Source organism: Pseudarthrobacter sp. NamB4, assembly GCF_005796185.1.
GTDB lineage: Bacteria > Actinomycetota > Actinomycetes > Actinomycetales > Micrococcaceae > Arthrobacter.
This window is the reverse complement of record NZ_VAHM01000002.1, coordinates 56846-114516: the sequence shown is the minus strand read 5'-3', so window position 1 is coordinate 114516 and position 57671 is coordinate 56846. Positions and strand designations below refer to the sequence as shown.

49 protein-coding genes and 1 pseudogene (2 of these 50 running past the window's edge) are annotated in these 57671 nt (G+C 66.1%); 18 read left to right on the top strand and 32 right to left on the bottom strand.

The genetic code is table 11. The features are described from left to right. Together FDW81_RS02005 and FDW81_RS02000 are read left to right on the top strand one after the other, a co-directional pair. Positions 1-1188: the 3' portion of a bifunctional diguanylate cyclase/phosphodiesterase gene (locus FDW81_RS02005; protein WP_138132456.1), read on the top strand. 354 nt of this gene lie to the left of the window's left edge; only the last 1188 of its 1542 coding nucleotides appear in the window; the start codon falls outside the window, past its left edge; it ends in the stop codon at positions 1186-1188. 164 nt (positions 1189-1352) lie between these two features. Further along, positions 1353-2447 carry an EAL domain-containing protein gene (locus tag FDW81_RS02000; protein ID WP_138132455.1) on the top strand — a complete coding sequence of 365 codons (1095 nt, stop codon included), beginning with the start codon at positions 1353-1355 and terminating at the stop codon, positions 2445-2447. 42 nt (positions 2448-2489) lie between these two features. Here FDW81_RS02000 and FDW81_RS01995 read toward each other — a convergent pair whose 3' ends face one another. Next, positions 2490-2708 carry a DUF6480 family protein gene (locus FDW81_RS01995; protein WP_138132454.1) on the bottom strand — a complete coding sequence of 73 codons (219 nt, stop codon included), beginning with the start codon at positions 2706-2708 and terminating at the stop codon, positions 2490-2492. A gap of 139 nt (positions 2709-2847) precedes the next feature. On the opposite strand from FDW81_RS01995, the gene FDW81_RS01990 reads away from it, so the two are divergent. Beyond that, a complete protein-coding gene (locus tag FDW81_RS01990) occupies positions 2848-3330 on the top strand; it encodes a hypothetical protein (protein WP_138132453.1) in 483 nt (160 codons plus the stop codon). Between the two features lie 104 nt (positions 3331-3434). On the opposite strand, the gene FDW81_RS01985 is transcribed toward FDW81_RS01990, so the two are convergent. The 3 genes from FDW81_RS01985 to FDW81_RS01975 all read right to left on the bottom strand — a co-directional run bounded on the left by FDW81_RS01985 (position 3435) and on the right by FDW81_RS01975 (position 5465). Beyond that, positions 3435-4238: a glycerophosphodiester phosphodiesterase gene (locus FDW81_RS01985; protein WP_138132452.1), complete on the bottom strand. Its 804-nt coding sequence runs from the start codon at positions 4236-4238 to the stop codon at positions 3435-3437. Positions 4239-4277: 39 nt separating this feature from the next. Further along, the gene (locus FDW81_RS01980) at positions 4278-4523 is read right to left on the bottom strand and encodes a hypothetical protein (RefSeq protein ID WP_138132628.1); all 246 of its coding nucleotides are present in this window, start codon (positions 4521-4523) and stop codon (positions 4278-4280) included. A 123-nt stretch (positions 4524-4646) separates the two neighbouring features. Then, on the bottom strand, positions 4647-5465 hold the full coding sequence (locus FDW81_RS01975; RefSeq protein ID WP_138132451.1) for an HAD family hydrolase: 819 nt from the start codon (positions 5463-5465) through the stop codon (positions 4647-4649). A 345-nt stretch (positions 5466-5810) separates the two neighbouring features. Here FDW81_RS01975 and FDW81_RS01970 point away from each other — a divergent pair, with 345 nt between their 5' ends. The 3 genes from FDW81_RS01970 to FDW81_RS01960 all read left to right on the top strand — a co-directional run bounded on the left by FDW81_RS01970 (position 5811) and on the right by FDW81_RS01960 (position 9988). After that, the gene (locus FDW81_RS01970) at positions 5811-6896 is read left to right on the top strand and encodes an S-(hydroxymethyl)mycothiol dehydrogenase (protein ID WP_138132450.1); all 1086 of its coding nucleotides are present in this window, start codon (positions 5811-5813) and stop codon (positions 6894-6896) included. Further along, positions 6896-7513 carry an MBL fold metallo-hydrolase gene (locus FDW81_RS01965; protein WP_138132449.1) on the top strand — a complete coding sequence of 206 codons (618 nt, stop codon included), beginning with the start codon at positions 6896-6898 and terminating at the stop codon, positions 7511-7513. The genes FDW81_RS01970 and FDW81_RS01965 overlap by 1 nt, the downstream gene beginning before the upstream one ends. A 120-nt stretch (positions 7514-7633) precedes the next feature. After that, positions 7634-9988: an FdhF/YdeP family oxidoreductase gene (locus tag FDW81_RS01960; RefSeq protein WP_138132448.1), complete on the top strand. Its 2355-nt coding sequence runs from the start codon at positions 7634-7636 to the stop codon at positions 9986-9988. Between the two features lie 98 nt (positions 9989-10086). Here FDW81_RS01960 and FDW81_RS01955 read toward each other — a convergent pair whose 3' ends face one another. The 7 genes and pseudogenes from FDW81_RS01955 to FDW81_RS01925 form a co-directional block, all read right to left on the bottom strand. Continuing rightward, positions 10087-10305 carry a hypothetical protein gene (locus FDW81_RS01955; RefSeq protein WP_138132447.1) on the bottom strand — a complete coding sequence of 73 codons (219 nt, stop codon included), beginning with the start codon at positions 10303-10305 and terminating at the stop codon, positions 10087-10089. A 247-nt stretch (positions 10306-10552) separates the two neighbouring features. Next, positions 10553-11240 (bottom strand): annotated as a pseudogene (locus FDW81_RS18290) (DUF222 domain-containing protein); the annotation flags it as partial. Positions 11241-11275: 35 nt separating this feature from the next. Continuing rightward, on the bottom strand, positions 11276-13783 hold the full coding sequence (locus FDW81_RS01945; protein ID WP_138132446.1) for an FAD-dependent oxidoreductase: 2508 nt from the start codon (positions 13781-13783) through the stop codon (positions 11276-11278). 25 nt (positions 13784-13808) lie between these two features. Continuing rightward, entirely contained in the window at positions 13809-14738 is a 930-nt protein-coding gene (gene purU / locus FDW81_RS01940) for a formyltetrahydrofolate deformylase (protein WP_138132445.1), read from the bottom strand. 9 nt (positions 14739-14747) lie between these two features. Then, positions 14748-16688, bottom strand: coding sequence for a BCCT family transporter (locus tag FDW81_RS01935; protein ID WP_138132444.1), 1941 nt, complete (start codon positions 16686-16688; stop codon positions 14748-14750). A gap of 126 nt (positions 16689-16814) precedes the next feature. Next, entirely contained in the window at positions 16815-18230 is a 1416-nt protein-coding gene (locus tag FDW81_RS01930; protein ID WP_138132443.1) for a ferredoxin reductase, read from the bottom strand. After that, positions 18227-19531 carry an SRPBCC family protein gene (locus FDW81_RS01925; RefSeq protein ID WP_138132442.1) on the bottom strand — a complete coding sequence of 435 codons (1305 nt, stop codon included), beginning with the start codon at positions 19529-19531 and terminating at the stop codon, positions 18227-18229. Before FDW81_RS01925 ends, FDW81_RS01930 begins: the two co-directional genes overlap by 4 nt. Positions 19532-19692: 161 nt before the next feature. Between FDW81_RS01925 and FDW81_RS01920 the strand changes: the two genes are divergently transcribed. Then, positions 19693-20628 (top strand): LysR family transcriptional regulator, encoded by a 936-nt coding sequence (locus tag FDW81_RS01920; protein WP_138132441.1) that lies wholly within the window; start codon positions 19693-19695, stop codon positions 20626-20628. A 39-nt stretch (positions 20629-20667) separates the two neighbouring features. Here FDW81_RS01920 and FDW81_RS01915 read toward each other — a convergent pair whose 3' ends face one another. Together FDW81_RS01915 and FDW81_RS01910 are read right to left on the bottom strand one after the other, a co-directional pair. Then, on the bottom strand, positions 20668-21507 hold the full coding sequence (locus FDW81_RS01915; protein ID WP_138132440.1) for an IclR family transcriptional regulator: 840 nt from the start codon (positions 21505-21507) through the stop codon (positions 20668-20670). A gap of 126 nt (positions 21508-21633) precedes the next feature. Next, positions 21634-22908, bottom strand: a complete 1275-nt coding sequence (locus FDW81_RS01910; protein WP_138132439.1) for a response regulator transcription factor family protein — start codon at positions 22906-22908, stop codon at positions 21634-21636. A gap of 130 nt (positions 22909-23038) precedes the next feature. On the opposite strand from FDW81_RS01910, the gene hxlB reads away from it, so the two are divergent. Then, complete coding sequence (hxlB, locus tag FDW81_RS01905; RefSeq protein ID WP_138132438.1) at positions 23039-23656, top strand: 6-phospho-3-hexuloisomerase; 618 nt, start codon at positions 23039-23041, stop codon at positions 23654-23656. Between the two features lie 61 nt (positions 23657-23717). Continuing rightward, complete coding sequence (gene hxlA / locus FDW81_RS01900) at positions 23718-24341, top strand: 3-hexulose-6-phosphate synthase (protein ID WP_138132437.1); 624 nt, start codon at positions 23718-23720, stop codon at positions 24339-24341. A gap of 264 nt (positions 24342-24605) precedes the next feature. Here hxlA and FDW81_RS01895 read toward each other — a convergent pair whose 3' ends face one another. Further along, positions 24606-25277: a GntR family transcriptional regulator gene (locus tag FDW81_RS01895; protein ID WP_138132436.1), complete on the bottom strand. Its 672-nt coding sequence runs from the start codon at positions 25275-25277 to the stop codon at positions 24606-24608. A 155-nt stretch (positions 25278-25432) separates the two neighbouring features. Here FDW81_RS01895 and glyA point away from each other — a divergent pair, with 155 nt between their 5' ends. Genes glyA through purU (FDW81_RS01860) form a run of 7 tightly spaced genes read left to right on the top strand, consistent with a single transcriptional unit; the run spans position 25433 to position 34319 of the window. After that, complete coding sequence (gene glyA, locus FDW81_RS01890) at positions 25433-26788, top strand: serine hydroxymethyltransferase (RefSeq protein WP_138132435.1); 1356 nt, start codon at positions 25433-25435, stop codon at positions 26786-26788. Next, on the top strand, positions 26785-28005 hold the full coding sequence (locus tag FDW81_RS01885; RefSeq protein WP_138132434.1) for a sarcosine oxidase subunit beta family protein: 1221 nt from the start codon (positions 26785-26787) through the stop codon (positions 28003-28005). The genes glyA and FDW81_RS01885 overlap by 4 nt, the downstream gene beginning before the upstream one ends. Positions 28006-28036: 31 nt before the next feature. Further along, positions 28037-28456 (top strand): sarcosine oxidase subunit delta, encoded by a 420-nt coding sequence (locus FDW81_RS01880; RefSeq protein ID WP_138132433.1) that lies wholly within the window; start codon positions 28037-28039, stop codon positions 28454-28456. Then, a complete protein-coding gene (locus FDW81_RS01875) occupies positions 28453-31413 on the top strand; it encodes a sarcosine oxidase subunit alpha family protein (protein ID WP_138132432.1) in 2961 nt (986 codons plus the stop codon). The genes FDW81_RS01880 and FDW81_RS01875 overlap by 4 nt, the downstream gene beginning before the upstream one ends. Beyond that, complete coding sequence (locus FDW81_RS01870) at positions 31406-32044, top strand: sarcosine oxidase subunit gamma (protein WP_138132431.1); 639 nt, start codon at positions 31406-31408, stop codon at positions 32042-32044. The genes FDW81_RS01875 and FDW81_RS01870 overlap by 8 nt, the downstream gene beginning before the upstream one ends. A 1-nt stretch (position 32045) precedes the next feature. Next, entirely contained in the window at positions 32046-33419 is a 1374-nt protein-coding gene (locus FDW81_RS01865; RefSeq protein ID WP_138132430.1) for an L-serine ammonia-lyase, read from the top strand. A 3-nt stretch (positions 33420-33422) separates the two neighbouring features. Then, positions 33423-34319 carry a formyltetrahydrofolate deformylase gene (purU, locus tag FDW81_RS01860; protein WP_138132429.1) on the top strand — a complete coding sequence of 299 codons (897 nt, stop codon included), beginning with the start codon at positions 33423-33425 and terminating at the stop codon, positions 34317-34319. Between the two features lie 168 nt (positions 34320-34487). Here purU (FDW81_RS01860) and FDW81_RS01855 read toward each other — a convergent pair whose 3' ends face one another. From FDW81_RS01855 to FDW81_RS01825, 7 genes are all read right to left on the bottom strand, one after another. Then, on the bottom strand, positions 34488-35441 hold the full coding sequence (locus FDW81_RS01855; RefSeq protein WP_138132428.1) for a DUF559 domain-containing protein: 954 nt from the start codon (positions 35439-35441) through the stop codon (positions 34488-34490). Between the two features lie 302 nt (positions 35442-35743). After that, on the bottom strand, positions 35744-37387 hold the full coding sequence (locus tag FDW81_RS01850) for an APC family permease (RefSeq protein WP_240719844.1): 1644 nt from the start codon (positions 37385-37387) through the stop codon (positions 35744-35746). Between the two features lie 118 nt (positions 37388-37505). Next, the gene (locus FDW81_RS01845; protein WP_138132427.1) at positions 37506-39059 is read right to left on the bottom strand and encodes an aldehyde dehydrogenase family protein; all 1554 of its coding nucleotides are present in this window, start codon (positions 39057-39059) and stop codon (positions 37506-37508) included. A gap of 31 nt (positions 39060-39090) precedes the next feature. Beyond that, entirely contained in the window at positions 39091-40794 is a 1704-nt protein-coding gene (gene betA, locus FDW81_RS01840; protein WP_138132426.1) for a choline dehydrogenase, read from the bottom strand. Positions 40795-41151: 357 nt separating this feature from the next. Next, on the bottom strand, positions 41152-41745 hold the full coding sequence (locus tag FDW81_RS01835; RefSeq protein ID WP_138132425.1) for a TetR/AcrR family transcriptional regulator: 594 nt from the start codon (positions 41743-41745) through the stop codon (positions 41152-41154). A gap of 73 nt (positions 41746-41818) precedes the next feature. Beyond that, positions 41819-42148 carry a multidrug efflux SMR transporter gene (locus FDW81_RS01830; protein ID WP_138132424.1) on the bottom strand — a complete coding sequence of 110 codons (330 nt, stop codon included), beginning with the start codon at positions 42146-42148 and terminating at the stop codon, positions 41819-41821. Further along, positions 42145-42495, bottom strand: coding sequence for a multidrug efflux SMR transporter (locus FDW81_RS01825; protein WP_138132423.1), 351 nt, complete (start codon positions 42493-42495; stop codon positions 42145-42147). The genes FDW81_RS01830 and FDW81_RS01825 overlap by 4 nt, the downstream gene beginning before the upstream one ends. A gap of 263 nt (positions 42496-42758) precedes the next feature. Here FDW81_RS01825 and FDW81_RS01820 point away from each other — a divergent pair, with 263 nt between their 5' ends. Next, positions 42759-43943 (top strand): ABC transporter substrate-binding protein, encoded by a 1185-nt coding sequence (locus FDW81_RS01820; RefSeq protein ID WP_138132422.1) that lies wholly within the window; start codon positions 42759-42761, stop codon positions 43941-43943. A 129-nt stretch (positions 43944-44072) separates the two neighbouring features. Here FDW81_RS01820 and FDW81_RS01815 read toward each other — a convergent pair whose 3' ends face one another. The 8 genes from FDW81_RS01815 to FDW81_RS01780 form a co-directional block, all read right to left on the bottom strand. Beyond that, positions 44073-45011 (bottom strand): carbohydrate kinase, encoded by a 939-nt coding sequence (locus tag FDW81_RS01815; protein WP_138132421.1) that lies wholly within the window; start codon positions 45009-45011, stop codon positions 44073-44075. Positions 45012-45079: 68 nt separating this feature from the next. Further along, positions 45080-45655: a DUF1349 domain-containing protein gene (locus FDW81_RS01810; RefSeq protein ID WP_138132420.1), complete on the bottom strand. Its 576-nt coding sequence runs from the start codon at positions 45653-45655 to the stop codon at positions 45080-45082. 10 nt (positions 45656-45665) lie between these two features. After that, on the bottom strand, positions 45666-46505 hold the full coding sequence (locus FDW81_RS01805) for an alpha/beta hydrolase (protein WP_138132419.1): 840 nt from the start codon (positions 46503-46505) through the stop codon (positions 45666-45668). A 99-nt stretch (positions 46506-46604) separates the two neighbouring features. Beyond that, positions 46605-47840, bottom strand: coding sequence for an APC family permease (locus FDW81_RS01800; RefSeq protein WP_255467067.1), 1236 nt, complete (start codon positions 47838-47840; stop codon positions 46605-46607). Between the two features lie 129 nt (positions 47841-47969). Beyond that, a complete protein-coding gene (locus FDW81_RS01795) occupies positions 47970-50582 on the bottom strand; it encodes an AMP-binding protein (protein WP_138132418.1) in 2613 nt (870 codons plus the stop codon). A 37-nt stretch (positions 50583-50619) separates the two neighbouring features. Beyond that, the gene (locus FDW81_RS01790; RefSeq protein WP_138132417.1) at positions 50620-51777 is read right to left on the bottom strand and encodes an ABC transporter ATP-binding protein; all 1158 of its coding nucleotides are present in this window, start codon (positions 51775-51777) and stop codon (positions 50620-50622) included. Then, the gene (locus tag FDW81_RS01785; protein ID WP_138132416.1) at positions 51774-53465 is read right to left on the bottom strand and encodes an iron ABC transporter permease; all 1692 of its coding nucleotides are present in this window, start codon (positions 53463-53465) and stop codon (positions 51774-51776) included. Before FDW81_RS01785 ends, FDW81_RS01790 begins: the two co-directional genes overlap by 4 nt. Beyond that, a complete protein-coding gene (locus FDW81_RS01780; RefSeq protein ID WP_240719840.1) occupies positions 53462-54469 on the bottom strand; it encodes an extracellular solute-binding protein in 1008 nt (335 codons plus the stop codon). The genes FDW81_RS01785 and FDW81_RS01780 overlap by 4 nt, the downstream gene beginning before the upstream one ends. A gap of 410 nt (positions 54470-54879) precedes the next feature. Here FDW81_RS01780 and FDW81_RS01775 point away from each other — a divergent pair, with 410 nt between their 5' ends. Next, on the top strand, positions 54880-55062 hold the full coding sequence (locus tag FDW81_RS01775; protein ID WP_205754585.1) for a hypothetical protein: 183 nt from the start codon (positions 54880-54882) through the stop codon (positions 55060-55062). On the opposite strand, the gene FDW81_RS01770 is transcribed toward FDW81_RS01775, so the two are convergent. The 3 genes in view from FDW81_RS01770 to FDW81_RS01760 are tightly spaced (each overlapping or abutting the next) and all read right to left on the bottom strand, a layout consistent with a single transcriptional unit that may run on beyond the window. Beyond that, positions 55059-56039, bottom strand: a complete 981-nt coding sequence (locus FDW81_RS01770; protein ID WP_138132414.1) for a ribokinase — start codon at positions 56037-56039, stop codon at positions 55059-55061. The two genes, FDW81_RS01775 and FDW81_RS01770, sit on opposite strands and share 4 nt — an antisense overlap. Continuing rightward, positions 56036-57460, bottom strand: a complete 1425-nt coding sequence (locus FDW81_RS01765; protein ID WP_138132413.1) for an MFS transporter — start codon at positions 57458-57460, stop codon at positions 56036-56038. The genes FDW81_RS01770 and FDW81_RS01765 overlap by 4 nt, the downstream gene beginning before the upstream one ends. After that, positions 57460-57671, bottom strand: partial view of a nucleoside hydrolase gene (locus FDW81_RS01760; RefSeq protein ID WP_138132412.1) — the 3' end only. 868 nt of this gene lie beyond the right edge of the window; 212 of the gene's 1080 nt are visible here — the last part of the coding sequence; the start codon falls outside the window, past its right edge — the gene reads right to left on this strand; its stop codon occupies positions 57460-57462. Before FDW81_RS01760 ends, FDW81_RS01765 begins: the two co-directional genes overlap by 1 nt.

The window sequence follows — 57671 nt, the reverse complement described above, 5'->3', positions numbered from 1 at the left end:
CTGGATGCCTTCAAATCCATCAACGACAGCCTTGGCCACACAGCAGGGGACCACGTCCTGTCCATCGTGGGGCAGAAAATCCGCAGCGCAGTCCGTGCCTCCGACGTCGTGGCGCGCCTGGGCGGCGACGAGTTCGCGATCGTCCTGCCTGGCGCCTCATGTGATCAGGCCGGCATTGTGGCGCACCGCATCTTGGCAGCCCTGGCCGAGCCCATCGACGTGCCGGGACGCAGCGTCCGCTGCGGGGCCAGCATGGGGCTCAGTTGCGGCGGCGCGGGGAAGACCCCCGAGGACATGCTGATGGAGGCCGACGTCGCGATGTATGCCTCCAAGGCAGAAGGTCAAAACAGGCTGCACCGCTTCGAACCCGGGCTCCTGCTGGTGCGGAGGCTCCGCAGCCAGCTGGTGGAGGATCTGCGCGGTGCAATTCAATCCGGCGGCCTGATGCTCCATTACCAGCCGGTGGTGGAGCTTGGCACCGGCCGCATCGAAGGCGTGGAAGCCCTGGTCCGCTGGAACCACCCCAGCCGCGGCTTCATCATGCCGGATGAGTTCATTCCGCTCGCTGAAGAGGCCGGCCTGATTTCCGAGCTCGGAAACTGGGTACTCAGGACGGCCGTGCACCAGCTCCGGGACTGGCTTGATGCTTCCGTGGTGGACGGTAGCTTTTCAGTCAGGATCAATATCTCGGCCACAGACCTGCAGAGCCTTCAGTTCATCGAGGATGTCAGGGCTGTCCTGAAGGAGACGGGGGTGCGGCCGGAGCAGGTGGTTCTGGAACTGACCGAGGTGGCCATCGTGAAGGGCAACGAGCTGGACCGGTATTCATTGGGCGGGCTGCGCGGCCTGGGCGTGGGCATCGAGATCGACGACTTCGGCACCGGATACTCGTCCATCAGCTACCTGCGCAGGCTTCCCGTGGATCGGGTCAAGGTGGACCGGTCGCTGATCACGGGACTGGGAACAGATTCCAGCCACCCGGCACTGGTGGCAGCGGTCCTGCAACTCGTCAGGGCCTGCGGGCTGGAAGCGGTGTGGGAAGGGGTGGAAACTGCTGAGCAGGCCGAGATCCTTCGGGGCCTGGGCTGCCTCAGCGCGCAGGGTTACTTCTTCAGCAAGCCCGTTCCACCGGAGCAAATACCGGAACTGCTGGCTGCCAAACCGGAAAGCGCCAGAGAGCAGGAGTGAAACTACTGCGCTTTTGTATCCTGCGATATACGATCAACGTGCGGTGTCTGGTTTTCGTCGCCGCGAAAACAGGTTTCAGCAGCGACACCGGAATTTAAAGGCGTTTAGAAATTGAACAGCAATGGGCCATTGGGTCATTACTTCGTCAACTGGGGGCGTAGTTAATGTTGGTTCGAACACAGGCATGGGGAATAATCGCCGCTGTGCTGGCGGACGCGGATCCGTCCGGAGCGGCGGTCCGGCAGCGCCTGAGCAACAGGCTGGATGAAAATCCGGGTGTCCCGGAGCGGGCGTTGCTGGAATACCTGCTGGAAACCCGGCAAAGCGACGCCAATACGGTGGAAACGCTGGAAAGCGCCAGGCAGATGCGCCTCACCCCTGCAGCTCTTCCGCCCCAACTGGCCGAGCAAATCGACGCCATCCGCAGCGTGTCCCGCATCAGCGCGCTTCTTGAGAACAACATGCTCATGACGGCCTTCCAGCCCATCTACGGCCTGGAAGAAAAAACCGTGGTGGGAGTCGAGGCGTTGTCCCGGTTCGTCAGCGATGACGGCGCCGCCGCGGAGCTCTGGTTCGCCGAGGCAGCTGCGGTGGGGCTCCGTGCCAACCTTGAGTTTTCGGCATTGGGATCCGCCGCAGCGGCAGCGAAGCACCTCCCCACAAACCTGTTCGTCTCCCTGAACATCTCACCGGCGTCGTGTCTGGACCCGCGGCTGCCGGAACTGTTCGAGCACATCGAGCTTCCCATCAGCCGTGTTGTGCTCGAACTGACGGAGACGGTCAAGGACGAGGAATATGCGCAGTTCATTTCCGCCATCAACCCGTTGCGCGACAAAGGCCTGCGGATCGCCGTCGACGACACCCACTCAGGCGCCGGCGCACTGAGCCGCATGGTCCACCTGCGGCCGGACTTCCTGAAGGTGGGCAGGAACATCATTGGCGACGTGGACAATGACGGGATCCAGCGTGCCCTGGCGGCCTGCCTGGTGGACTTTGCCGAGCAGATCGGGACCACCCTGGTGGCAGAAGGCATAGAGACCGTGGGCGAGCTTAAAGTCCTCACCGAACTGGGGATCAGCGCCGGGCAGGGTTACCTGCTCGGCAGGCCCTCCGTCATGCCCAAGGACTGGACCAGCTGGGACACCCGGCTGGATGTGGACGGGCTCCAGCGGCATCTCGCGGGACCCGGGCAGGCCGGTACGGCCGCCCAGGCGGCAACCTCGCGCTCGGCCGCTCCGCACACGAACGACCAAAGCTGACGCGGTCGGTCCGCAGCAGTACGCCAGAGCCCGGCACTGGCGCTATTCGCTGTGGCCCTGGTCCCCGCTCATCTGGTCTTCAGCTGGCGGCGTTTCGCCGGGAGGTACTCCCCCGCCCGGCTCCAGCCCTGTGACGTTGCCTTCGGCAGGGTCCGGATTCGGCGAACTTGCAGACTCCTTGCCATCCGGCCTGCCGGCGGCTGGGTCCTTGCCCGGCTGGTCGGGGTTGGCCGGATCATTTTCCGGGTGGTAGCTGCTCATGGTGACTTCGTCCCTCCTGTCCGGCCGCGGTTCAACGCCCCGGCTCTGGACTAATTGTAAGCATGCTGATAATTCTGGAGGGTAATGTTCCGCGCGTCCGCTGGGGTGCCCGGAACACAATGTCGGAAGGAGCAGTCACATGGGTATCGGCGACAGCATCGGCAAGGCAGCAGAAAACGCCATGGAAGACCTGGCAGGGACATCCAAGCCCACAGAGAAGATGAATGTTCCTGACCCCACGGATCCCCATGACGACGTAGAGGTCCATTCCTCCCTCAGTGAGGGATCCAACGCCATGGAGGCAGAGAAGCAAAAGGCTCCGGGGCTCAAGACCGGCGCGGCCCCCGGCCCCGTTTCCGAAAACCCCTTTGGCGGGGATCAGGACGCCGATGAGGCTGACGGCGGCAGCGGCACGGAAGGCCGGGGCGCGGGAGAGGGCAGCGCCGGGCTGGACGACGACGGCGGCCTGGCCGGCAGCGCATCCGCCCCTTCCGGCGGGGCAGGGGCGGATCCGGGCGGGGTATCTGGCTCGGCCGGCCTGCCCGACAGCAACCCGGATGAACTGCGTGCGGACCCCACCGAGGGTGACCAGGACCCTTCCACCAGCACGGGCCGGGGCTAGGTGAACTGCTAGGAAGGGCAGGCCGGGAGAGGAACCGGCAGGGCAGGACCCCAACGAACAAGGTCCAGCGCGAAGCAGCCGGTTCCTGCCCGGCCGCGCAGCTGTCAGCCGTGCGGCCATTCTCCCCGCTCAACGAGCACCTCGCGTAGCAGGTCCGCGCGGTCCGTGACGAGCCCGTCAACGCCCAGCTCGAGGAGCCGGTGCATCTCCTCCGGTTCGTTGACGGTCCATACGTGGACCACCAGGCCCAGGGCATGCGCACGCCGGATGGAGGCGGGCGTTACCACTTTGACGATGCCGCGGCGGACCGGAACCTGAAGCGCGTGGACGTCCCGGAGGATTCTGCGCATCAGCCACTGGAAGACAGTCCGAGGAAGCACCGGACCCAGCAGGGTAAAGAGTGCGATTGACCCCACCCCGGCCGACGCCGCGACCGGCCGGCTCAGCCGCTTCAGCACCGCGCGCCGCCGCCGGTCGGAAAAGCTGGTCACCAGGACCCGGTCATGCACCTGGTGCTCCTCGATGACCGCGGCGATGCTGGCAACCGAGTTCCAGTCCTTGACATCCAGGTTCAGCCGGACGTCGGGCAGTTCCGCGAGCAGCTCATCGAGCCGCGGGATGGGCTCGCTGCCGCCTATGCGGACCTTTGCTGCCTCAGCCGCGGGCAGGTCGGAAACCTTACCGCGCCCGTCCGTGAGCCGGTCGAGGGTGTCATCGTGGAAGAGGAGCACCACGCCGTCCGAAGTGGCGTGGACGTCCGTCTCGAGATACCGGTAGCCCAGGCCGACGGCGGCGCGGAACGCGGCCATGGAGTTTTCCAGCCCCTCGCCCGAAAACCCGCGGTGGGCCATCGCTATGGGCAGCTGGGACCCGTCACCGGCGCAGTGATCGAAAAACGGCAGGCTCACACTGTGAGCGTACCCGAGGCGCCGGCAGGCCCGGCAGCGTCAGCTGTCCTCAGGGATGATGTCCACGCCGTCGCTGCAGTGGAGCAGCGTACGTCCGCGGCCGCCGTCGAAATCGATCCACACAGCCGCATGGTCCGCGGTGAGGGCGTCCACCAGGCCCTTGGCCTCGAAGCCCGGCGCGAGGACGACGCGGACGCGGTCGCCCTGCCGCAGTTTCTTCCAGTGCGGAGCGGGTGTTGCCTGCCGGAGCGGCGCTTCGGTTCCAAGCTTCACTTTTCTTGCCATCATTACCCCTTGAGCCGGAAAGGAGAGGTTGGCCTCTCCGCCTTCAACGCTAGGAAGCGAAAGTGAACGCAAGGTGAGCGCAAGCTGTGTAAATGGCGGGGCTTTGCGCGCCGCCGGCCCAGGTCAGGGAAACCTGACCCCCAACGAAGCCAGCCTGGCCTCCAGAACCTGGGCCACGCCGTCGTCATCAAAGTGCGGCGCCTGCTGCCCCGCCGCACGGATCGCCTCCGGATGGCCGCTGGCCATGGCATAGCCGTGACCGGCCCAGCGGAGCATTTCGATGTCGTTGGGCATGTCCCCAAATGCCACCACATCCTCGGCGCCGATTCCCAGGGTCCCGGCGTATTCAGCCAGCGTGACGGCCTTGTTGACACCGGGCAGGGCAAGTTCGAGCATGGGGACCCCGGGCGAGGAGTGGGTGGCCGCCGCGAGGTGTTCGACGGCGGGAGCCACTTCTGCGAGGAAGTCGTCGGGAGTGCCTTCGCGGACAATGGCGAGGAACTTCACCACGGAATCGTCTCCGGGGAGGGTGTCGGCGAGCGCGGCGGGAGTGAATTCGGACAGCAGTTCGCTGGATTCGTTTTCGATGAAGCCAGGCTCGAGGTGGAACCTCGTTAGTGTTTCAGCAGCGAACAATGCTGCCGGCCGCAGTTGCTTGATCACGCGGCGGACTTCGAGCACGGCGTCCAGGCTCAGGGTTCTGGCGGACACCAGCTGGTCTGTTTCCAGGTCCCAGACCACCGCGCCGTTGGAGCAGATGACCGTCCCCGTGTGCCCCAGCTGGTCCTGCAGCGGGTGCAGCCAGCGCGGCGGCCGGCCGGTCACGAAGACGAGTTCGACGCCGGCGTCCCGAGCCGCGTGGAAGGCGCGGACAGTGCGGTCGCTGATTTTTCCGTCGTGTCCGAGGATCGTCCCGTCGATGTCACTCGCTACCAACCGCATCCTGCCAGTCTACGTGGCGGCGCGCCGGAAGCTGGAAGCCGGCCTGCGCAGGCGCCTCTCCGCCGAGGCTGATGCATAGCCGCACTGCGCCCTGCTACAACGTCAAAGTGCGCATGCCCAAGTCCCTGCGGGACGTAGTACTTGCCCCCGCTATTGACACCCACTGTGACGACTGACATATTTCGAGTACGCGCTTTGTGCGCCTTGTTGTGTAATGCGCAATAAGCAATGGCGCCAGCACGCCGCCGCGGCCCGGACCGGTGGCATGAGATTGTTGAAACGGGCAGCGGGACCGCCTCGGGTACCGCCGCACGGTCCGGGGTTTTAGGAAAGGAACACCAGCTCATGGTTCACAAAGTCAAGGCAGTCATTGCCAAGGAGAAGAACGCTCCGGTGTCAGTGGAGACCATCCTGGTGCCGGATCCGGGGCCGGGCGAGGCACTGGTGGACATCCTCACCTGCGGCGTCTGCCACACGGACCTGCACTACAAGCAGGGGGGCATCAATGATGACTTCCCCTTCCTGCTGGGCCATGAGGCAACCGGTGTTGTCTCCGCCGTGGGTGAGGGTGTCACCTCCATCGTTCCCGGTGACCGGGTGATCCTGAACTGGCGTGCCGTGTGCGGCGAATGCCGCGCCTGTGCCAAGGGCCAGCCCCAGTACTGCTTCAACACCGCCAACGCCACCCAAAAGATGACCCTCGAGGACGGCACCGAACTCTCCCCCGCGCTGGGCATCGGCGCCTTCACTGAAAAAACCCTGGTTGCAGCCGGGCAGTGCACCAAGGTCGATCCGGAGGTGGACGCTGCTGCCGTCGGGCTGCTGGGCTGCGGCGTAATGGCCGGCATCGGCGCCGCGATCAACACCGGTGAAGTCAAGCGCGGCGAGTCCGTGGCAGTAATCGGCTGCGGCGGCGTGGGCATCGCCGCGATCGCCGGCGCCAAGCTGGCCGGTGCCACCACCATCATCGCCGTGGACATCGACGCCAACAAGGTGGAGATGGCCAGGTCCCTGGGCGCCACGCACGGCATCGACTCCAGCAAGGAAGACCCCATCGAGGCCATCCGCGGCCTCACGGGAGGCAACGGGGCCGATGTAGTGATTGACGCCGTCGGCCGTCCCGAGACCTACAAGCAGGCGTTCTACGCCCGCGACCTCGCCGGCCGCGTGGTCCTGGTGGGCGTCCCGACGCCGGCCATGCAGCTTGAACTGCCGCTGCTGGATGTCTTTGGCCGCGGCGGGTCACTGAAGTCCTCCTGGTACGGGGACTGCCTGCCCTCGCGCGACTTCCCCATGCTCGTCTCGCACTACAAGCAGGGCAACCTGGACCTCGACGCCTTCGTCTCCGAACGCATCACCATCGACCAGGTGGAGGAAGCCTTCGACAAGATGCACGAGGGCAAGGTCCTGCGTTCGGTGGTGGAGCTCTAATGGCGGTCACCATCGAGAACCTGGTCACCTCGGGCACTTTTTCGCTCGACGGCGGCACGTGGGACGTGGACAACAACGTCTGGATCGTGGGCGATGACAAGGAATGCGTGATCATCGATTCTCCGCACGACGCCACGGCCATCATCAACCGGGTTGGTGACCGGAAGGTGTTGGCCATCCTCCAGACCCACGCGCACAACGACCACATCGGCGCCGCCCGCGAGGTTGCGGAGGCCGTTGGTGCCCCCATCTACCTGAACCCCGAGGACCTGGTGCTCTGGGAACAGGTTTACCCGGAGGCAAAGCCGGACCGGGAACTGGCCGACGGCGACGAGTTCGAGGTGGCCGGAGCCACGCTGCGGGCCATCCACACTCCCGGCCACTCCCCCGGTTCCACCTGCTTCTACCTTGAGAGCGAAGGAACGGTGTTCACCGGCGACACGCTGTTCAACGGCGGTCCCGGCGCAACAGGCCGCTCCTACAGCGACTACCCCACCATCCTCGCCTCCATCCGGGAACGGCTGCTCACCCTTCCGCCGGAGACTGTGGTGCGCACCGGGCACGGGGACAACACCACCATCGCGGCCGAGCAGGAAACCCTGGCCAAGGTCGCCTAGTAGCAGGCCCTGCGGCAGGCTCAGCCGCAGGGGACAGAGTGCCAGCAGGGGCGCGCCGGGAGAGCCCGGCGCGCCTTTGCCGGGAATCGATCAATTTATGCCGGTAAGGAAGTTGGAACAATGAAGTTCGGGAAACAGCCCGCCCCCGTGGAGGACATCAACGAGGACAACCTTGAAGTCCACAAGCCCAAGACCGAAGCCGCCGGCGTCAAGGCCGTGATGGTCGCGCTCGAGCGCGCGGTGGCGCAGGCGGGCGTGGCCCGCACCGCCCAGTCGCTGCTGCGGCTGAACCAGCGCGGCGGTTTCGACTGCCCGGGCTGTGCCTGGCCGGAATCGGACAAGAAGCGCAAGGCCGCCGAATTCTGCGAAAACGGCGCCAAGGCCGTGGCCGAGGAAAACACCCTTCGGACCGTGGGTGCGGAGTTCTGGGCCCGGCACTCCATCGCCGAACTTTCCACCAAGACGGAGTACTGGCTGGGGAACCAGGGCCGGCTGAGCGAACCAATGGTGATCCGGCCCGGCGATACCCACTACTCACCCATTCCCTGGGCCGATGCATTCGAGCTGATCGGCGAACACGTCCGCGCCACCAGCGCAGACCGGTGCGTCTTCTACACCTCCGGGCGGACCGCGAACGAGACCGCGTTCATGTACCAGCTCTACGCCCGGGCCATCGGCACCAACAACCTGCCGGACTGTTCCAACATGTGCCACGAATCCTCCGGCTCGGCCCTGAACCCGACGATCGGCATCGGCAAGGGCACCGTGTCGTTGGAGGACATCCACGACGCCGAGCTGATCTTCGTGGTGGGCCAGAACCCCGGCACCAACCACCCCCGCATGCTGTCCGCGCTGAAGGAATGCAAGGACAAAGGCGGCAAGGTCGTCGCCGTCAACCCGTTGCCCGAAGCGGGGCTGTTCAACTTCAAGGACCCGCAGACCGTCTCCGGCGTGGTGGGCGGCGGCACTCCTTTGGCCGATGAATACCTGCAGATCAAGGTCGGCGGGGACCTGGCCCTGTTCCAGGCCCTCGGCCACCTGCTCCTTGAAGAGGAAAAGCGGCACCCGGGGACCGTCGTCGACCATTCCTTCATCGCCGCGCAGACGGACGGGTTCGATGCCTACCGGGAAGCCCGGGCGGAGCTGGACTGGGCCGAAACCGAAAAGGCCACAGGCCTTACCCGGGCCCAGATCGAGACCGTAGCCGGGATGCTCATCAAGTCCAAGGCCACCATCTTCTGCTGGGCGCTGGGCGTGACGCAGCAGCCGCACTCGGTGGACACCATCAAGGAAATGGTTAACGTCCTGCTGCTGCAGGGCAACTTCGGCAAGCCCGGCGCCGGCGCCTGCCCCGTCCGTGGGCACTCCAACGTCCAAGGCGACCGGACCATGGGCATCTGGGAAAAACCCAAGGAAGGGCTCCTGGCAGCTTTGGACAGCGAGTTCGGCATTACCTCCCCCCGGCACCACGGCTACGACGCCGTGGAGGCCATGGAGGCCTTTGAGCGCAACGAAGTGGACGTCTTCGTCTCCATGGGCGGGAACTTCTCCCTCGCCTGCTCAGACACCGAAACGCTTGAGGCAGGCATGCAGCGGATCGGGCTGACCGTGCACATCTCCACCAAACCCAACCGCTCCCACATCGTTCACGGCCGCACCTCCCTGATCCTGCCCACCCTCGGCCGGACGGACAAGGACGACAAACACCCCAAAGGCGCCCAGTTCCTCTCCGTGGAGGATTCCATGTCCGTGGTCCACTCCACTCAGGGCCGCCTGACCCCGGTCTCGGAGCACCTGCTCGCCGAGCCCGTGATCGTGGCCCGCATGGCCGAGGCCACGTTTGGCCCGGACCATTCAGTGGACTGGAAGGCCATGGCCGAGGACTACGACGTCATCCGCGACCACATCGAACGCGTCCTGCCGGGCTTCGAAGACTTCAACACCCGCGTGAGGACCAAGAACGGGTTCGTGCTGCCCAACCCGCCCCGGGACACCCGCTCCTTCAACACCGACATCGGCCGCGGGCGCTTCACAGTCAGCCCGCTCGAATACCTCACCCCGCCGGCCGGGCACCTGGTGCTCCAGACCATCCGCAGCCACGACCAGTACAACACCACCTACTACGGCCTGGACGACCGCTACCGCGGCATCTCCGGCGGCCGCCGCGTCATCCTCATCCACCCCGAAGACCTCGAAGAACTCGGGTACCAGGACCGCGACCTCGTGGACGTCATCAGCACCTTCGGCGGGCACGACCGCAAAGCCGACAAGTTCCGCCTCGTGGCCTACCCCACCGCCAAAGGCTGCGCCGCCGCCTACTTCCCCGAAGCCAACGTCCTGGTCCACAAAGACAACGTCGCCCGCGAATCCAACACCCCCGGCTTCAAAGCCATGTTCGTCCGCTTCGTCCCCCACGTTGCCGAAACGGCCGGACAGGTTGCATCCGAAGAACTGGAGCCTGCCGCAGCCAGGTAACAGACAGCCGTTCAGGCCCCTAAGACGGCATGACGACGGCGACATTCGGCAGGTGCCGGATGTCGCCGTCGTTCGTTTTTGTCCCCTGAGGAACCCTGCTAAATGGGGTTGTTGCCGTGGGGCTGCGCCTCGGGATCCAGGTCCTTACCGTAGCCGGTGGCCGACGCGAGGCCTGACACCTGCTGTCCGGCGTTGGTCTGCCCGGGCGTAAAACCGGGGTCCGGGGCGTCCTGGGGTTCTCCCTCGGACTCCGGCGCGACATCCTGCCTCAGGTGCTCGTCGGACGGAATGTTCTTGTAAACCTCTTCATCAGCCATCCCACCAGCCAACCACTGAGCGAAGCCAAGGACAAGGGGCAGTCGCGGCACCACCAAGGCTCGCGGATAAGCACCTTAAGACCAGGGGCGCAGGAGTGAGGCCGGCCTGGTCCGGCTCTTGGATATTCCGCAGCGCCCATCAGGCGGGCGGGGCGTGCAGGATCCGGTCACTGCTTTTTCTCCTGGCGAGCGGCCGATGTAGACAAAATCGGGTCGGCCGCCGGTGGCAGCATGTGCTGTTCCGGGCCCACTGGGGTGGTTCCCAGTCCTGGTGTTCGCTTTTGTAGTGGGGGCCGGTGGGTGGAATCCAGCCCGGTGGTTCCGCCGTAGTGCCAGGCAAGTAGGTGGTCTGCCTCGTTGTCCAGTGAGCTGTTGTTGCAGCCGGGGAAGGGGCATTTGCCGTCCCGCATGCTGAGCCGGTTCCTCATGGCCTGGTGACCCGGTAGCTCGTGCGCCCGATCTAGAATGGTGCCCCGTCCCTCGGGTCCACCAGGACCCGGTGGAAGGACTCGGCACCGTTGGTGACGAGGTCCTGTGCCATGGAGGGCGGGATGGGGCCGAAGCGTCCAGCATCGCGGGTTCGTCGGTCAGGCCGACAAGGGCGAACACCGGAACGGTGACGAGCACCTGCGCACGCATCGACGACGAAGGGCAAGGTTCGGTTCCTGCGCCTGTCCCGTCGCCGCTACCGCTACCGGTGAAGAGAGCGGAGGCGAAATTGTCGGCCCTGAGCTGGGTCAAGGTGCGGGCCTCGTCAGGTCCCTGCATGCCGGGGGAGAGCGCAGTCAGCCGGTTACAGATCGCGGACACCTGGTCAGCGGGCAAATAAGCGGTGAGCCAGGTCCCGTCCTGGTCCGGCCGGTATTCCACCCGCCGGTCAGCCACCCCTTGGCATGGCGCTTTTCGAGGGAATGAAAAACCGGGGGCCGCCTTTCGGCGACCCCCGGTTTTTGGTTTGACAGGCTCGGGACTAGCCGCGGAGGCGCTCCATGCCCGGGTCGAAGAGCGGTTCAGGTGTCACGGTGGCGGCGATGCGCTTGCCGAAGTACTCCACTTCCACGGCGTCGCCTTCGGAAACCGAAGCCGGCAGCCAGGCGTACGCGATCGGCTTGCGGACGGTGTAGCCGTAGGCGGCGCTGGTGACGTAGCCAACGGCTTCGCCGGCCACGTACACCGGTTCCTTGCCCAGCACGATGGAGGTGCCGTCGTCGACCGTCAGGCAGCGGAGCGCACGCGTGGCGGGCTGCTCCTTGCGCTCAGCCAGGGCCTCGGCGCCCACAAAGCCAGTCTTGTCCTTGGCCACGGAGAAGCCCAGGCCGGACTCGTACGGGTGGTGCTCTGACGTCATGTCCGTGCCCCACAGCCGGTAGCCCTTCTCAAGCCGCATGCTGTTAAAGGCGCCGCGGCCGGCAGCGATGATGCCGTGCTCCTGGCCCGCCTCGAACAGCAGGTCCCACAGCTTCAGCCCGTACTCGGCGGTGGTGTAGAGCTCCCAGCCAAGCTCGCCCACGTAGGAGAGCCGCATGGCGGTGACCGGGATGCCGCCCACGGAGATTTCCTTGGTGCGGAAGTACTTGAGGCCGTCGTTGGTGAGGTCGTCGGCGCTGACCTTGCCAATCACCTCGCGGGCCAGCGGCCCCCACAGTCCGATGCAGCAGGTGCTGCCGGTTATGTCGGAGACATGCACCCACTGGGTTGGATCGGCAGCGGACTGCTTCCGGGCCTCCGCGCGGAGGTAGTCGAAGTCCACGCTGCTGTTGACGCCCAGCTGGAAGTCTTCCTCCGCCAGCCGCGCAACGGTCACGTCACTGCGGATGCCGCCGTCGTGCTCCAGCAGCAGGCAGTAGGTCACGGCACCTGGCTTCTTGGCGATGTTGCCCGTGCTGAGCCGGTGCAGCAGCGCCTGCGCGCCGGGGCCCACCACGGAGAGCCGCTTCAGCGGCGTCATGTCGAAAAGTCCGACGGCGGTACGCGTCTTCCACGCCTCGGCCGCCGAGATGGGGGACGAGAACAGGGCGGACCAGGAGTCCCGCTCCGGCGTCCGCCACTCGGCAGGGAGCTCTTCAAGCAGCCCGCGGTTGGCCTCGAACCAGTGCGGCCGCTCCCAGCCGGCGGATTCCAGGAAGAACGCTCCCAGTTCCTTCTGCCGGACGTTGAACGGGCTCACGCGCAGGTCCCGCGGGGATTCCCTGGGCTGCAGCGGGTGCATCACGTCGTAGATCTCCACGAAGTTCTGCTGCGACGTCTCGCTGACGTAGGCGTCGGAGGTCTGGACCTTTTCGAAGCGGGTGAGCTCGCAGCCGTGCAGGTCCGTGCGGGACCGGCCTTCCACCAGCAGCTCCGCCATTGCCTTGGCCACGCCGGCCGAGTGCGTGACCCAGACGGCTTCGGCCACGAACAGGCCTTCGAGGTCGGGTGCCTCGCCCATGAGCGGGCCGCCGTCGGGGGTGAAGGAGAAAATGCCGTTGAAGCCGTCCTGGATTGCGGAGCTGCGCAGTGCCGGCAGCAGGTCCTGGCTGTCCTCCCAGGCGGGCAGGAAGTCCTCCAGGGTGAACTCCAGGCGGGAGGGCATGCGGTGGTCTGACATTTCCTCTGCGGCGACCTTCGGCAGGGCGGACATGTCCACCGGCATGGGGCGGTGGGCGTAGCTGCCGATGCCGATGCGGTCTCCCCATTCGCGGTAGTACAGGTCCCTGTCCTGGTAACGCAGGATCGGCTTGCTGGCGCCCTTCGGGAGTTCGTTGACGCCCGCGAGTTCGGGCAGGGGGGTGCTGATGGCGTACTGGTGGGCCAGCGGCAGCAGCGGGACTTCCAGCCCCACCATCTTGCCGAGTTCACGGCCCCAGAAACCTGCGCATGACACCACGATGTCCGCCGGGATCAGTCCGTTGCCGGTTTCGACGCCGGTCACCTTGCCGCCCTCCTGGGCGATGCCGGTGACCGTGGTGGAGCCGAGGAAAGTCACGCCACGCTCGCTGGAGCGCTCGATCAGCAGCTGCACCGCACGGGCGGCAAGGGCCAGGCCGTCCGTCGGGATGAGCAGGCCGCCCAGGATTTCGCGGCCGCCGGTGAGCTTGCCGGTGTTCAGGAGGGGGTAGATCTTTTCGCATTCGTCGGCGTCGACGATCCGGCTTTCGACGCCCCAGGAAGTCATCACGCCCATCTTGCGCTTGAGGTCGGCCAGGCGCTCGGGGGTGGTTGCCAACTCCAGGCCGCCCACCTGATTAAAGCAGGACTCGCCGTCCTTGCTCAGGGCCAGCAGCTTGTTCACCGTGTAGGTGGCGAATTCGGTCATGGTTCGTGACGGGTTGTTCTGGAACACCAGGCCCGGCGCGTGAGAGGTGGAGCCGCCGGCAAGTTCCAGCGGGCCCTGTTCCACCACCGTGATGTTGGTCCAGCCCCGGGTGGCGAGTTCGTCGGCAAGGTTGGTTCCGACAATGCCGGCGCCGATAATGACAACGCGTGGTGATGCGCTCATGGGTATTTCTCCTGTTGGCTTGGCGTTAGCGGAAGACGACGGTGCGGGTGTTGTTCAGCAGGACCCGGTGCTGGCAGTGCCACCTGACTGCGCGGGACAGCGCCTGCGATTCGGCGTCCCTGCCGACAGTGACCAGTGCATTCGGGTCCAGGCTGTGGTCCACCCGGAACACTTCCTGCTCGATGATCGGGCCCTCGTCCAGGTCTGCGGTGACGTAGTGGGCGGTGGCACCGATGAGCTTCACGCCGCGGTCGTAGGCCTGGTGGTAAGGCTTGGCCCCCTTGAAGCCGGGCAGGAAGGAATGGTGGATGTTGATGGCGCGGCCACGGAGGGTCTGGCTGAGGCCGTCCGAGAGTACCTGCATGTAGCGGGCCAGGACCACCAGGTCTGCCTGGTACTCCTCCACCAGTTCCAGCAGGCGCGCCTCGGCCTGCGGCTTGGTGTCCGCGGTGACCGGGACGTGGATGAACGGCAGGCCGGCGGCTTCCGCCATGGGGCGGAGGTCCTCGTGGTTGGACACCACGACGGCGATCTCCGCACCCAGGCTGCCGGCGCGCCAGCGGAAGATAAGGTCGTTGAGGCAGTGGCCGAACTTCGAGACCATCACCAGCACGCGCTGGGGGCGGCCGTCGTGGATGGCGAACTCCATGTCGAATTCATTGGCAATGGCGGCGAACTCTGCGCTGAGGCCTTCCGCGGAAACTTCCTTGTCTCCCGGAGTGAAGGCCGTGCGCAGGTAGAGCTTGCCGCTCATGTGGTCATCGAACTGCTGGTGTTCAACGATGTCGAAGCCGCGATCAGCGAGGAATGCGGTGATCGCCCGGACGATTCCGGGGCGCTCCGGGCACGCAAGGGTGAGGACGTACTGTGCGGTGCCGGTACTGCGGACGCTGGGGACGGCGCCGACTTCCGCCGTCGCGTTGCCGGTGGGACGGCCTTCGAGGACTGTGGTCATGGTTTGCTCCTAGGGTGCGGGGGTGGGCTTGGTGGCGACGGCGGAATCCGCCGAAATGGAATCAACTGCGGTGGAGTCGGCCGTACTGGAACCGCCGGGGCAGGGCGCGTCCTCTGAACAGCGTTCACCGCATTCATGCTTGGTCACGAGGTCGAACTGGGCGCCGCCGTGCTGGTCCACGCCCGTGCGGATGGCGCGCTCCACCACCGAGTCCGCCAGCCGCCGCCGCAGGGACAGCGGATCCCGGCGCAGGTCCTTGACCAAGGCGAAACACAGCAGCAGCATGACCAGCACAAACGGCAGGGCCGCCACGATGGTGATGCGCTGGAGTCCCGACAGGGCTTCGGAGGGCTTGTCACCGCCGGCAAGCAGCATCACGGCGGCTACCGCTCCGGTGAGGAGGCCCCAGAAGATGACCAGGCCGCGCTTCGGCTCGGCGGAACCGTTGGAGCTCAGGGAGGACATCACCAGGGATGCCGAGTCTGCGCCCGTGACAAAGAAGATCGCCACGAGGACCATGGCCAGGACAATGACCGCTCCGGTTAGCCAGCCCGGCATGGACAGGTTGTTCACGAGGTCGAACAGTGCGCCGTCGAAGTCGATGGACGGTGTCCCGTCGGTCATGGCCACCAGTCCGGGCTGGTTGGCCGCGTCGGCGTCCTGCTGGACCTTGAAGGCGGTTCCGCCGAAGATGCCGAACCAGAGGACGCTGACGATGCTGGGAACCAGCAGGACGCCGGTCACGAACTGGCGGATGGTGCGGCCGCGGCTGATCCGGGCAATAAACATGCCCACGAAGGGTGTCCATGATACCCACCAGGCCCAGTAGAAGATGGTCCAGCCGGACATCCAGGTGCGCAGGGCTTCGTCCCCCACGGCCTCGGTGCGGGATGCCATCGCGGCCAGGTCCCCGGCGTAGTCGCCCACGGCTGCCGGGATGAGGTTGAGGATGAAGAGCGTGGGCCCGGCGATGAAGACAATGAGCGCAAGGACCACTGCCAGGACCATGTTGATGTTTGACAACCATTGGATGCCGCGGCTGATGCCGGACACCGCCGAGGCCACAAAGCAGGCGGTCAGGATGGCCACGATGGACACCAGGACAGCAGTGCCGATTTCACCGACCCAGCCGTTCGAAGTCAGGCCGCTGCCGATCTGGAGGGCGCCCAGGCCGAGGGAGGCCGCCGTGCCGAACAGCGTGGCGAAGATTGCCAGGATGTTGATGAACTTCCCTACCGGCCCCTCGACGGTCCTGATGCCGAAGAGTGACGTGAATGCTGCCGAGATCAGCTGCCTGCGGCCCAGGCGGTAGGTGCCGTAGGCCATGGCGATTCCCACGACGGCGTACATGGCCCATGGGTGAAGTGTCCAGTGGAAGATCGAGGTGGCCATTGCAGTCTGGATGGCCGCGGGCGTCCGTCCGTCAACGGTTCCCGGCGGCGGGGAGATGAAGTGGTAGAGCGGCTCGGCCACGCCGTAGAACATCAGGCCGATGCCCATGCCGGCCGCGAACATCATGGCGATCCATGAGACGGTCCGGAACTCGGGCTTTTCCCCGTCCTTGCCCAGCGGGATGTTGCCCCACTTGCCCAAGGCGAGCCACAGAACAAAAACGACAAACAATGAGGCCAGGACCATAAAGAGCCAGCCGGTGTACTCCATGACCCAGTCGAGGGCGAGCGTTGAGGTGGCGGACAGGCTGTCCCGGCCCAGGAAGCCCCAGGCAACAAAGGCCACGGCGAGGATGCCGGTGATGCCGAAGGTGACCTTGTCCAGGGTGAGCTTTCGGTTGCGGCGCTCCGCCACAGCCTGCTCAGCGCGGGTCTGGCGCAGTTCCTGCATGATTTGTTCGGTGTTCTCCACCTCGGCCTCCGCGTTGTGGTTGGCGGGCTGGAGATCTGGTTCGGCCCGGACGTCATTGTCCGGGCGGATATCGCTGTTCAAAGCCATGTCAAGTCCTTTGGTTTGAATTCATGGGCGTTGTACTCCGGCGTCCCCAGACCGGGCGGAAGGTTGAACTTCCTGGGATTCAGTATTCAGAGTCGGCTTCACTTTGACAGTGGGCCGGAACAGGGGTCAGGCATCGATCACCAGGTCCGTCTGCGCGGTGGAGCAGCAGGGCAGGAACTTGCCTGCAGAGATCTCCCGTGCCCGGATCCCGCCCTGGTGGTTCATCTCGACCTCCCCTGAAAGCTTGACGACCTTGCAGGAGCCGCACATGCCTTCCTTGCAGTTCGCGCCAATCCTGACGCCCGCCCGCTGGGCCGCCTCGAGGATATGCTCGGTGGGCTCGATCCGCACATTGATGCCGGTACGCATGAAGGACATGGTGAGGCTGCCTGATCCCACCGTTTGGAAGCTCGAGGCATCAGGGGCACCGGCTTCCGGCTCCGTGGTGGAGCTGTCGGCGGAGGGGTCGGAGCCGGGCGCGTCCGGGTCGACGATTTCCAGCGGCAGCCCTGAAGCCTTTAGAGTTCCATCGGCATCATAGCCAGGCTCGTAGAGTCCGAACGCGGCGGGCTGGCTTTCAAAATAGTCCTCGGCGGATTCTGCGATTTCGTCGGCGATCTCCTCCGCGACGTCGGCTGCAAATGCCACCTCCGCCTGGTATTCAAGGAGCGTCTGGCGGTCTCCCGAGAAGAATTCCATGTAAATGGAAGTATCGTCGACACCCACCTTTTGGAGGAGCTCGGTGGCGGTGTTCAGGTAACCCTCGGGACCACATGCGTACACCTGGCGGCCGTTGGCGTCGGGGGCCACCTCCTCGAGCATCGCCGCGGTCAGCCTTCCACTGAGCCCTTCCCACCCCTCCGGTACGCTGCGGTCGCCCAGGGAGTAGTGGACCTTGATGCGTGAGTCCACGGAAGCGATATAGGCCAGTTCCCGGTGGAAGGCAAAGCCCCCGGCATCCGAGCCGTGGTAGAGCACCACAACATCGGCGTGTCCGGGCAGGGAGTGGATGGTCCGCACCATGGACATGATGGGAGTAATGCCTGCGCCGGCGGCAAGCAGGAGATACCGGGCCCGGCGGTCGGCATCGGGCAGGTGGAATGCTCCCACCGGCCCCAGCATCTCAAGAACTGTGCCGGGTTTGACGTTCTCGTGCACCCATGGCGAGACCAGTCCCGTGGAGTCGCACTTGACGGTGATGCTGAAGGTCCACGGCTCGGTGGGCGAGCTGGACAGCGAGTAGCTGCGGTCCACCGGTTCCTGGTCCTCGCCATTCACAGGAAATGCGACGTTCACGTACTGGCCCGCACGGAAGGCCAGGGGCGCACCGTCGCAGCGGCGGAACACGAAGGTCATCATGGCGCCGGCCTCGGGAACGGTCTCGACGCATTCGGCCATAAACTCCTGGGGATGCCATGGGCCCAGTGCACGGGCCGCCCGGGCGGGCGTCTCGGTGCTTCCCATCACCCTGTTCCACGGCATCTCAAGACCGCGAATACGCTGTGGTTCCTGGATTGCCGTTTCAGTCAGGAGTTCAATCATGCCAAGTGCTCCTGCACGCGCTGCACGTACCAGTTGATGAATGCCTCGACCTGGTATTCGCTCTTCATGTAGGGACCGGGCTCGTAGGCGGGACTGCCGGCACCCTGCTGGCAGAGCTCCACGAACGCCTTGTCCTGCAGGTTGGTCTGCTTCCAGGTGTAGGTGAGCTTCTCGAGGTCGTAGTCGACGCCTTCCACGGCGTCGTCAGCCACCAGCCAGGTGGTGCGTACGAGGCTCTGGTGTTCGTTGATGGGAAAGACACCGAACGTGATGACGTGGTCGCCGAGGAAATGGAACCAGCTGTTGGGCTGCAGGTGCATGGAGCAGCGGCCAAGGCGGAAGTCGCGCAAGTCACCGAGCAGCTTCTTGGAAAGCCTGCGCCCGTCGGCGGAGAACGATTCGCCCTCTCCATCGAGTGATTCCCGTGATATGCGGATTCCCGCGATGCGCGTGTCAAGCTGCTCGACCACTTCGTAGGGAAGGCCGTAGCGGCGGCAACGCTCCTCGAGCGAGGACTGGGCCTCCTTGTTCCGGTCCCACACTTCCTCAAGATGGGGCGGGATCAGGCCCTCCGTCAGGCCCCAGGTGGGGAAGAGGGAGCAGGCGAGCTCGGGGTGGCCGTCGCAGTGGTAGCACTCACGGTTGTTCTCCATGACGAGCTTCCAGTTGCCCTCTTCGATGATGTTCTGCTGGTACGCGATTTTTGTCTTCGAGAGATCGTGGGGCGCCAGGTAGGGCTCAAAGATCTTCGCGGTTTCGTCGAAGTCCGTCGGCGGTTCATCCGCAATGCAGACGAAGATAAGTCCCGCGACCTCGCGGCCGTGGGCGCGCTTGAGGGCAAAGCAGTTCTTGTCGAACTTGGCTTCGCCAGGAGCGGAGGCGTGGATCAGGTTGCCCTCCGGGGAATAGGTCCAGGAGTGGTAGCCGCAGACGAGGTTACCGGTGGAGCCAGTGGACTCGGTCAGGACACGGGCACCGCGGTGGCGGCACACGTTGTGCAGGACGTTGACGCCGCCGTCGTCGTTGCGCAGCACAATCAGGGAGTAGGGCCCGTAGTCCACCGTGACGTAGTCGCCCGGTTCCGGCAGTTCGGCGGTGCTGGCAGCGAAGATCCAGTGCTGCCCGAAAATGGCCTCCATGTCGATTTTGAAAATCGCGGGGTCCGTGTAGAAGGGGGCGTCGAGGGAGTAGCCGGTGCGCCGGAACTGAAACAACGCGGTGATTTCTGCCAGCTGCTCGTCAGGCAATGATGCAGCGAGTTTTCCGCGTGTATTGAGGGGCGCGTTCACTGAAGCGGTCATGGGTTTCCTCCCGGGAGGCATGGGTAGTGGGTGTTGCGTGGTGACCACGGGTGCTTGGGTGCGGGGCGGGCGTGGTCGAAGAACTTGTAGTGATGAGATTAGGGTCACAGGGGCTGCAAAAAAAGCGCAAAATTTAGAAGATAACCATGCACAATAGGTGCATGATCGATCCAAGGCTCATCACACTGCGCGTGTTCGGCCGGTGCGGCACCATAGGGGCGACCGCGGAGCTGACGGGCTATTCTCCTTCTGCCGTCTCCGCGCAATTGCGGGAGCTCCAGCGCGTGCTTGGAATGCAGCTGCTGACGAAAGACGGCCGGGGCGTGCGGCTTACCGCCACCGGGCGCTTCCTGGTGGCAGGTTCGGATCCCCTCATTGCCCAGTGGGAGAGCCTGCGCGCCGCAGCCATGGCGGCTGGTGACCAGGTGCAGTCCCACTTTGGCCTCGGCGGCTTCTCCTCTGCGGCTGCCCAGTTGCTCGCGCCGCTCGCCGCCACCCTGCGCTCAACACACCCCCTGCTGGAGGTGCAGGTTCTTGAGGCTGATCCGGCCCGCTGCTTCGACTTGTTGATCGCGGAACGGATCGACCTTGCAGTCATCGTCGCCATGCAGTCCGACAGTTACGGTGAGGACGATCCGCGCTTCGAGCAGAGGGTTCTGCTCGATGATCCACTGGACGTGATCATTCCCGGTGACCACCCGCTGGCATCAAGGGAAACAGCGACGCTCGAAGAGCTGGCATCGGAACCCTGGATCACGGAGGCCGCCGGTTCCACCTACCATTCCCTCTTTACCGCGGCGTTCACGGCAGTAGGGGTGACACCGCGGATCGCCCATGAAGCCGTTGAATGGGAAACCCACATCGCGTTCGTGGGTGCGGGGCTGGGCGTCGGCCTGCTGCCCCGGCTGGCGCCTTTGCATGGTGCCGAAAACGTGGTTCGGCTACGCATCACCGGCAGGACGAGACCCACCCGCCGCATTGTCGCCGCGGTGCGCAGGGGCAGCATCGCCTCACCCCTGATTCAGGAGTCGCTGAACATCCTGCAGGTCAACGCCAACCGGATCCTCACGGAGCGGCTGGAAGAAGAGGACCTTTGAGGGCTGCGGTCGTGGGGCGTCCTGGTGTTCGCAGCTTCCTTATCCTCCCCCACGGAAGCTGACGCCTTTGGGGCCACCGGTGTAGCCCATCCTGGCGCTGACCTGCAGCCCCGCGTCTTTGAGGGCTTCGATCAGTCCCGGTGTCTTCTCCGGGTCAAAGCGGAAGGCCGGGCCGGAGATGCTGATGGCCCCGATCACGGCACCAAGGTGGTTGTAGACCGGGACGGCAACAGCAGTCAGCCCGATCTCGAACTCCTCCCGCACCAGGCCGTAGCCCTCGCGGGCGACGTCGATCAGCTGGGTTTCAAGCTCTTTGCGGTTGGTGATGGTCCGCGGAGTCCTGGGCGGCAGGCCGGTCTCTTTCAGTATGCGGTCCCGCTCCTCGGCCGGCAGTGCAGCCAGCAGGACCTTGCCGCTTGAGGTGGCATGCAGCGGGGTCAGGTTGCCCACCCAGTCATAGGTGGCCAAGGTGGACGGGCCCATCGCCTGGTCCACGTTCACTGCGTAATTGGACCGGAGGACGGCAAGGTTTACCGTCTCCTTGAATTCCTCCGCCAGCGCTTCCAGCACGGGCCGGGCCTCGCGGACCAGGCTGAGCCGCCCGGGAATGGAGCTCGCCAGGCGCAGGATGCCGAAGCCCAGCTGGTATTTTCCGCGGTCGCTGTTCTGCTGGACCATGTCCCTGCCCACCAGGGAACCCAGCAGCCGGGAGACGGTGGACTTGTGGATCCCCATTTCCTCAGCGATGTCGCTCACGCCGGCATGCCCGTCGCGGGCAAGGATTTCCAGCACCGTGAGGGCACGGTCCACCGACTGGACGCCGCCGTGCTGGCCCGCTTCCGCGTCGACGTCGGGTTCGCGCTCATTGTTCGAAGCCATGACTCATACTCTCAAGTAGGTTGCGGCCCGCGCTCTTGCAACGAGGTTCCGAGGGAGCCTCCGGTTACTCCACGGTTCCGATCCTAGACCGGGAATTGTGACGGAGGTGACATTGCATTAGGCGCGTTAACGCAGCCCGTTGCTGTGGGCCAGTGCCATGGCTTCGGTGCGGGATGAGGCGCCGATCTTCCGATAGAGGTTGCGGAGGTGGAACTTCACGGTGTTCTCGCTGATGTGCAGTTTCGCGGCGATGCTCCGGTTCCGCTGGCCCGCGGCCAGCAGCTGCAGCACCTCCAGTTCCCGCTCCCCCAGGTTCCAATCAGCCGCGTTTGCCAGCGGACGGGCCGGCGGGTCGAGCGGAATCACGACGGCGACGTCGGCACCCCAGCCGGGTATCACCTCCACGCCCACGCTGCCGTTGAGCGCCTCAACGCGCTGGACCAGGCGTGCCACTGCAGGTGCGGACGGGGTAAGCTCGCCCGGGCCGTCGTCACGCACGTTGATGAGGAGGTTTACGCCGTCGCAATCCCACTGGGTACGGATCCGGCGCACTCCCTGCTGGTCCACCATCGCCAGCAGGAGGCCACGGACAATCGCGCGGGCGGCGTGCGCCACTTCGCCGGGAAGCGCCCTCCCGTTGACCGGCGGTTCGATGAACTGCACGTCGATCCCGCTGAAGTTCATCAGCGGGCGCAAGTCCTCGCGCAGGCGCTGGAAGGCAGAGGCCACAGGTTCCTCCACCAGGTCAGTGGTGCGGTCGCTGAGCGTGCGCAGGCCCACCAGAGCTTTGGCAGCGATGTCGGTCGCTGCCGTGCGGGCGGCGGCATCGGCCAGCGCCGGCGACCTGAGGGCGGCAAGCATCGTTTCCAGGGTGGTGGAGTGCTGGTCCACCAGTTCGGCCGTCACGCGCAGGCGCTCCGCCGAGGCGGCCCGGGATTCAATGAGGTACGACGGCGGCGCATCTGCCACCTTTTCGCGGATCCGTTCGGCCGTGAGGGTCCAGAGGTAGCGCAAGATCCACTGCTGGTCCGCTGGGGTGGTGAAGTCCGGAACTGGTTGCGGGTTGGAGAGGACCAACAGGGCGTTGGTGGGCGAAGACAGGGCAAGGACGGGGCGCCGGTCACCGCCAAAGATGGCTTCGCCGCACCATTTCGTGCCGTCCTCCCCATCTGCCAGCAAGGCCCGGATGGTGTCCAGTTCCGCAATCGACACGCGGCTGATGACGGCTTCGGCACCGGCCTTCTTCTGCGGCCGTCCGGTGCAGTCCTCGGTGAAAATCACCAGGGCGCTTGATTCCCAGTACGGGCTGAGGGCTTCCCGCAATAGGCGTGCGATGTCCATCAAAGGCGCAGTGGCCAAGGCTGCGATTGCTCCCAGCAGGGCTGTGTTAGGGCGTTCCACCGGCCCATTGTAAGTTCACCGGCTTCCACACCTACCCTTTCGGGCGGGTATGACTGCCCGGTGGCGGCGTTGGACCCACCCATTGGACGGGTGAGCATTGGAGGGTCACAACGTCCGAGGAGGTAGGCGCATGAGCACGATTGCAGAAACAGATCCGGCTGCGTTGGCCGGGGCAGCCCTGACCGGAACGGGCAGGGCCTTTGACCGCAACCGCATCCTTGTCCTGGACGAGATCAGCGACGTTTTCCAGCGCGTTGACCCGGCAGAGGTGGCTTCCCTGGTAACCGAGCTTCGGCTGGCGGACAGGATCTTCGTCACCGGCGCAGGCCGCAGCGGCCTGGTTTTAAAGATGGCGGCGATGCGGCTGATGCACCTTGGCCTGACGGTGCACGTGGTGGGCGAGACCACCGCACCGGCCATCCGTGCCGGCGACCTGTTGCTCGCGGCCTCCGGATCCGGCACCACGGCCGGGGTGGTAAGAGCTGCGGAAACCGCCGTCGCGCAGGGAGCCCGGGTGGCTGCCTACACCACCAGCGAAGGTTCCCCGCTCGCCGTAGCGGCCGCCGCCGTAGTGCTCATCCCTGCAGCACAGAAGACGGACCACAATTCGGCAGTGACCCGGCAGTATTCCGGCAGTCTGTTCGAGCAGGCGCTGTTTGCCACCACGGAGGCAGTGTTCCAGAGCCTGTGGGACGAGGACGCCGCCGCTCCGGAGGACCTGTGGCAGCGCCACGCCAACCTCGAATAAATTCCCCGTCCCCACCTACCCGTTTCCAAACCCGCACTACCCAACCTGAAAGAGAAATAGAATGAAGCTGCAAGTAGCCATGGACGTCCTCACCGTCGAAGCCGCCCTCGACCTGGCCGGCAAAGTCGCCGAGTACGTGGACATCATCGAACTGGGCACGCCGCTGGTGAAGAACGCCGGACTGGCCGCCGTCAGCGCCGTCAAGACCGCCCACCCGGACAAGATTGTCTTCGCGGACATGAAGACCATGGATGCCGGCGAACTGGAAGCCGAAATCGCCTTCACCGCCGGCGCTGACCTGGTCTCCGTCCTCGGCAGCGCCGACGACTCCACCATCGCGGGCGCCGTCAGGGCCGCCAAGGCCCACAACAAGGGCATTGTGGTGGACCTGATCGGCGTTGCGGACAAGGTGGCTCGTGCCAAGGAAGCCCGTGCCTTGGGCGCGAAGTTCGTCGAGTTCCACGCCGGCCTGGACGAGCAGGCGAAGCCCGGCTACAACCTGGATGTACTGCTGGGCGCCGGCGAAGAAGCCCGCGTGCCGTTCTCCGTGGCGGGCGGCGTGAACCTTTCCACCATCGAAGCCGTGCAGCGCGCTGGTGCTGACGTGGCCGTCGTCGGCGGTTCCATCTACAGCGCCGACGATCCCGCCCTCGCCGCCAAGGAACTGAAGGCCGCGATCATCTAGCTCCAGCGCCCCGGACCTCCCGCAACCGCAGCGACCCCCGCCTTCCGTGGGGGCCGCCGTCGTGCCTGAAACCCTCTCTCACTTGCTGCGGCCTTTTGGCGATCCCTCTATCATTTGCTGCGGCCTTTAAGGAAACCCTCTTTCACGTCCTGCAGCAGTCTTAGACCCGCCTCCTATCGATTGAGAGGGCGTCCTGGATTTTGCGGCAGTAAGTGATAGAGCGTTCCGGTAAAAGCCCCGGGAAGTGATGGAGCGTCCTGGCGGCTAGAGAATCTTGCGGATGGTTTCCTCGAAGCTCGTGACGTGGTGCAGGGCGAGCTCTCCTGCCTTGTCCGCGTCGCCGGCCGCCACCGCTTTGAGCAGGTCCACGTGTTCAGTGATGTGGCCGGTCACGGAGGGAACCTTGTCCAGCACCACGCACCAGATGCGGGTGGCCAGGTTGTCGTAGCGGATCAGGGTGTCTTCCAGGTGCGGGTTGGCTGCCGCCTTGTAGATCAGCCGGTGCACCATGAGGTCATAGCGCATCAGGTCCCGCGACTCGCCCGTGCCCGGATCGATGCCGGCAATAGCGTCGGCCACTTTCAACAGTTCGCGGCGCATGCTTTCATTGGCGCGGTCTGCAGCCCTGCGGGCGGCGAGGGGCTCCAGCAGTTCCCGGATTTCTGACACGTCCGCCAGCTCCGTGAAGTCCACATTGGTTGCAAACGTGCCCCGGCGGGGATAGGAAACCACCAGGTGGTCCACCTCAAGCCGCTTGATCGCCTCGCGCACCGGCGTGCGGCTGAAGCCCAGCTCCGCCGCCAGCTGGCCGTCATTGATGGGCTCACCCGGGCGGATCTCCAGCATGATCAGTTTGTCGCGCAGCTGCCGGTATGCGGCCTCCGCCTGAGAGGGGGCTTCCTCCTCCGCAGGGGCCAGGGCAAGAAGTGCATTCAAGGCAACGCTCCGTTCTTCGAAACCCGCTCAAGTCCAAAGCGGTAGCTTCCAGCCGCTTTCGGTCCAGCTATTGACTCTGCTGTGACCGTAATCATACCATTGTTCTCACACTGATATATCAGTCATTGAACAAGTGGTATTTCAAAGGAGCATCCGTGGTTGAGCAGTTGAACGAGCGACTTTCCGCAGTCGATCCCGAGGTCCAGCAGGCCATCGCCCAGGAGCTGGTGCGCCAGCAGTCCACGCTGGAAATGATTGCCTCCGAGAATTTCGCCCCGTCCGCCGTCATGGAGGCGCAGGGTTCGGTCCTTACGAACAAGTACGCCGAGGGCTACCCGGGCAAGCGCTACTACGGCGGCTGCGAACACGTTGACGTGGTGGAGCAGCTGGCCATCGACCGCGTGAAGGCGCTGTTCGGCGCCGAGTTCGCCAACGTCCAGCCGCACTCCGGCGCCCAGGCCAACGCCGCCGCCATGTTCGCCCTGCTGAACCCGGGCGACACCATCATGGGCCTGGACCTGGCCCACGGCGGCCACCTCACCCACGGCATGCGCATCAACTTCTCCGGCAAGCTCTACAACGTGGTTCCCTACCACGTCCGCGAATCGGACCTGCGGATCGATATGGCCGAGGTCGAGGCCCTGGCCCTCGAGCACCGCCCCCGCCTGATCGTGGCCGGCTGGTCCGCCTACTCCCGCCAGCTGGACTTCGCCGAATTCCGCCGCATCGCAGACCTGGTGGACGCCTACCTCATGGTGGACATGGCACACTTCGCCGGCCTCGTCGCAGCAGGCCTGCACCCGAACCCGGTCCCGTACGCCGATGTTGTCACCACCACCACGCACAAGACCCTCGGCGGCCCGCGCGGCGGCGTAATCCTCGCCAAGGAGCAGTACGGCAAGAAGATCAACAGCGCCGTTTTCCCCGGCCAGCAGGGCGGCCCGCTGGAGCACGTCATCGCCGCCAAGGCCGTAGCCTTCAAGCTTGCCGGCAGCGCGGAGTTCAAGGAACGCCAGGAACGCGTCCTGCAGGGTTCCAAGCTCCTGGCGGAACGGCTCCTCCAGGACGACGTTGCCGCGGCAGGAATCTCCGTGGTCAACGGCGGCACCGACGTGCACCTGGTCCTGGTGGACCTGCGGAACTCCGAACTGGACGGGCAGCAGGCCGAAGACGTCCTGCACAAGATCGGCATCACCGTGAACCGCAACGCCGTCCCCTTCGACCCCCGCCCGCCGATGGTCTCCTCCGGACTCCGGATCGGCACCCCGGCGCTTGCCACCCGCGGCTTCGGCGCCAAGGAATTCACCGAGGTTGCGGACATTATCGCGACGGCGCTCATCGCCGCTGCGGGCGACCGCACCGACGGCGCTGGCACCCTGGACGGGAACACCGCCGTCGAACTCCGCGCCCGGGTGACGGCCCTTGCCGAACAGTTCCCCCTCTACCCCCACCTCAACGGCGACGCCGAGATTGCCGCCTTTGAAGCAGACATGATTGGAGCGGCCCAGTGAGCGCAGATCTCCTCCCCGAGCACCCGGACTTTCTCTGGCGCAACCCCGAGCCCAAGTCCTCCTACGACGCTGTGATCGTGGGCGGCGGCGGGCACGGCCTGGCTACCGCGTACTTCCTGGCCAAGAACCACGGCATGACCAACATCGCCGTTCTGGAAAAGGGCTGGCTGGCCGGCGGCAACATGGCCCGGAACACCACCATCATCCGCTCCAACTACCTTTGGGACGAGAGCGCCGCCATCTACGAGCACGCCCTCAAGCTCTGGGAGATCCTGCCGGAGGAGCTCGAATACGACTTCCTGTTCAGCCAGCGCGGCGTGATGAACCTGGCCCACACCCTCGGTGACGTGCGCGAAAGCATGCGGCGCGTGGGCGCCAACAAGCTCAACGGCGTCGACGCCGAGTGGCTGGACCCGCAGCAGGTCAAGGAACTCTGCCCCATCCTGAACATCAGCGACAACATTCGCTACCCCGTGATGGGCGCCACCTACCAGCCGCGCGCAGGCATCGCCAAGCACGACCACGTGGCCTGGGCCTTCGCCCGCAAGTGCGACGAGATGGGCGTGGACATTATCCAGAACTGCGAAGTCACCGGCTTCGTCAAGGACGGCAACCGCGTGGTGGGCGTCAAGACCAACCGCGGCACCATCAACACCGAAAAGGTGGGCCTCGCCGCCGCCGGCCACAGCTCGGTCCTGGCCGAAATGGCAGGCTTCCGGCTCCCCATCCAGTCCCACCCGCTGCAGGCCCTGGTTTCCGAACTGCACGAGCCCGTCCACCCCACGGTGGTGATGTCCAACCACGTGCACGTGTACGTCTCCCAGGCCCACAAGGGCGAACTGGTGATGGGCGCCGGCGTGGACTCCTACAACGGCTACGGCCAGCGCGGCTCCTTCCACGTGATCGAGCACCAGATGGCTGCCGCCGTCGAGCTGTTCCCGATCTTTGCCCGGGCCCACGTGCTCCGGACCTGGGGCGGCATCGTGGACACCACGCTGGACGCCTCCCCGATCGTGGGCAACACCCCGGTGGAGAACATGTTCGTCAACTGCGGCTGGGGCACCGGCGGTTTCAAGGCCACTCCGGCTGCCGGCATGACCTTCGCACACAACATCGCAACGGGCGAGCCGCACAGGCTGAACAAGCCGTTCGCACTGGAGCGCTTCGAAACCGGCGCCCTGATCGACGAACACGGCGCTGCCGCCGTCGCCCACTAGCTGCCCGACGCTCTTTAGAAAGAAGACGCACATGCTGCTCATCTCCTGCCCCAACTGCGGCTCCCGGGACGAAACCGAGTTTCACTACGGCGGCCAGGCCCATGTGGCCTACCCGGAAAACCCGAATGAACTCACGGACCGCGAATGGGCCGAGTACCTGTTCTACCGCGACAACACCAAGGGCGCCTTCGCCGAGCGCTGGCTGCACAGCACCGGCTGCCGCCAGTGGTTCAACATGCTCCGGGACACGGTCACCTACGAGATCCAGGCGATCTACCCGATGGGTTCACCCCGTCCCGATGCCGCCGGCAAGGTCACCGCCGACACCGGCACTGCCAGCACCGCCGCTGACAGCACCACCACCGGAAGCGCTTCTCCTGATATCTCGGGCACCAGCAGCTCCCCCACCAGCATCTCCAGCACCACCGCCCCGGAAGGAGCAACCCCGTGACTCCCCAGAATCCCGCGACTTCCCAGAACGCCCGCCTCGCCGCCGGCGGACGCATCGACCGCACCATCTCCTGGCGTTTCACTGTGGACGGCGAAGAATTTACCGGCCACCCGGGTGACACCCTCGCCTCCGCCCTGCTGGCCAACGGCCGTGTGGCCGCGGGCAGCTCCCTCTACGAGGACCGCCCCCGCGGCATCCTGTCCGCCGGCGTGGAGGAAGCCAATGCGCTGGTCAAGGTGCAGCCACGCTTCCCCGGCCACGTGGCCGAGTCCATGCTCCCCGCCACCACCGTCACCCTGGTGGACGGCCTGAAGGCGGAGTTCCTGAGCGGCCTCGGCAAGCTGGACCCGGCCGAGGACCGCGCCGAGTACGACAAAAAGTACGTCCACACTGACGTCCTGGTGATCGGCGGGGGCCCCGCCGGCCTGGCCGCCGCCCGCGAGGCAGTCCGCTCCGGCGCCCGCGTGATGCTTCTGGATGACCAGCCCGAACTGGGCGGATCCCTCCTCTCCGGTTCCACGTCCCCGGAACTGGCGGAGACCATCGAAGGCAAGCCGGCCCTGGAATGGGTGGCCGATGTCGAGGCGGAGCTCGTTTCGGGCGCCGAATCCACCGTCCTGAACCGCACCACCGCCTTCGGCGCCTACGACGCCAACTACGTCATCGCCGTCCAGAACCGCACCGACCACCTGTCCTCCCCTGCCGCCCCGGGCGTTTCCCGGCAACGCATTTGGCACATCCGTGCCAACCAGGTGGTCCTGGCCCCCGGCGCCCACGAACGCCCGCTGGTGTTCGAGAACAACGACCGTCCCGGCATCATGCTCGCCTCGGCCGTTCGCAGCTACCTGAACCGCTACGCCGTGGCCGCGGGCAAGCGCGTGGTCATCAGCACCACCAACGACAGTGCCTACGCCCTGGCGGCTGACCTTCGCGCTGCCGGTGTCAAGATCGCTGCCGTGGTGGACGCCCGTCCGCAGCTCACCGAAGTTGCTGCCGCCGCCGTCGAGGCCGGCACCCGCGTGCTGATCGGCAGCGCAGTGGCGAACACCTCCGCTGACGGAACGGGCCGGCTGGACGGGATCACCGTCCGCAGCATCAACGACGACGGCGAACTCACCTCGGGCATCGAGCAGATCGCCTGCGACCTGCTGGCTGTGTCCGGCGGCTGGAGCCCGCTGGTGCACCTGCACTCGCAGCGGCAGGGCAAGCTGCGCTGGGACGACGAGCTGGCGGCCTTTGTGCCCAGCACCGTGGTCCCCAACCAGCAGATCGTGGGTTCGGGGCGCGGCAGCTTTGGGCTGACCGACTGCCTCGCCGAAGGTGTCTCTGCGGGAGCCTCCGCGGCGATCGCAGCCGGCTTCAGCACCGGCGTCGAACCTGCTCCGCTGGGTGAGCCGAAAGCCTCCGCTCCCACGCGCCAGCTGTGGCTGGTCCCCGGTGAGCAGGGCACCCCGGACGAGTGGCACCACCACTTCGTGGACTTCCAGCGCGACCAGTCTGTAGCTGATGTACTGCGCTCCACGGGAGCGGGCATGCGCTCCGTGGAGCACATCAAGCGGTACACCTCCATCAGCACCGCCAACGACCAGGGCAAGACCTCCGGCGTCAACGCGATCGGCGTGATTGCTGCTGCGCTCCGGACCGCGGGCGAAGCTTCCCGCGGCATTGGTGACATCGGTACCACCACCTACCGCGCGCCCTTCACCCCGGTGGCCTTCGCGGCACTGGCCGGACGCCAGCGCGGCGAGCTGTTCGACCCCGCCCGCGTCACCTCAATCCACCCGTGGCATGTTGCCAAGGGCGCCCTGTTCGAGGACGTCGGGCAGTGGAAGCGCCCCTGGTACTACCCGCAGGCCGGGGAGGACATGGACACGGCCGTGCTGCGCGAGTGCGCCGCCGTCCGGGAATCCGTCGGCTTCATGGACGCCACCACCTTGGGCAAGATCGAGATCCGCGGCAAGGATGCCGGCGAGTTCCTGAACCGCATCTACACCAACGCGTTCAAGAAGCTCGCCCCGGGTTCGGCCCGCTACGGCGTGATGTGCACGCCTGACGGCATGATCTTCGACGACGGTGTGACCCTGCGCCTGGACGAGGAAACCTACTTCATGACCACCACCACCAGCGGCGCCGCAAAGGTGTTGGACTGGCTGGAGGAATGGCTGCAGACCGAGTGGCCGGAACTGGACGTGCACTGCACCTCGGTGACGGAGCAGTGGAGCACCATTGCCGTCGTCGGACCCAAGTCCCGCGAGGTCCTCGCCAGGGTGGCGCCGGAACTGGCCGCCAACGGCGGGCTGGAAGCCGAAGCCTTCCCCTTCATGACCTTCCGAGAAACCACCCTGGCCTCCGGCGTCCGCGCCCGGGTCTGCCGAATTTCCTTCTCCGGCGAACTCGCCTACGAGATCAACGTGCCATCCTGGTACGGACTGAACACGTGGGAAGCCGTGGCAGCCGCCGGGGCCGAGTTCAACATCACCCCCTACGGCACGGAAACCATGCACGTGCTCCGCGCCGAAAAGGGCTACCCGATCGTTGGCCAGGACACCGACGGAACCGTGACTCCGCAGGATGCCGGCATGGAATGGATCGTCTCCAAGGCCAAGGACTTCATCGGCAAGCGCTCCTACTCCCGCACTGACGCACAGCGCGGGGACCGCAAGCATCTGGTGAGCGTCCTGCCGGTAGATGGCGGATTCAGGCTGCCCGAAGGCACCCAGCTCGTGGAGAAGGGCCGTTCCACCAACCCGGCCTACGGCCCGGTTCCGATGGAAGGCTTCGTCACCTCCAGCTACCACAGCGCAGCACTGGGCCGGTCGTTCGGCCTGGCACTGATCAAGAACGGCCGCAACCGGATCGGCGAGACCCTGGTGGCAGCCGCGGGCGACCAGCTCGTGGACGTCGTCGTCGCCGAAACCGTACTTTTTGACCCCGAAGGGACCCGCAAAGATGGCTGAAACAGCAGCACCCGCAAACTCCGCCCAGAAGAACCTCTCCCTGCGCGTCAGCCCGGCAGCACCGCTCGGCGCAGCTTTCGAAGCCGGCTCTGTCCGGGGCGTCGTGGAACTTCGTGAAGTGCCGTTCCTGACCATGGTGGGCCTGCGGGTCAACCGGAACAGCGGGGCCGGTCAGCGCGTGGCTTCCGTCACCGGCGGCCTGCCCGCAGGCTGCGGCAGCGTCAGCGGGACCGGGGACACTTCGGTCCTGTGGCTCGGACCCGAGGAGTTCCTGGTGGTGGCGCCCACCGAAGCCCACGAGTCCCTGGGCGGTGACCTGATCCAGGCACTGCGCGAGGCACTGGGCGGCGACGCTGGGCAGGTGGTAGATCTTTCCGCCAACCGCACCACCTTTGAACTCAGCGGTCCGCGGGCCCGGGCCGTTCTGGAAAAGGGCTGCTCCCTGGACCTGCACCCCAGTGTCCTGCAGGCAGGCACGGCCCTGTCCACAGAGATTGGCAACATCCCGGCCGTCCTCTGGAAAACCGGCGACGAGTCGTTCCGGATCTTCCCCCGTGCCTCGTTTGCCGATTTCCTGGGCCGCTGGCTCCTGGACGCCATGCGGGAGTACGCCTCCCCAGAGGTCCCCTGACATGGCACTCAGCGTCCTCGACCTGTTCTCCGTTGGCATCGGGCCGTCCTCGTCACACACGGTCGGCCCGATGCGGGCAGCGAAGCTGTTCGCCGACGGACTGAAAGGCGACGGACACCTGAGCTCCACCACCCGGGTCCAGGCCGAACTGTTCGGCTCGCTCGGCGCCACCGGGCGGGGCCACGGCTCGGACAAGGCCGTGGTCCTGGGCTTCAAGGGCCTGGACCCCGAAACGGTGGACACCTCCACAGCCGATGACCAGGTTGCAGCCGCCGCGCTCGACGCTGAACTGTGGATCTGCGGCGACCACCGGGTGGACTTCAACTGGGACGAGGACGTGGTGCTGCACCGGCGCAAGTCCCTCCCGGCCCACCCGAACGGCATGACCTTCCGTGCGCTGGACCATGCCGGTGCCGTGCTCAGCGAACGGAGCTTCTATTCAATTGGGGGCGGCTTCGTGGTTGATGGGGACGCCGACGCCGGCGACCGCGTGGTGGCAGATGCCACCATCCTCCCCTACCCCTTCAACACCGCCGACGAACTCCTGGCCATCTGCAGCCGCGAGGGCATGTCCATCTCGGACGTGATGCTGGCCAACGAGCTGTCCTGGCGGTCCGAGGCGGAACTGCGCGAAGAACTCCTGAAGCTGTGGGCGGTGATGCGTGAGTGCGTGCACAACGGCTGCACTGCGGAAGGGATCCTTCCCGGCGGGCTCAACGTCCGCCGCCGCGCGCCGTCGTTGTTCCAGACCCTGGCCGCGGACACTGGCGAGACGGACCCGCTGCGGGCCATGGAATGGGTGAACCTGTTCGCGCTGGCCGTGAACGAGGAGAACGCCGCCGGCGGGCGGATCGTCACCGCGCCCACCAACGGTGCGGCGGGGATTGTCCCGGCGGTGCTGCACTACTACCTGAAGTTTGTCCCCGGCGCCAACGACGACGGTGTAGTCCGCTTCCTGCTGGCCGCGGCCGCCGTCGGAATCCTGTTCAAGATCAACGCCTCCATCTCCGGTGCCGAGGTGGGCTGCCAGGGCGAGGTGGGCTCCGCCTGCTCCATGGCCGCCGCAGGACTCTGCGAGGTGCTGGGCGGGACGCCGGCGCAGGTGGAAAACGCCGCCGAGGTGGGCATTGAACACAACCTGGGCCTGACGTGCGACCCGGTGGGCGGGCTGGTGCAGATCCCCTGCATCGAGCGCAATGCGATCGCCAGCGTCAAGGCCATCAACGCGGCACGCCTTGCCCTGCACGGCGACGGCAGCCACAAGGTATCCCTGGACAAAGCCATCAAAACGATGCGCGAAACAGGAGCCGACATGAAAACGAAGTACAAGGAAACCTCCCGCGGAGGCCTTGCCGTCAACGTAATCGAGTGCTGAGCCATGACTGCAATTGAGACTGAAACCCCTGTTTCCCAGCCGGTGACCACCGTGGAGCACGTCCTGACGCTGGACTGCTCCGAGTCGCCCGGCATTGTCCACGCCGTCTCCGGTTTCCTGCTGGAACACGGGTGCGACATTATCGACAACCAGCAGTTCGGCGAGCGTTCCGAAGGGCACTTCTTCATGCGGGTGCATTTTGCGTCCGACGGCGATGCCTCAACAGTGGACACGCTGCGGGCCGCTTTCAGTCCCGTCGCCGACCGCTTCGGGATGCGCTGGCGGCTGGAGCGGCACGGCTCAAAGCGGCGGGTGCTGATCATGGTATCCAAGTTCGGGCACTGCCTGAATGACCTGCTGTTCCGGGCGCGGATTGGTGAACTGCCCGTGGACGTGGTGGCCGTGGTCTCGAACCACACGGACCACCAGGCGCTCGTGGAGTGGCACGGGATCCCGTTCTTCCATGTGCCGGTCACCCCTGGGACGAAGCCTGCGGCTGAAGCCCGGCTGCTGGAGCTGGTGGACGAGTTCGACGTGGAGCTTGTGGTGCTGGCCCGCTACATGCAGGTGCTGAGCGACAACCTGACCCGCAAGCTGGACGGGAAGGCGATCAACATCCACCACTCGTTCCTGCCCAGCTTCAAGGGGGCCAAGCCGTACCACCAGGCGTACGCGCGCGGCGTGAAGACCGTTGGGGCCACCGCACACTACGTCAACAGCGAGCTGGATGAGGGACCCATCATCTCGCAGCAGACGGTTGAGGTGGACCACACCTACGGGCCCGAGGACCTGGTGGCCGCCGGCCGCGACACCGAGTGCAAGGCCCTGTCCAACGCGGTCCGCTGGCACTGCGAAGGCCGGGTGATCCTGCAGGGCAACCGCACGGTGGTCCTCCGCTGATTCCGCCCTCCCCCACGGACGCTCTCTCACTTAACGCGGCTTTTCCAGCGACGCTCTCTCACTTAACGCGGCTTTTCCAGCGACGCTCTCTCACCCCGGTGACCAGTTCAACGGCGAGGGAGCGTCACGGCTTTAAGGGGGGCTACTGAACGAGATTTCTGCCACCGCTTAACCGCTGGCAAACCCTGATGCCTGTGGATGGTCAAGCCAGCCGTTCCGCAGTGCCCGTTTTATTCCTTGCACTGCACGCTGAAAATCGTCGGCAAGGTCTTCCTTGTCGAATACAAGCACCGTCCAGCCAGCGGCTTCGAAGGCCTTGTCGCGTCTCCTGTCGCTGAACATCTGTGCCTCTCCGAGGTGATGTCCGCCGTCGTACTGGATTGCCAGGCGTCGATGACGGTAGCCAAGATCGGCCGACGGTGACCTCGCGTCTCCGGTGCGCAATGGCACCTGAAGTTCCGGTTCGGGTAAGCCCGCGCTGACGATAGCCAGCCGGAGCAGCGATTCCGGGGCAGAATCGGCGCCCACCCGCATCAGCTCCAACGCTTCGCGGGCCCTGACGATGCCTTGGAGATTCGGGTGGCGCCCCACCAGGATGCGCAGTCCCGCCAAGGTGTCATAGGGTTGCGTCCTTCCCTCGAAATCCATCCGCGGGATACGGATCAGTTCATCACCCATGCTCACCAGATCATTGAGCGGCAGCATCCGTGCCAGATCGAGCCAAGTGCGGGACCGGGTGCTCAGGCTGATGCCATCAACCTCTTCAACCTCACCTTCAAGAGCCAGTACGGTATGCCCCAATATTCCCTTCCGGCGGACCGACGGCAGCGCACGCGGCTTGCTGAGATGCAGCTCTGTGGACTCCGCCAGCCACGGCGGCAGCAGTTGGCACCGGAGCCGTGCCGCGGTCACGTGCGAGATCCAGGCTCCGGGAGATGCAGCGGATAACGCCCTGGCAGCGCCTTCCAGATCGAAGTCCCAGTCCGCGGGGCGGTAAAGACCCCGGCCCACGTTGACCACATCATTGCGGCGGAGTCTGTCCGCGGTGAGGCCGGAAGCCGTGGCAGAGCTGAAGGTGAAGGGAGCCTTCGCCAAGGGCGGGGGCAAGACTTGCTTTCGCATGCTGGCATTGTGCCCCGAGACCGTATGACGCTGCAGAAGTTATCCACAGGCCTGCCGTTGGCTGTTCAGCGGGGCGAGGGGGTTCCCGGAAAACCCTCGTTAAGTGGGAGAGGGTTGCCGGAAAAACGACGTTAAGTGGGAGAGCGTCGCAGGGGGACGATCGCCCAATGGCGAGCTCCCCCTCGTCGAAGCTGCATCAGGTCCTGCCAAGGAGCTCGGGTAAAGATGCACGACGACGAGCGTCCCTTCGCCCGGGAGGGTTGGCGAAGGGACGCTCGTCCAGGGTGCCTGCGGGTTGGGACCTACCGCGCCACGTCCATCACCGACTGCGAGACCGCGGCAGGGCCAGGCGCCGATACGGGCGGGGTGGGAGCATCAGCCTGCGATGGGGCGGAGGGTACCTCGGAATCTCCCCGAACTGCCGCGGCTGCGTGCTCGGCCAGGACGCCCGTCTGGTGCCTGATCTTCAGGCGGTACAGGAGTGCGCCGCCCACGGTGACTGCGGTGACGAAGAGAACCCCGCCCCACTGCAGGTACCACTCGAACGGCGGCACTGAGTTGTAGATCTCCGGCCGGGGCCAGACCAGGTTCAGCGTCATGGCTCCGCCCCACAGGACCGCGACGATATTAACTGGAACACCCCACTTGCCGAGACTGAATCCGGCCTCTCCGTGGCTTTCGTCGGACAGCGGCCATTTCTTCAGGAAGCGCCGCCGCAGCAGCGGGACAGTGACGAGCAGGTAGGACAGGTAGATCAGGACGATGCTGATGCTGGAAAGGATGGTGAAAATTGCGGGCTGGGATACGTTGACGATCAGCGGAATGATGGCGATGAGTCCGATGACGATGGCCGCCACCGTGGGCGTCTTCCGCTCGGGATGCACTCTGCTGAGCTGGCGGCTGAAGGGCAGGTTGTTGTCCCGCGCCATAGCGAACATCATGCGGATGGCGGCGGCGTGGACGGCGAGGGTACAGACGAACACGGCCACCACGATGCACACCAGGAAGGCCTTGCCAAACGGGCCTCCCAGCACCGAAAGCACGATGTACTGCAGCCCGCCGTCGGCACTTCCCAACTTGGGGTCGTTCAAATCCGGGGCGGCCAGGAGCCCGCCGAGGAGAATCAGTCCGCCGAGGATGAAGGACGCGGTGATTGCCCGAAGGATGGCCCTGGGAGCGGTCTTTTTCGGGTCCTTGGTCTCCTCGCCCAGGGAACTGGCGGTGTCGAAGCCGTACATCACGTACCCGGAGGCCATGGCACCGATGAGGAACACCCCGAAGAAGCCGAGGTCGTGGTCCATGCCGTAGCCTGCGGTGCTGAAAAGGACTTCCGGGCCCCGCACCACATGCCAGGCCAGGGCCAGGATGAGGAGCACGGCGGCAGCGAGTTCCACAAAGACGCCGATGCTGTTGATTTTGGTCATCAGCTTGACGCCGAAGGCGTTGATAAGGGTGGAGATGGAGATCATGATGCTGGCGAGCAGGACGCCGTTGAGGGCGAAATCGTACGTGCCGGTGCCGTCACCGATGATCTGGAAACCGGACCAGATCTGGGGGAGAGTGAGCTGCAGCGCCAGGGCCACGGCCCCGAGCGCCACGATCGAGGAAATGAGCAGCAGCCAGCCGGCCAGCCAGGCGAACGTACCTGACGAGAGCTGTTTGGCCCAGTTGTAGACGGACCCGGCCACGGGATAGCGCCCGGCAAGCTCGGCGAAGCAGAGCGCCACCATGAGCTGGCCGGCGAAGACGATCGGCCAGGACCAGGCGTAGGCCGGTCCGGCCATGGAGAAGCCAAAGTAGAACAGCTGAAAAACGCCGGTGAGGATGGAAATATAGCTGACGCCGGCCGCGAAACTGGCAAACTTGCCGATGCTGCGGTCCAGGGTCTGGGCATAGCCGAACTCGTCCATGCCACTTGAATCAGTACTCTTGCTGGGTTCCAACATCCGAACTCCTAGATGAGAAAAGCACGATGGTGATGCCCCGCGGCCGCCGTTGGACGCGGTTGGTATCGGCAGCCGGGCGCCACGCGTGCGGCGCCCGGCTGTTCTCCGAATGCTGTTGCTAGCCGATGGCCCCCACCCCGGCGTCACCGGCAGGTGAACCGAACCAGCCGCTGGGCGCGGGCTGGACGTTCTGCCAGATATGTTTTGCCTCGCGGTATTCGTTGAGTCCCGCGCTGCCGAGCTCCCGGCCAATGCCGGACTTCCCGAAACCGCCCCACTCCGCCTGCGGGACGTACGGGTGATAGTCGTTGATCCATACTGTTCCGTGCCGGAGGGCTCCGGCAACACGCTGGGCCTTGGAGGCATCCGAGGTCCACACCGCCCCGGCCAGCCCGTACTCCGTGTCGTTGGCGATGGCCACGGCCTCGTCCTCGGTCCGGAACGTCTCGACGGTCAGCACCGGCCCGAACGATTCCTCCTGCAGCACGCTCATGCCGGAGCGGCAGTTGCCGAGCACCGTGGGCGGGTAGAAGAAGCCGTCCGCGAGCGGTCCCTCGTCCGGGATGAACCCCCCGCACAGCAGCTCGGCGCCCTCGGCAATCCCGGCCTGGACGTAGGCGTGGACCTGATCGCGGTGCTTGGCGGAGATGAGCGGCCCCGTCTCGGCCTCCGGATCAAACGGTCCGCCCATCCGGATCTTCTTAGCCCGTTCCACCACTTCGGCCACAAAGCGCTCGGCGATGCTCTCTTCGACGACGAGCCGGGCCCCGGCCGAGCAAACCTGGCCGGAGTGCAGGAACACGGCAGTCAATGCGTTGTCGACGGCGGCGTCCCAGTCTGCGTCTGCGAAGACGACGTTGGGGTTCTTCCCGCCGAGTTCGAAGGCGACGCGTTTCACCGTCTCTGCGGCGGCAGCCATGATGGTCTGGCCGGTGGCCAGGCTTCCGGTCAGGGAAACGAGGTCCACGCGCGGGTCCGAGCTGAGCGGGCCACCGACCCGCGACCCGCTTCCCGTCACCAGGTTTGCAACCCCGGCGGGAACCCCGGCTTCCGCGAGGGTTTCCATCAGCAGGATGGCGGTGGAGGGCGTGAGCTCGCTGGGCTTGAGCACGAACGAGTTTCCTGCAACGAGCGCTGGGGCCACCTTCCAGGCGGCCTGCAGGAGCGGGTAATTCCACGGGGCGATAAGGGCACAGACGCCGAGCGGCTCGTACACCACTCTGCTGATGGCGTTCGGGCGGCCGGTGTCGATCACCCGGCCGGCATCGAGGCCGGCGATCTTGCCGTAGTACCGGAAGCATGCGGCGATGTCGTCGATGTCGTATTCGGCTTCGACCAGCCGCTTGCCGGTGTCGAGCGCCTCGGCCCGGGCGTATTCAGCTTTGTCCCGTTCAAGCAGGTCTGCTACTTGGAGAAGGACGGCGCCCCGATCAAGGTCGGTGAGCCGCCGCCACGGGCCGCTGTCGAACGCTTCGCGCGCACTGGAGATGGCCCTCTCAGCATCCTCCGGCGTGGACGAGGCAACGGTTGCCACCTCGCTCCCGTCCGCCGGGCAGCGCACGACTGTTGTTCCGCCGTCGGACGCCTGTTGCCAGGCGCCGTCGACGTACAGGCCTTTGACGGTGTCCTGCGCTTCCGCGGCCTGGTGTACTTGCTCAACGGTGGCGGTCATGGTTGCTCCTTTTCCTGTGCATCAATCATGCCTAAGCCCTGCCTGCCGGGGCAGCGACGGCGTTACGCTCGAGCGGGCTGACCCCGTGCCGGTAGAACTCTGCGTGCTGCGGCGCCAGGGGGGCTTTGCCGGCAATGAGATCGGCGGCCTTTTCCGCAAGCATCATGACGGGCGCGTAGATGTTCCCGTTGGTGACGTATGGCATGGCGGAGGCGTCCACCACGCGCAGGCCGCTGGTGCCGTGGACTGTCATGTCCAGCGGGTTGACCACCGCCATGGGGTCGGAATCCGGGCCCATCTTCGCTGTGCAGGACGGGTGAAGTGCCGTTTCGGCGTCGCGGGCAACCCAGTCAAGGATCTCGGCGTCCGTCTGCACGGACCGGCCCGGGGAAAGCTCCCCGCCGTTGAACGGCGACATGGCGGACTGGCCCAGGATGTCCCGCGCAACATGGACGGCCTCCACCCATTCGCGCCGGTCCTGGTCCGTGGACAGGTAGTTGAACACCATGGACGGGTGGACCGTTGGGTCCGTGGACTTGATCTTCAGGGTGCCGCGGGCGTCGGAGTACATGGGGCCGATGTGCACCTGGTAGCCGTGCTTCGCATCGGCCTTCTGTCCGTCGTAGCGGACGGCAACCGGCAGGAAGTGGAACATCAGGTTGGGGTAGGCAACATCCTCGTTGGAGCGGACAAAGCCGCCGCCCTCGAAGTGGTTGGTGGCTGCCGGGCCCTTGCGGCCGAAGAGCCACTGCATGCCGATCCACGGCATGCGCCAGACGTCCAGGGCCGGCTGCATGGAGACCGGCTCGGTGCAGGCGTGCTGGATGTAGACCTCGAGGTGGTCCTGGAGGTTTTCGCCGACGCCGGGAAGGTTGGCCACGGTGTTGATGCCCAGCGAGTTCAGGTGTGCTGCGTCGCCCACGCCGCTGAGCTGCAGCAGCTGCGGCGTGTTGATGGCTCCGCCGGCCAGGATGACCTCACCCGCGTTCACCTGGTGGGTCTTGCCGTTGCGCCGGTACGTTACACCCGTTGCCACATTGCCCTTGAAGTTGACCTTGGTGGCCAGGGCCCGCGTCAGGACCGTGAGGTTTTTCCGGGAAGAGTTGGGCCGGATGTGCGCCCTGGAGGCCGAGAGCCGCTGGCCCTTGTGGACGTTGCGGTCAAAGGGGGCGAAGCCTTCCTGGCGGTAGCCGTTGACGTCGTCGGTCATCGGGTAGCCGGCCTGCTGGGCGGCCATGAAGAACGCCTGGAAGAGCGGATTCCTGGCGGGGCCCCGCTCAAGGACCAGGGGGCCGTCGTGCCCGCGGAGCTCGTCGTCGGGATCCGCTGCCAGCGCATTTTCCATCTTGTTGAAGTAGGGAAGGCAGTGGGCGAAGTCCCAGGTCTCCATGCCGGCGTCCGCGCCCCAGCGCTCGTAGTCGAGGGGGTTTCCGCGCTGGAAGATCATGCCGTTGATCGAGCTGGAGCCGCCCAGGACCTTGCCTCGGGCATGGGCAACGCGGCGGCCGCCCATGTACGGCTCGGGATCCGACTGGTAGCGCCAGTCGTAAAGCGGGTTACCGCTGGGGAAGGTCAGCGCGGCGGGCATCTGGATGAACAGGTCCCAGGGGTAGTCGCTCCGCCCCGCCTCGAGAACCAGGACGCTGCTCTGGCCTCCTTCGCTCAGCCGGTTGGCGAGTACCGAACCCGCGCTGCCGCCGCCGACGATGACGTAGTCGTAGTGGGTTTTAGTCATGCTGCAAACTCTCCTTCTACCTGGTGCCGGTCAGTGGCCCAGGGCGGGTCGTCGTTCTTTCGGAAGCGAAAGGTTGACCGTGTTAGCCGGAGAATCCGCGGTATTCCCTGGTGTGGCGTAGGTCATATCCAAGGAGAGTAGTGCAACTTGAACGAGTGTTCAATAGGAAAACTGGACAAACGTTCAAAATTTACGACGGCGAAACATGGGTCCCGTGATGGGCTGCAGGAATGTGCTCCCGGCCTTCAAAGATGTCGCGCTTTCGCCCGAGTGTGACAGGGAGTTGGGCCATGGGGTGGGCCCTATGAAAAGGATGGTGTACTGCCGGCGCCCCGGAAGAGTGGCGGCGGCCGGCCGCTATGCGGCGAAGGCGATCTCTTCGGTGCGGGCGATGCTCCGCCGGATGGATTCCTTGTCCACGCCGAGGAGCGCGGTTAGCCACATCCCGTTCTGAACGACGACGATGTCGGCCGCCCGCTCCTTGCATTCCTTGGCTGACAGCTCCGGCCTGGCGTTCCCGATCAGGGCCCCGAGCCCGTCCAGGTAGCGGTCGAACGCCGCCGCATTGATCAGGGCGAAGTCCTCGTCCGCCCTCGCGAGCGCCCAAAGATGAAGGCGCAGGGACAGGTACCGCGTGGTCAGGAGTTCCGGACCCGCAACCCGGCGAAGGGCATTCCGCAACTGCTCCTCCGGGGGCAGGCCGGGATCCTGCGCCACCAATGCGAGGTCGTGTTTGTCGACGCTGTGCAGTGCCGCACGGATCAGGCTTGATTTGTCCTCGTAGTAGTAGTTCACGAGGCCGAGGGCGACTCCCGCCTCGCGGGCCACTGCGCGCATGCTGACACCCGAGATCCCGTGGCGCGACAGCAGTTCCAGCGCTGCTTCAAGAATGCGCGACTGCCTGTCAACCTGCTCGCCCTGTTCGCGGGTGTTTACGGTGCCTGTATCCACCCGGCCAGCCTATGGTGAAAGCGGCGCCGGTGCATCCCGCCCCGCCTGCCAGTGGGCTTAGGGGGCGGTGCCGCTAATGCGCGTTGCTGGCGCCGATCTCTACGATGAGCACTCCCGCGGAAATGAGCAGGATCCCGCCTGCCATGGTTGGCGTCAGCGGTTCCTTGAACAGGATCCTGCTGGCGATTGCTGTCAGCGCCACGCCGCACGCCACCCAGATGCCATAACCAACTCCCAGGGGAAGCCCTTCGGCAAGCGCCAAACCGAGGAAGCAGAAGGCGCTGACGTAGCCGGCCACAATGGGGATAAGCCAGAGCTTCTTCTTCAGCCCCTCGGAGGCGCGCAGGGACATCGTGGCGGCAACTTCGGTAAGGATGGCCAGGGTGAGGAAGAGCCAGGTCATGCCTGCCCGCTTTCCTGCCTGGCGTGGGCCTTCTGCGAGCCCACTTCAACAGTGATGACGCCGGCCAGGATGAGTGCCATGCCGAAACCCATCAGCCACGTGAGTGGCTCGTCGAAAATGCTGGCAGAAAGCAGCGCGGTGGCGGTGACCCCACCTGCGCCCCATGCCCCGTAAGCGACGCCGATGGTCATCCCCAGCCGCAGGCATACGCTCAGCAGGAAGAACGCGGTGACATATCCGAAGACCACCAGAACGTACCAGCCCGGCGCTTCGAGGGCCGCCTTCAGGGCCAAGGTGGCACTGACCTCCGTGATGATCGCTCCGCCCAGGCACAACCACTGCTTCATTCCCGGTCTCCATCGCCGATCCAGCCATCAGCCCAGACTCGGTGGGCAGCACCAAACTTTACCATCCGGACGGTAACCAACGAGTTCGCCCTCCGTCGCCAGCGGGTGCAGAAACAAGACGTCCTGCGAAGTTTCTTGACGCTCCGCTACGCCGCGTTGAGCCTTCGCGTCGTCCCGTTAACCTCTGCTACCCGGATGATTGTCGGGCTGCCGGCGGCTCCGTACTCTCGACTCAGCATCCGCCCCCAGCAAAGGAATCCCCCATGGCAAAGGCCCAGGACAAGAGTCCGCAGAACCAGACAAGCTCCACCCGAATCGTTGCCGGACAGTCCGACAAACCCAGGCGCTCCCTGGGCCAGAAGATCGGCATCACGGCTGCCCTGCTTGCCCTCGTGGGAGGTGGCGCCGCGGTCGCTTCCGCCGTCAGCGCAGCAAACCCGGGCACGGCACCTGCCGCGGAAAGAGCACCCGCCGGCAATCCCGCCGTCGAACTTAAGCTCGGCTACTTTGGCAACGTCACCCACGCCCCCGCCCTGGTGGGGGTGAGCCAGAACTACATCGCCGACGAGCTGGGGAACACCAGGCTCAGCACCCAGGTGTTCAACGCGGGCCCGGCCGCCATCGAGGCACTCAACGCAGGTGCCATCGACGCCACCTACATCGGCCCGAACCCCGCCATCAACTCCTTCGTCAAGAGCCAGGGCGAGTCCATCAACATCATCGCGGGTGCGGCCGCCGGCGGCGCCCAGCTGGTGGTGAAGCCGGAGATCGGCTCCGCGGCGGAACTCAGGGGCAAGACGGTCGCCTCGCCGCAACTCGGCGGCACGCAGGACGTTGCGCTCCGCGCCTGGCTCACCTCGCAGGGCTACAAGACCAACGTTCACGGCAGTGGTGATGTCGCCATCAACCCGACCGAGAACGCCCAGACCCTGAAGCTGTTCCAGGATGGAAAGCTCGACGGCGCGTGGTTGCCTGAGCCATGGGCCTCGCGCCTGGTGCTGACGGCCGGAGCCAGGGTGCTGGTGGACGAAAAGGACCTGTGGGACGGCTCGCTGTCCGGGAAGCCGGGTGAGTTCCCCACCACCATCCTGATCGTGAACCAGAAGTTCGCCGCTGAGCACCCGGACACAGTGAAGGCGCTGCTGAAGGGCCATGTGAAGTCGGTGGAGTGGCTGAACAGCGCACCGGACTCCGAGAAAGCCACCGTCATCAACGCTGCCCTCAAGGAAGCAGCGGGTGCGGAGCTGAAGGCGGACGTCATCGACCGGTCCCTGAAGAACATCGTCTTCACGGTGGATCCGCTGGCCGGCACCTACAACAAGCTCCTGGAAGACGGCGTCACTGCCGGCACCACCCAGCAGGCAGACATCAGCGGCATCTTCGACCTGCGGGCCCTCAACAGTGTCTCCGGCGAGAAGACCTCGGCCGCGGGACTGGGCCAGGAGTAACCCGCCCAGCACGCTCTATCAGTTGATGCGCCATTTTGGCCATCGCTCTCTCACTTTCCAGCAGAAAGTGAGAGAGCGATGGCGTTAAACGCCCATTGACTGAGAGAGGGTCGACGGGCAAGGAACGGGCTACTCCTCCAGATGCCCGTTCAGCTCAGCCCGCGTGGGCGGGTTCGCCCCCGGTTTGGACACGGTGACGGCGGCAGCGCGGGCCGCATGGGCGAGCAACTCCCCCAGCCCCTCCGCCGGCAGTTCCCGGAGGTCCTTGCGGTTCTGCGCGCCGTCCAGGCCGCGGTCCACCAGACCGGACAGCAGGGCAGCCATGAAGGAATCACCGGCGCCCACAGTGTCAGCCACTTCAACCTTCGGCGCGGGCACCTTCGCTTCACCCGCCCGGCAGACTCCCCACGGCCCTTCTGCTCCGCGCGTGACCACCACCATGGCCGGCCCCTCGTGGCCGCCCAGCTCCAGCCACCTCCGGGCGGCGTCGAGGACGTCCATGTCAGGGTAGAGCCATGCCAGGTCCTCGTCGGACGCCTTCACCACGTCGGACAGCGAGACGAACTTTTCCGCATGCCGCCGCGCATACGCAACGTCGGAGATGATGCTGGGCCGGCAGTTGGGGTCGAAGCTGATGGTGGCGCGCGGGTGGGCATATTCGACGGCGGCGAGCACCTCCGTGGCGCCAGGCGCCAGCATTGTGGCGATGGAGCCCGTGTGCAGCAGGGTGGTGCCCTGCAGCATGAAGGCGAGCCGGTCGGCGATGCCGGGAAGCTCCCAGGCGAGGTCGAAGGTGTAGGTGGCGGCGCCGTCGTCGTCAATCAGCGCGGTGGCCACGCTGGTGGGAAGATTGTCCGGGCCGACCGGAAGCATCACGGAACTGGCGCGCAGGTGCGCGGCCACGGAGTCCCCGTAGGCGTCCCGGCCGTACCGGCCGATGAACTGCACCGGGTGGTCCAGCCGGGCCAGGCCCACCGCCACATTCAGCGGGCTGCCGCCCACGTGGGCCTCGATGCCGGAAGCGCGCTGGACAACGTCAACAAGGCCTTCGCCAATAACAGTGAGCATGGTCATACTCTGCCAGAAGAGGCCCGGTCAGGCGGAGCCCGTGACGCTTCCGCGGACGCTGAATGACGTTAGTGCAGGGCGCGGTCAGGCTCTAACACGCGCCAGGCATGGAAGGGAACTGTCAGTCCAGCCCTGGTGGGAGCACAGGTGAACGGACCGGCGTAAGCGTCAGCGGCAGGATGCAGCGGGACCAGGCGGACCAATCGCAGGTGTCCGTCATCTGCCCTTGCCCGGATGGTGAGCGCATCGCCGGCACGGCTGATCCGGATGAGCACGCGGCTGCCCTTCCATCCGGGGACCGGGGCGAGGGACCAGTCGGAGTGCCCGTTGGTGACTACGGCCCCCAGCTGGCAGGCTCCGTCCGCGAACTCGACGCCCGCCTTGACCCACTTGTCCGCAGCCAGCCGGACGAAGATTCCGGCCTGGTCAAACTGCTCCGAAAACTCCGCCGTAAACTCCACCTCCATGGCGGAGCCCTCCGGAAACGGGACCAGAAGTGCGTGCTCACTGTCGTGCACAAAGCCGTACGACGTGCAGCGCCAGGCGTCGCTGCCCTCCCGGGCCGTCACCAGCAAATCTGCACCGAGTTCAACGGCAGAAACAGGGGGATGTGTCCACGTGCCGCTTGACCAGGGGATGTCCATGGGCGTCATGCTACGGCAGGGTGGTCCGCGCCGTTGTGGGCGCAGTCTTCGCCAGCAGTTCCAGCACCAGTTCGCGGCACGTCCGGTAGGCCTGGGCTCCAGGATCAATCAGGGCAAAGTGGTCCCCCGGCACCATGACCAGTTGGGGGCGAACGCGCCCCGCCTGGCCCGCGTCCACATACGTGGCGGACATGGCCAGCGGAACGTCCTCGTCCTCCTCAGCATGCACGGCGTAGACGGGGACGTCCAGCGGCAGCGCCGCCATGGGGTCCGCGTACCGATACCTCCTTGGAAATTCCGACGACGGCCCGCCCAGCAGGTTGCCCACGGCACCGTTGCTGAGGCTGAGCCTTTCAGCGTCGGCCAGGTTAAGGACGCCTGACTGGCTTACCACCCCGGTAAGCCGGACGCCGTCGGTGTTGGCCCCGACCTTGTGGTGCTCCGCGTCCAGCCCCAAGCCGCGGAGCCGGTCCCGGCCAGCAGCCCAGACGGCGAGGTGTCCGCCGGCCGAATGGCCGAGCGCCACCACCTTCGCCAGGTCCAAACCATGGACCGGGGCAAGTTCCCGCAGTTTGTCGATCCCCGCCAGGACGTCGGAAAAGGTATGGGGCCAGCCCCCGCCGTTCCCCGCGCGCCGGTACTCAAGGTTCCACGCAGCCATGCCGTGTGAGGCCAGGTCAGCAGCAAGCGGCTCCCCCAACTCCGCGCCGTACTGCGACCGCCAGTATCCGCCGTGGATGACCACTACAACCCCCTGGCGCGTCCCGCCGTCGGGCAGTTCAGGCAGTTCCGGCAGGAAAAGCTCGCCCCACTGGCTGGAACCTTCGCCGTACTGATACCGGTGCCGCATGTGCCGAGACTACAGCGACCAGGCAAGCCACGTCCTTGCCGGTCCGAGGGGACCGCCGTTAGCTGGAGGGCCAATCGGCACCCACGGCACAGCGGGCAGCTAGGCGGCCTCGAGTTCCAGGGCAGGCGTGGGCCGGTGGAAGCCGCGCGTCAGCACGGCCAGGTACGCGAGCCCAAGCCCCGCCCAGGAGAGGCCAAGCGAGAAGGACAGTCCGCTCAGGCTCGTCCAAAGCCAAACTGTCAGGATAAGGCCGGCGCCGGGCAGCAGAAGGTTGTTGACCACACCCTTGGGCCCTCGCTGGTTTTGATCAATGAAGTAATGCTTGATGACGGATACGTTGACCACCGAGAAGGCGACGAGTGCGCCGAAGCTGATGAGCGAGGTGACGGTTGTCAGATCAAGGACCAGGGCAAGCAGCGCCACCGCTGAGGTCAGGATGATCGGGACCGCCGGGGTGCCAAGCCGGGGGTGGAGCTGTCCCAGGACCGCGGGAAGGACCCGGCCTCTGCCCATGGAATGGATGATGCGTGACACAGAGGCTTGGGAGGTCAAGGCGGAGCCGAGGCTTCCTGCGATGTAGGCGGCAGTAAAGAATGCGACGAGGAGGTTCCCGCCTGCGGCCCCGACGACCTCGATGGCGGCGGAATCCGGGCTGGCGAAAGTCCCCACCGGCAGCAGTTGGTGGCTTATGTAGGCGAGTGCCAGGAAAATAAGGCCGGCAAGGACAGTGGTGAGCATGATGGCCTTGGGTATGGTCCGCCGCGGGTCTTTCGCCTTCTCTGCGAAGGTGGAAACGGCGTCGAAACCGAGGTAGGACAAGCAGAGGATGGCAGCGCCGGCCATGATCGGAGGGAAGCCTCCGGCGCCATCTGCTCCCCTGAAGGGAGCCAGGAGATCCACAGTGCCCGACCCGCTGATCGATACGCAGGCGAGGACGACGAACAGCACGATGAACAGGCCCTGGAGTCCCACCACCACATAATTCGCCCTGGCCACGGCCGTGATGCCGACGAGGTTCAGCACAGTCACTGCCACGATGGAAACGACAATGAACAGCCATGCGGGAACGGCCGGGAAGGCCGCGTTGAGGTAGATGCCAATCAGCAGATAATTGATCATCGGCAGGAGCAGATAGTCGAGCAGCAACGACCATCCCGCCAGGAAGCCGAAACCGGCGCCGAATGAACGCGTCGCGTAGGTGTAGGCGGAGCCTCCAAACGGAAATGCCTTGGCCATCCGCCCGTAGGACCGGGCGGTGGCAAAAAGGCGGCCACGCCTTTGTTGGCCGCTACCTTGCTGGTGGCTCCGATGTTTGCTCAGGCGCAACCGCCACATCCGCTAAATGAACGGGATTCATTTAGTAAAGCAGTGACGGCGCTCACGGTCAAGGGCCGTTGTTGTGTTACGCCGGGCAGCAAAAAGCCCCGGCTGCGTGCAGCAGCCGGGGCTTTAGGTACAGAACATTCAGCTGGCGTTGCGGGCCGCAGAAGAGCCAGGGGTTCGCCGCAAAGCCGCTCCCCGCCTGGCCCACGCTCCCGCAGCAGCACCGGGCAGCCACCGGCACAAAGCCCAGTAACCGACACCGAGCACCAGCGAACCCGCCACCGCCAGGACCGGGTTGATTGGCAGCAGGACCGGGTAAACCAGCCAGTGCGTCAGGTAGATGTACAGCGATGCCGCGGCAAGCCAGCCTGTGACCTTGCGCAGGACGGCGGGTACGGGCAGTGCCGGCACCCAGACCAGCAGCAGGATGCCCGCGGCCACGGTGGCCTCCCGCACGGTGCTGTTGAAGAAGCCGGGCAGGGTCAGCAGGGTAATGGCAGAGACAGTCAGCCGGTGCAGGTGGGTGCGGGCGCGGGCGAGTGCCCAGCCCAGCGCGAAGATCCAGAATACCGGCGGAGGCTTGGGCAGGCCGGGGTCCACGATGTCGTAGCGGGCCAGCAGGGCGATGGCCACGAGGCCCAAGGCGAAGGCGAATGGGGCACGGCGCTCCCACCGGTCAACCCACGGCACGGCCATGAGCGCTGCCATGGCCAGCAGGATGTACACCAGCAGTTCCACGAACCAGAAGTGCCACTGGGTGGTCACCTCCTGCGGCCCCACCATGGCATTGAGCAGGAAGATGTTGGCTACCGTGTAATGGTCCGTGAGCAGGTAGGCCAGGGCAATGAACGCCACCGACGGCACTACGATACGGGCGGCGCCGCGGAGCTGGCGGCGCAGCCTGGGCCGCCGCGCTTCTGCCAGCTGGAACCGGGCGAAGTTGTAGCCCGCCACCGCGAAAAGCAGGTGGGCGGTCTGGAACATGAACAGCTCAACGTGCGTGGCCACGATGCACACGATGGCCGCGGCGCGCACTACGATCGACGTCTCCAGGAAGGAAACGATCCGGCGCCGCTTCGGCTTCCGGCGGCGCTCCAGTTCCTGCACGGGAATGAGGTGCCAGTCCGGCGGCAGCTGCCCCAGGACCTGCTCCAGCCGCACCGAGACCGCCACGTAGGACAGGGAATCCCCGTCCAACGAGACGAAGGTGTCACCGTCAGCCACGGAGGAACACTCCAGGGCATCCATGAAGATGCGCCGGATGTCCGTGCCGGCGGCGGCCGGGCCGGCAGGAGCGGGGCCCTCGGCAGCCCCCGCGGGCGCTGCTGTCCTGGCGGCAGCGGCGGCGGGCGCGGGGGCGGGGGCGGCGGAAGCAGCCCCCACAGCAAGCAGGAGGACCGCCGGGTAGTCCACCTTGCCGGTGGCCAGGCGCGGCAGGGCCTCCACTGGATGGATTACGACGGCGGCGCGGGGCAGCCCAATCGCGCCTGCGAGGGTTTTGGCGAGCATTCCGCCGTCGTGGTCGCCTTCAACGGCGACCACCAGCCCGTCGTCGGATCCTGCCGCGGCGGCGGTGATTCCCATCTCGGCGAAGATCTTCTCCACCTGCCCGAGGTCCACGCGCAGGCCCACGATCTTCACGAACCGGCTGCGCCGGCCCGCCACCTGGTACAGCCCGTTGGGGTGCTGCCGGGCGAGGTCGCCGGTGCGCAGTTCGTGGATTTCCCTGCCCAGCGCCAGGTCCGCCGGCTGCTCTGCGTAGCCGAGCATGACGTTGGGGCCGGTGTACACCAGCTCCCCGTCCGCCAGGTCCTCCACAGGTTCGATGCGGAAGGTGCCGCCCGGCACCGGCACGCCGATGCTTTCAGGATGGTCCACGGCGAGGTCCGGCGGCAGGTAGGCCATCCGGGCAGTCGCCTCGGTTGCCCCGTACATGACGAAGAGGTCCCAGCCGCGGCGCTGCCCGGTTTCCGCCCAGAAGCGCACCTTTTCCGGCGCCAGCCGCCCGCCGGCCTGGGTGACGTAGCGCAGGTGCGGCAGGTCCTTCCCGGCAAAGCCCACCCGCTCCAGGAGGTCGAACGTGTAGGGCACGGCGGCGAAGGAGGTGGCCCGGCGCTCCCGGAAGAGGTCCCAGAAGCAGGGGTCCACCACCGAAAGGTCCGTGAGCACCAGCCCGGCCCCGCGGACCAGGTGGCTGTTGATGACGGACAGGCCGTAGCAGTAGTGCAGCGGGAGCGTGGTGGCGGCCCGGTCTTCGGGTCCGATGTGCAGGTACTCGGCTATCGCCTCGGCGTTCGCCGTGAGGTTGGCCTGCGAGAGCCGCACCAGTTTCGGGGAGCCGGTGGACCCGGAGGTGCTCAGCAGCAGCGCCAGTTCGGGATGCAGTTCGTGCCGGGTCCCGCGGCGGCGCTCCTCCAGCAGGGGGATGCCGCCGCCGTCGCCCGGGCGCAGGAGCACGTCCGGGTCGTAGGCGTCCATCAGGGATGCCAGGGCGTCGGGCTTGTCCGCCGGTGCCAGCAGCAGGGGATGCCCTGCCGAAAGCGCCGCGAGATAGCCCACCAGTGAGTCCAGGTCATTGCGCGCGGCCAGCACTACGAGCCGGCGGCCGGTGCCGAGCCTTGCGGCGACGTGGTCCACCAAGGAGGCAAGCTCCCGGTAGGAGAGGACGCCGTCGGGGGTGTAGACCGCGGGGCGGTCTCCGTGGCGGGCCAGGTCCGCGAACGCGATGCGTGCCAGCTCCGGCTGCGCGGTCAAAGCGCCACCAGGATGGGAAGGATAAGCATGGGGGTACCTAACTGAGCTGAAGGGGTACGGAAGGGCGCGGCTTCAGGGAGCTGCCCGGCGGCGGCGAGGTGATGGCGCGGTCACCCAGCAGCAGGGTGGGGGTGGTCCCTGCCGCTACAGTCACAGCGACGGGCGTGCCGATGGGGTGGCGCACGGTGTGCGGCTGCCAGGAGCGCACCGTGCGGCCCGAGGCGAGCGTGACGTAGTGGAGCACGAACGCGCCGTGGTACTCGACGGATGACACGCGCGCCGGAGAGTTTGGGTCCGGCTGCAGTGCCACCTCGTGGGGCCGCAGCACCACGTCCACGTCCGCTTCGCTGTTGGCCCAGCCGGGGACGGTGGAGACCACGCCGATCTCGCAGGTCAGCAGGGCGCGGTGCACGTGGGCGGGGAGGAAGTCGGCATCGCCCATGAAGGAGGCAACGAACCGGGTGGCCGGCTGTTCAAACACCTTCTCCGGGGTGTCCGCCTGTTCGATCACGCCGCCCCGCATGACCACCACGCGGGTGCCCACGGACAACGCCTCGGTCTGGTCGTGGGTGACCAGCACACCGGTGGTTCCGGCCTCCTTGAGCGTTGCCACGGTGTCCCGGCGCACCTGCGCGCGCAGGGATTCGTCCAGGCTGGAGAACGGTTCGTCAAGGAGTACGACGGCGGGGCGGGGCGCCAGGGCACGGGCGAGCGCCACGCGCTGCTGCTCGCCGCCGGAGAGTTCATGCGGATACCTGCCGGAGAGGTGGCCCAGCCGGACCAGGTCGAGCACTTCCCCGGTCCGCGCGCGGCGCTCACCGCGGGTCAGGCGGTCCAGCCCGAACTCCACGTTTTGGGCCACGGTCATATGCGGGAACAGCGCGTAGTCCTGGAACACCAGTCCCACCCGGCGCTTCTCCGGTTCCACGAAGCGGCGTTTGTCCGCCACCACGTCCCCGGCAACCCGGATGACGCCCTGGTCCGGCCGTTCCAGCCCTGCCGCCAGGCGCAATGTTGTGGACTTCCCGCAGCCCGAGGGGCCGATCAGGGTCACCAGCTCGCCGGCCGGTATGACGAAGTCGAGGCTGTCAGCGCCCAACGTCGATCCGTAGTGTTTGCTTACGCCTTCAAACACCAGCGCTGCCGGAACGCCGCCGGTCCCGCCGGAACGGGGTTCGTCTGCCCTTATGCTCATGCCGGGACCTTTCCAGAGGTTTCAACACTTCGGGCCTGCAGGACCAGGACCAGGACCGGGAGGATGGCGGCTGCCACGATCACCAGTGCGGGCAGCGAGGCCTTCTCCCAGAAGTTTTCGCGCGCCAGTTCGTAGACCCACACGGACGCGGTGGTAAACCCGAAGGGCCGCAGCAGCAGCACGATGGGCAGCTCCTTGACGGCGTCGATCGCCACCAGCATCAGGGCCACCGCGATCCCGGACCTGGCCAGGGGTGCGTGCACCCGTGCGAGGATCCGGCGGGGTGCGGCGCCCAGGCTCAGGGCGGAGAAGGTGAGGGTCATCGGAATCTTCGCGAAGCTGGAATCCACTGCCTGGTAGGCGGGCGCCAGGAACCGGATCACGTAGGCGTACAGGATGCCAAGCACGGAACCGGTGATGAGCAGCCCGGTACCGCCAGGAACGCCCGCTGCTTCCAGGGCGTCGTCCAGGGCCGCGAAGGAGATCAACACGCCGATACCCACCACGGCACCGGGCACGGCGTAACCGAACGTCGTCAGCTGCGCCGCGGAGGAGACGAACCTGCCGCCGCTCAGCCGCACTCCGTGTCCCACGGCCACGGCGATGAGCACGCAGGCAGCAGCAGTGACTGCGGCCACCAGGAGCGTGTTGACGATGTATTCGCCAAAGCGGGGATCCGCGAGGAAGCCCGGATTCCTGGCAGCTCCCCCGGCCGCCCATGCCAGCAGCTGGATCACCGGGATCAGGAAGCCTGTACTGACGGCCGCCGCACAAAGAGCGGCAGCTCCCCACCCGCGGCCGCCGTCGAGCTGTTGGGGCTGCAGGCCCTGCCCGCGGCTGCCCTGCCGGTGGTAGCGTGCCCGGCCGCGGAGGACCCGCTCGCCCGCCAGCACGGCGACGGCGAACAGCAGCACCAGCACGGCCAGCTGGGTTGCGGCATGGAAGTTAAAGGTGCCCTTCCAGACCAGGTAGACGCCCACGGAAACGGTCTGGACGTTGAAGTACTGCACAGTGGCGAAGTCGGTCAGGGTTTCCATCATCACCAGGGACATGCCCGCAGCCAGCGACGGCCGGGCCAGCGGCAACAGGACCCGGCGCAATGCCCGGCCCCGCCCTGCACCAAGGGTCCGTGCGGCATCGTAGGTGCCGGCGGTGTGCTCAATCAGCGCGGTGCGTGCCAGGAGGTAGACGTACGGGTAGAGGGAAAGCGACATTACCAGGATCGCCCCCGGCAGCGAACGGACTTCAGGCACCCAGACATCTGCGCCGAATGCCGCGCGCAGGGCTGTCTGCACCGGCCCGGACACATCGAACACGGACAGGAAGACGAATCCCAGGATGTAGGCAGGCACGGCCAGGGGAAGGACCAGCAGCCAGACGAAGACGTTGCGCAGGGGGAAGCGGTAGGCGGTCACCAGCCAGGCCAGGCCCCCGCCCACCAGCAGCGAGCCCGCGGCCACGCCGAGCATCAGGAGCAGGGTGGTGAGCACCATCCCGGGAAGGTCCCGCGGCGGAGTGGTGCTGCCCAGGCTGCGCAGGCCGTCAAGGACCACCGCGAGCACGGGCATGGCAACCACTACGGCCACCAGGACCACGAGTGCTGACCAGGCGGGACGGCCGGCACCGGCCGACCGGCGGGGACGGCGCTTCGGCGTCCCCGCTTCGGCCAGGACGGCCGTTTCGGTCACTTGTATCCGGCCTCGGCGAGCAGGTCGACGGCCTCCGCGTTGAGGTCGCCGTAGGCTTCAGCGTTCAGCGGCATCCGTTTGAACTCCCCGAAGCCCGCAATAACCGGCTCGGGTTCTGCGGCCGGGTTGACCGGGAACTCGTGGTTGGCGTCAACGAAGGCGTTCTGCCCCTTGGTGGCCAGCCATTCGACGAGCTGCTGCGCTTCCCCGGCGTTGTCCGAGCCTGCCACCACACCGGCTCCGGAGATGTTGACGTGTGTCCCGGCGCCTTCCTGGCTGGCCCAGTAAAGGTCCACCTTGAAGTCCGGTTTCTCCTCCAAAGTGCGGGCCAGGTAGTAGTGGTTGTTGATTCCCACGTCACAGGTTCCGGCGTCGATGGCTTCCAGCAGCAGCACATCGTTGCTCATGATCTGCACGTCATTGGCCACCCAGCCCTTGGCGATTTCCAGGGCTTTCTCGCGGCCGTGGAGGTCGATCAGGCTCGCCACGAGGGATTGCGTGTAGGAAGAGGTGGCGTCGCGCATGCAGAGCCGGCCCTTCCACTTGGGGTCGGCCAGGCCGGCATAGGTGTCTGCAGCGTCAAACCCGGCGGGGTCAACCTTGTCCGGGTTGTAGGTGATGGTGCGGGCGCGCATCGCCAGCCCGTACCAGCGGCCTTCCGCGTCGCGCAGGTCCTCCGGCACTGCTTCCTTGAGGACTGGAGAGTCGACGGCGGCAAGTTCGTCCTGGCGCGCGGCGTTCCACAGGTTGCCGGCGTCCACCGTCATGAAGACGTCCGCAGGGCTGTCCTCACCCTCTGCCTTGAGCCGTTCGAGGAGTTCGGCGTCGTCACCGCTGATGAACTCCACGGTGATGCCCGTCTCGTCCGTGAACTGGCCGAAGGCGCCCTCCAGGTCGTAATGGCGGGCAGAGTAGATTTGCAGGTCGGCGGGCTGTCCACCGATGATGCCGCAGCCGGTCAGGGCGGCCGTAAGGGCGGTCAGGCCTGCAGCGGCAGCAATCAAGGGACGAGGGCGCACAGGGGGGCTCTTCTCACACGGGCGGTACTGCGACCGCATGTCAATTTGGCAAGGTAAGCCTAACTTAATTACCGGCACCCCCTGAAACTGTGAACCGGCGTGACAGGGCCTTCGTGAGCAGGCCCACAGCTACTGCCGGGTAAGCTCATCCTTTTCTCCCATGGACTGCAGTCCTATCGGGGAAGTCCCCGTCTGTACCCGGAAGACGTCGCCGCCACCATTGCCACTGCCCGGGCAGCCCAGCGGGAGGGGGTCACCATTCCCCTCAGGCGGCGCCGCACCGTCGTCGGGCAGTTCCACACACTGCTCCTGCAGCGCGAGGCGGACATCCTGGACCTGGCCCAAGCCGAGAGCGGCAGGTCGCGGCTCAACGCGCCGATGCCCCGGTGGGCGGGATGAAGGACTTCGGGGTGGGGTGGCGCCGCGGCAGGGAGGGCATCCTCAAGTACACCGAAACCCAAACAGTGGCCGAGCAGCGGCTCGTCCCGGTGGGACCACCGCCCGGCATAACCAACGAGAGGTACACCAGGCTGGTCAAGGGAGCGCTCAGGCTGATCGGGCGGCGGACGCTTTCCTAGGCCCGCAGGCGCCGTTCGACGTCGGCCGATTCCGGATAGGCGGACTGGGTCCCCTTCCGGGTGGTGGCCAGTGCTGCTGCCACCGACGCGAAGGCGGCAGCACCGGCCAGGGCGTCCCCGGTGGCAAGGCGGACGGCAACGGTCCCGGTGAAGGCGTCACCTGCCCCGGTGGTGTCCACTGCTTTTACTTGGGTGGGGGCAATCCGGGTGACCTGGGAACCCTCCGGAGCCAGCGAATCCAGCACCACCGAGCCCTGGGACCCCAGTGTGACCAGGACCTGCCGGATCCCCCGCTCCGCAAACCGCACCCGGACCTGCTCCCACTCGGTGTCGGGCGCGTCGGCCCCGGGAACGGCTGCCCCTTCACCGAGGAACAGCGCTGCCTCGTGCGCATTGACCAGCAGGACGTCCGTGAGGGAAGTCAGTTCCTCCGGCACCTCCGCGTACGGCGAGAGGTTTAGCAAGACTGTGGCGCCGGCGTCGTGCCCTGCGCGGGCGGCGGCCAGCACCGTCTCCATGTCCACCTCCAGGCAGAGGCACACGACGGCGGCCTGCTCCATCACGTCCGACGCCTCTGCCACGTCCGCCGGGGACAGCGTCCCGTTGGCACCGGCGGAAATGATGATGTTGTTCTCGCCGTTGGCGTCCACGGCGATGACGGCCACGCCCGTGGGCTCATGCGACTCCCGGACGTGCCCCACGTCTACGCCGGCCCGCGCCGCGGAGGAGAGCAGCATGTCGCCGTTGGGGTCGTCCCCCACGGCGCCCACCAGGCTGACCTTCCCGCCGAGCAGGCTGGCGGCCACGGCCTGGTTGGCGCTCTTGCCGCCGGGGTTCACGGCGAACCCGTTGCCGTGAACCGTCTCACCGGGCAGCGGCAGCCGTTCGCAGTAGATGGTGAGGTCCGCATTCAGTGAGCCGACGACGACGATCCGGCCCGGGCTCGCCGCCCGGCTTTGGGGCGGGGCGGCATTCATTCGGCCACCTCGGCTTCGACAGGCTTGGGGATCAGCAGCGAGGCGGCGAACGCGGCCACGGTGAGGGCAAGGCCGACGACCACAACGGTCAGGTAGGAGGCCTTCGCGTCGCCGAGGGACGCCGTCGCCACCAGCACTGCGGGCAGGACCAGGAAGCTCAGGCCTGCGCCCAGGTTGAAGGCGCCGGCGTTCATGCCGGGCAGGAAGCCGGGGTTCCCCGCCGGCGAGAGGACGACGCCGAGTCCGTTGAGCATGATGTTGACCGTACCGGCGTACATGATGCCCAGCAATACCGTGCCGGCAATCATCATCGGCAGGCTGTCCAGGCCGAAGAACGCAATAACGGCCAGTGCGGCGACGCTGCCCAGGAGACCGATCCGCAGCACTTTCGTGTAGCCGAGGACGGGGGCCAGCCTGCCGCTCAGCGGTCCCACCAGCCAGCCGAGCAGGGCGTACGGGGTGAGGATGATCAGCGACATGTCGGTGGGGCCCACGCCGAAGCCGCCGGCAGCCTGCACGTAGGCGGGAACGATGCCGTTGATGACGGCGAAGATGCCGGTCATGGTCAGGGTGGTGGTCAGCAGCGGCGCCCAGGTGGAGCGCTGGCGCAGGTGCACAATTTCCACCATCGGCTGCGCGGCGCGCTTTTCCGTCCGCCAGAAGGCAGCGAAGGAGACGGCGGAAACGGCCACCAGGGCAAGGCTCAGCATCAGGGTCTGGGAGGAGAATCCGCCCACCAGCTTGGCGCCTTCATTGAGCGCGGTCAGGAGGGCTCCGACAGCAACGACGATGAAGAACACGCCGGTCCAGTCCATGCGGGTGCCGGCGCCCGGCTTGCTCTCAGCGGCCAGGAAGGCAATCAGCGCGGTGGCGACGGCGGCGAAAACCACCATGAGCCAGAAGATGCTGCGGAAACCGAAGTGCTCGGCAAGGTAGCCGCCCACGAAGGAGTCGACGCCTGCCACGCCGCCGTTGACGGCGGTGATGAGGCCCATCAGCGTGCCGTACTTGCGCGGGTTGCTGACCGCGGAGCGCAGCATGATCAGGCAGAGCGGAACGGTGGGGCCGCTGACCCCCTGGATGATGCGCCCCACGAAGAGCCAGGTGACGTCCGGGGCCATGGCGGCGATCACCGAGCCGACGCCCATCAGCACCATCATGCCCACGAGGACCTTCTTCCGGCCGACGATGTCGCTCAGGCGGGGCAGGAACAGGGAGAACAGGGCGGCCGCGGTGAAGAACCAGGTCTGGGACAGTCCGATGACGGCCTGGTCGGTCTTCAGTTCCTCACCCATGGTGACCAGGGCGGGGCTGAGCATGGAGGCATTGAGCTGGAAGGCCACGCAGGCTGCCAGCAGGGCGGTCATCAGGGCCGTGACATTGCCCCGGCCGGCCTTGGTTTCGATAACGGTGACAGACATTACTTGGCCCCTCCCACGGTGAGGCGGGCACTTTGCCGGCGTTCGACGTCGGCCGCGTTGCCTTCGGTGTTTGTGTCACCGCTGCCCGGCTCGCCGATCCGGACCAGCGCGTCGGTGACAAGGTTCCAGAACTTTTCGTGGTCCAAGTCCACGGCGACGCTGGTATGGCAGTCCTCCGGTGCGGGGGCGCGGAAGTCGGCCACGGTCATGC

Bases quoted from the DNA above. Each gene is read 5' to 3' on its own strand.
- FDW81_RS02000 (WP_138132455.1), top strand. From the start codon at position 1,353: ATGTTGGTTCGAACACAGGCATGGGGAATAATCGCCGCTGTGCTGGCG.
- FDW81_RS01995 (WP_138132454.1), bottom strand. From the start codon at position 2,708: ATGAGCAGCTACCACCCGGAAAATGATCCGGCCAACCCCGACCAGCCG.
- FDW81_RS01990 (WP_138132453.1), top strand. From the start codon at position 2,848: ATGGGTATCGGCGACAGCATCGGCAAGGCAGCAGAAAACGCCATGGAA.
- FDW81_RS01980 (WP_138132628.1), bottom strand. From the start codon at position 4,523: ATGGCAAGAAAAGTGAAGCTTGGAACCGAAGCGCCGCTCCGGCAGGCA.
- FDW81_RS01975 (WP_138132451.1), bottom strand. From the start codon at position 5,465: ATGCGGTTGGTAGCGAGTGACATCGACGGGACGATCCTCGGACACGAC.
- FDW81_RS01970 (WP_138132450.1), top strand. From the start codon at position 5,811: ATGGTTCACAAAGTCAAGGCAGTCATTGCCAAGGAGAAGAACGCTCCG.
- FDW81_RS01965 (WP_138132449.1), top strand. From the start codon at position 6,896: ATGGCGGTCACCATCGAGAACCTGGTCACCTCGGGCACTTTTTCGCTC.
- FDW81_RS01960 (WP_138132448.1), top strand. From the start codon at position 7,634: ATGAAGTTCGGGAAACAGCCCGCCCCCGTGGAGGACATCAACGAGGAC.
- FDW81_RS01955 (WP_138132447.1), bottom strand. From the start codon at position 10,305: ATGGCTGATGAAGAGGTTTACAAGAACATTCCGTCCGACGAGCACCTG.
- FDW81_RS01945 (WP_138132446.1), bottom strand. From the start codon at position 13,783: ATGAGCGCATCACCACGCGTTGTCATTATCGGCGCCGGCATTGTCGGA.
- purU (WP_138132445.1), bottom strand. From the start codon at position 14,738: ATGACCACAGTCCTCGAAGGCCGTCCCACCGGCAACGCGACGGCGGAA.
- FDW81_RS01935 (WP_138132444.1), bottom strand. From the start codon at position 16,688: ATGGCTTTGAACAGCGATATCCGCCCGGACAATGACGTCCGGGCCGAA.
- FDW81_RS01930 (WP_138132443.1), bottom strand. From the start codon at position 18,230: ATGATTGAACTCCTGACTGAAACGGCAATCCAGGAACCACAGCGTATT.
- FDW81_RS01925 (WP_138132442.1), bottom strand. From the start codon at position 19,531: ATGACCGCTTCAGTGAACGCGCCCCTCAATACACGCGGAAAACTCGCT.
- FDW81_RS01920 (WP_138132441.1), top strand. From the start codon at position 19,693: ATGATCGATCCAAGGCTCATCACACTGCGCGTGTTCGGCCGGTGCGGC.
- FDW81_RS01915 (WP_138132440.1), bottom strand. From the start codon at position 21,507: ATGGCTTCGAACAATGAGCGCGAACCCGACGTCGACGCGGAAGCGGGC.
- hxlB (WP_138132438.1), top strand. From the start codon at position 23,039: ATGAGCACGATTGCAGAAACAGATCCGGCTGCGTTGGCCGGGGCAGCC.
- hxlA (WP_138132437.1), top strand. From the start codon at position 23,718: ATGAAGCTGCAAGTAGCCATGGACGTCCTCACCGTCGAAGCCGCCCTC.
- FDW81_RS01880 (WP_138132433.1), top strand. From the start codon at position 28,037: ATGCTGCTCATCTCCTGCCCCAACTGCGGCTCCCGGGACGAAACCGAG.
- FDW81_RS01870 (WP_138132431.1), top strand. From the start codon at position 31,406: ATGGCTGAAACAGCAGCACCCGCAAACTCCGCCCAGAAGAACCTCTCC.
- FDW81_RS01865 (WP_138132430.1), top strand. From the start codon at position 32,046: ATGGCACTCAGCGTCCTCGACCTGTTCTCCGTTGGCATCGGGCCGTCC.
- purU (WP_138132429.1), top strand. From the start codon at position 33,423: ATGACTGCAATTGAGACTGAAACCCCTGTTTCCCAGCCGGTGACCACC.
- FDW81_RS01855 (WP_138132428.1), bottom strand. From the start codon at position 35,441: ATGCGAAAGCAAGTCTTGCCCCCGCCCTTGGCGAAGGCTCCCTTCACC.
- FDW81_RS01850 (WP_240719844.1), bottom strand. From the start codon at position 37,387: ATGTTGGAACCCAGCAAGAGTACTGATTCAAGTGGCATGGACGAGTTC.
- FDW81_RS01845 (WP_138132427.1), bottom strand. From the start codon at position 39,059: ATGACCGCCACCGTTGAGCAAGTACACCAGGCCGCGGAAGCGCAGGAC.
- betA (WP_138132426.1), bottom strand. From the start codon at position 40,794: ATGACTAAAACCCACTACGACTACGTCATCGTCGGCGGCGGCAGCGCG.
- FDW81_RS01830 (WP_138132424.1), bottom strand. From the start codon at position 42,148: ATGACCTGGCTCTTCCTCACCCTGGCCATCCTTACCGAAGTTGCCGCC.
- FDW81_RS01825 (WP_138132423.1), bottom strand. From the start codon at position 42,495: ATGAAGCAGTGGTTGTGCCTGGGCGGAGCGATCATCACGGAGGTCAGT.
- FDW81_RS01820 (WP_138132422.1), top strand. From the start codon at position 42,759: ATGGCAAAGGCCCAGGACAAGAGTCCGCAGAACCAGACAAGCTCCACC.
- FDW81_RS01815 (WP_138132421.1), bottom strand. From the start codon at position 45,011: ATGCTCACTGTTATTGGCGAAGGCCTTGTTGACGTTGTCCAGCGCGCT.
- FDW81_RS01810 (WP_138132420.1), bottom strand. From the start codon at position 45,655: ATGGACATCCCCTGGTCAAGCGGCACGTGGACACATCCCCCTGTTTCT.
- FDW81_RS01805 (WP_138132419.1), bottom strand. From the start codon at position 46,505: ATGCGGCACCGGTATCAGTACGGCGAAGGTTCCAGCCAGTGGGGCGAG.
- FDW81_RS01800 (WP_255467067.1), bottom strand. From the start codon at position 47,840: ATGTGGCGGTTGCGCCTGAGCAAACATCGGAGCCACCAGCAAGGTAGC.
- FDW81_RS01790 (WP_138132417.1), bottom strand. From the start codon at position 51,777: ATGAGCATAAGGGCAGACGAACCCCGTTCCGGCGGGACCGGCGGCGTT.
- FDW81_RS01775 (WP_205754585.1), top strand. From the start codon at position 54,880: ATGAAGGACTTCGGGGTGGGGTGGCGCCGCGGCAGGGAGGGCATCCTC.
- FDW81_RS01770 (WP_138132414.1), bottom strand. From the start codon at position 56,039: ATGAATGCCGCCCCGCCCCAAAGCCGGGCGGCGAGCCCGGGCCGGATC.
- FDW81_RS01765 (WP_138132413.1), bottom strand. From the start codon at position 57,460: ATGTCTGTCACCGTTATCGAAACCAAGGCCGGCCGGGGCAATGTCACG.